We start from the raw sequence: 46,857 nt of genomic DNA, 5'->3' as shown, positions 1-46,857 counted from the left end.
CAGGCGCGACTCTCATCGTGGCGCGGGGAGCGATCCCCACAACGACGCCGGATAGATTTACGCAAGCCAATCACAACGTCAAAAATCAGTGTTGCAAAAATGGGGGTGACCATAGATTTTCATGGGCCGCGCATTTGGCCGAACAAGCGGCAAATCGGACTCCTGTTCATCGGCTTGCCGCGTTGCCCGTTCCCGTATGCTCTGCACATCGGGGCACCGTGCCACCGCGGTGTCGTGCCGCGCGGCGACGGCAGCCTATTAAGCGACCAGGCAGGCCACCCATGAGCATCAACGAGATACCCCCGACACCGAACGCGGCAACTCCATTCACCTACCGGCTGCTGGGGCTGCCGGTGCTGCTTCGTGAAGCCACCGCCGGCGGCGATCTCACCCCGCTGGGCGCTCAACTGCTCGAATACGTGCGCAACCACGACGACCCCGACGCGCTGCTCGACCTGTCGTTGGTGTTGCAGCTCAAATACCAGAAGCCCGCGGCGCTCGCGGTGCAGGCCCAGGCCATACAACTGCGCCGGCATTATCGGCTCAAGCAGGCCAGCGCCGACCCCGCGCCGCTAAAAGTGCTGGCACTCAAGGCGCCGGGTGATCTGATGGCCAATACCCCCTTCGAATGTCTGCTGGAGCAAGCCGATCTGCAGATCGAAGCCTTCTACATCGACGACCAGCCACTGCGGCCGTCCGATCTGCCCGCGCACGACGTGATCCTGGTGGCGGCCTGCGCCTCCGATCAAAACGCCGAGGTACTGGTGCGCATCGCCACGCTCATTGCCGATATCGGGCCCGCCGCGCGCGTCTTGAATCGTCCGGGCTGCATCGGTCGAACCACGCGCGACGCGGCCTACGCGCTGCTGGGCGCGGAGCCCGGCATCTGCATGGCGCACACACTGCGCCTGCGCCGCGAACAGGTGCTCGATGCCGTCGCCGGTGGCTTCGACCTGCCCGCCGCACTGGGGCGGGATTTTCCGTTCATCATTCGTCCGGTCGGTTCTCACGCCGGACAGGGGCTCGTGAAGGTCGCCGATGCGGTGTCCCTGGCGCAATACCTGAATGAGTCCGACGCGGCCGAATATTACGTCGCGCCGTTTATCGACTACAGCGATGCCGACGGGCTATTCCGCAAATATCGCATCGTCATCATCGACGGCAAGCCGTTTGTCTGCCACATGGGGATCTCCTCCGAATGGATGGTGCACTACCCCTATGCGGAAATGATCGCGCACCCCGAGCGTCGCCAGGAGGAGGCCGATCTGATGGCGACCTTCGACACCGACTTCGCAGTGCGCCACCGCGACGCGCTGCAACGCATCGCCGATTTGACCGGGCTCGACTATGTCGGCTTCGACTGCGCGGAAACAAGCGACGGGCGATTGCTGATCTTCGAAATCGCCACCGGCATGGTTGTGCACGATATGGACGATAGCGCCACGTTTCCCTACAAGCTGCCACAAATACAACGCGTATTCGCGGCGTTCGAGGCCATGTTGCGGCGAGCCGCCGGGCGGCCCGCATGAGCGCGCGCGATGTCATCCCGATGAAAGCCAACGCACTCAATTTTTCCGGCGGACCCGGCGCCTTGCCTGCCGGCGTTCTGGAACAGACCCGTGAAGCCATCGTGGCGGTGCCGGAGACCGGCATCTCGGTGCTCGGCATGAGCCACCGCTCGGACTGGTTTCGCGCGATTCTCGACGAAGCCGAACAGAATCTGCGGGCGCTGATGAATATTTCGGATGACTATGCAGTCACCTTTCTGCAAGGTGGCAGCAGTCTGCAGTTCGCGATGATCCCGATGAATTTCGCCGCGCATCCGAGCATGCCGCCGGCCTATGTCGTCTCGGGCTACTGGAGCGGCAAAGCCGCGGCCGAAGCAGTCAAGGTCGTGCCCGGGCGCAGCGTTGCCTGGGACGGGCGCGACACCGGCTATCGGCAATTGCCGGAGCTCGATGAACTCGAAACAAGCCCAGGCGCGGCCTACTTGCATTACGTGTCGAACGAAACCGTCGAGGGCGTGCAGTTTCCCGATCGAGACGCGGCGCTGGCCGCACCGGTGATTGCCGACATGTCCTCCGATTTTCTCTCGAAGCCATGCCGTACCGATCTGTTCTCGATGATCTACGCGCATGCGCAGAAGAATCTCGGTCCGGCCGGCGTGACCGTCGCGCTAATTCGGCGCGCGCTGCTCGAGCGCGTTCCGGACGGTTTGCCGGCGATTCTCGATTACCGCACCCATGTCTCACACGGCTCGAACTACAACACGCCCCCGGTATTCGCGATTTATGTGCTGACCTTGATTACCCGCTGGCTGCGCTTCGAGATCGGCGGCCTGCAGGCGATGCAGCGCATCAACGCGAGAAAGGCGCAGCGCCTGTACGACACGCTCGATCGCCTCGGCGATGCGGTGCGCGTTCATGCGCGGCCACGCTGGCGCTCGCAGATGAACGTAGCGTTCAGCTTCGGCGATGCGCGCCTCGACAACGCATTCGTCGAGGCGGCGCGCGAGCGCGATATCGTCGGTCTCGAGGGGCACCGTTCGATCGGCGGGTTGCGCGCGTCGCTCTACAACGCGGTCACCGAGCCGGCAGTCGACACGCTGTGCGATGCGCTGTCCGAATTTTGCCGGCAGCGGGCCTGAGCCGCCACGCGAGCCGTTGCCTATCGCCCGGCAGCAATACCTAGCCGGCCCGCGCCGCGCTGCGCAGCAGGTCCGGTGCATAGCCAACCAGTTTCGACAGGTCGGCCGCGCCTTGCCTGACCGCCTGCTCGATCGATTCGCGCAGCGCGGCACTACCGCGCACCCGATCGGTCGGGCCGGCCACGCTGAGCGCGGCGATGGCCTGGCCGGCAGTGTCGAACACTGGCACCGCACACGAATCGATGCTCGACTCGAATCCGGAAAAACTCCACGCACAGCCACGAGCCCGATCGGCCGCAAGCATCTCGTCGAGTTGCGCGTAACTGCTCACGCTTTGTTCGGTTGCGGTCGGCAAGGGCTCGTCGCCGAGCAATGCGCGAACCTCGTCGGCAGACCGATACGCCAGCATGACGCGCCCTGGCGTGGTCAAATGTGCCGCGACGCGACTGCCGACGCGGATGTTGCTGACCAGTGGCGTCTGTGGCGTATGCGCGAGCAGGTATAGCACCTGGCCGCCGTCCAGCACGGTCAGATAACTCGACAGTTCGGTTTGCCGGGTGACCCGCGCCAGCACGCGCCGCGCCGCGCTCAGCATGTCATGCTCGCCCAGCGCGGTAGACGCCAGCGTCAGGAAGCCCAGCCCAAGGCGGTGCCCGCCTTGCGGCAATGCCTCGATAATGCCTTCGTGCTCCAGCGTTGCCAGCAGCCGCATGACGGTCACCCGGTTGATGTCCAGGCGCCGGCCGACGTCGCTCAAGTTGGCGCTCGACCCGCCTTCGGCCAAATACCGCAGCAGCTTGAAAGTCCGGATGACTGGCGAGACCAGTTGCTCCTGTTTGACGTCGCTGTCTTCCATACGTTTATCCGACGAAAAGTTGATTCCGGGCGAGGGCGGGGCGTGCTCGGCATTGCCCCGCGTCGCAGGCTCAGGCGAGCGGCACCTGCCAGGCGTCGTATGCATACACCCAGTCGGCGTTGCCGCCCGCCTTGAGCCAGTTATTGCCGCGCGAGCCGATCTGCACGCGTGCGGTGCGCTCGCGGCGCGATTGCTCGTAGCGCTGCAATGCCTGGCTGACCGATGCCTGCGTCGACAGATCGACCCCGCTCAAATGCCGCGACAGTACCACAGCATCCTCGATCGCCATACCCGCGCCCTGCGCCATGAACGGCATCATCGGATGACATGCATCGCCGAGCAGCGTCACGCGGCCCGTCGACCACACCGGCAGCGGGTCGCGCACATACAGGGCTGACTTCAGCACGCTGTCGCAGGCCTCGAGCAGCGCGCGCGCCTCGGGATGAAAATCGACATACGCCGCGCGCAACTCGTCGACGCTGCCCGGCGTGGTCCACGACTCGTGACGCCAGCTGTCTTGCGGCGTCGTCGCAAAAATGAAGATATCGCGCCCCCGGTTCAACGGGAATGTCACGATCTGGCTCTCGGGTGCCGGTCCCCACCACTTGGTGAACGCGTCCAGGTTCGGCACGCCCGCCAGCCGCTGTGCGGGCACCACCGCACGATACGCGACCACCCCGGTGAAGTCCGGATGCTCCGGGCCGAACATCGCCGTGCGCACCGCCGAGTGAATGCCGTCGGCGCCGATCAGCACATCCACCTCGTGCGTGGTGCCGTCGGCAAACGCCAGCCCCACGCTGTCGCGGCCTTGCTCGACGGTGCTCACCTTGTTACCCAGATGCACCACGCCCGCGGGCAACGCGTTCTCCAGCGCCTGCATCAGGTCGGCGCGGTGCATCGTCAATTGCGGCGCGCCATAGCTTTCTTCGGCCGCGCGCGCCATCTCGAGCTTCGACGTGACTTCGCCGCTGTCCCACATGCGGCTGATGCGATAGGTCGGCTGCGCGGCCGTCTCGCGCAGCGCCTCGCCCACGCCCAGGCCATCCAGTGCGCGCACCGCGTTCGGCGTCAGGTTGATGTCGGCGCCTACGCGCGCGAATTGCGCGGCCTGCTCGAACACGGCCACCTCGAAGCCGAGCCGCCGCAATGCAATCGCCGCCGCCAGTCCGCCGATGCCAGCGCCGGTGATGCCAATCAATGGAGATGCCATGTGCCGTCCCTCTTGGAAAAATGATTCAAGCTGTTGGTTATTTGAACGATATGTTCAAATATGAACATATCGTTCAAATATTATCACTTTGGCTTGAGCAAATAACAAGACCCGGCTCAGACGGCCCGATTGGCATCAGGGCACGTCGCGCCACGCGTGGCACAAATTGATCACGCGCGCGAATTAACACAGACCGGGTTGACAGGCAATTCGTGCATGTCCCGCTCGCAAATTTGGGCCAGACGCCTAAGCTTTCATTGCGTTCCATATATAGCATATGGTTTCAAATATGGAACACGCGACACTCAGCCCCATGGCGGGGCTCATGATCTTTTCAAACGATACGACGGGAGAACGCGGATGAAACACGTGGTTACGGGGCTCACGCTTGCCTTGGCATGCGCCGGAGCGGCTTATGCCCAAAGCAATGTGACGTTGTACGGCAGCATGGACGCCGGTGTGGCCTACGTCAGCAACCAGGGCGGCAACAGCAAATGGATCGCGGAGCAGGGCGGCACGCAACCCGATCGCTGGGGCCTGCGGGGCGCCGAAGATCTCGGCGGCGGCCTCAAGGCGATCTTCCAGTTGGAAAATGGGTTTTCCACGCTCAACGGCATGACGCTGAGCAGCGGCTCCATGTTCAACCGCATGTCGATCGTCGGCCTGTCCTCGGACCGGCTCGGCACGCTCACGCTCGGCCACATGACGCCGTTCAACATGGACTGGCTGGGGCCGTTCAGCACGGCTTACCTGGGCGAGAACTGGTATATGTTCCACCCCGGCAACATCGACGAGTTGGCCAACACCACGGTGGTCCAGATGAACAACGCAGTGCGCTACGTGTCGCCTAGCTATAACGGCCTGAGCGTCGGCGCGATGTTCGCCTTCGGCAATACCACCAACTTCGCCACCGGGCGCAACTACAGCGTCGGGCTGCACTACGCGAATGGTCCGCTGAAAGCCGCGGCCGTGTACTCCAACGAAAACAACCGTACGCCGAACGTCGCCGGCCTCGGCGTGAGTACCTTCCAGGGCGTACCGGCGGCCAGGTATGCGGCCGACCACGTCGAGAACATGGGCGCGGGGGCTTCGTATGTCGTCGGGCCCTGGTTGCTGCACGCGCTCTACACGCGCGTCAAGCTCCAGTCGCTGGGCCAGTCCGACACCTACCAGTCGTATGACGCCGGGGCCGACTACGCTACCAATCCGGCCAATCGGGTCACGCTGGGCGCGGCGACCACCAGTCTCGCCGGAATGCATTGGACGCAATTCCAGGTCGGCGACGTATACGCCTTTTCCAAGCTCACGCAAATCTACGTCAGTGGCGTCTACCAGCACGCCACGGGCGGCGCGGTGGCGTCGATCAACACCGCCGGCGCGTCGTCCAACGGCAATCAGCTGGTGGTCATGACCGGCGTTCACCACTCGTTCTGAGCGGTGCGCCGGCTGCGTCCGCACGCTTTGCCCCGCGTCGTCTCCAGGCACGGGGCAAGGTCGTGCGGACGCTGAGTTTCATTGAGAAATCAATCTTTCGCGAGAAGTCGGTAAAAGCCCGGATTAGGGTTTTTACCGACGAAAAAAGCAAAGTCGGCCGTGTTTCTTCGTCCTATAATTGATTCATTGGTAAATTGATGTTCCAAATATGGAACGAAAAGCAAACGGAGCGCAACGCTATTTCCGCGCTCTGACCGGCGAATGCCGAATATTCCAGGGCTGATGGTGGAGTCTCATGTTCAGGTCAATCAAATTGCAAGAGTCAAGCGTGGGCAACAGTGAACTGTCGGTGCAGCGCGCTCAGAGTGGCGCGGCCGAGCCGCTTGCCTTCGCGATCGAATACCGAGGCGTGACGCGGCGCTTTCGCAACCGCCACGGCAAGGGCGAGATGACCGCCGTCACCAACGTGTCGCTGGGCATCAAGGCCGGTGAATTCGTCTCGCTGATCGGTCCCAGCGGCTGCGGCAAGAGCACGCTGCTCAATATGGGCGCGGGTCTGTACGCGCCCAGCGAAGGACAGGTCATGGTCGGCGGCAAGCCGGTGCGCGGCCCGAATCCGCATGTCGCCTTCATGCTGCAAAAAGATCTGCTGATGCCGTGGCGCACGATCCAGGCCAACATCGAACTGGGCATGCAGATTCGCGGCAAGTCCCGCGCCGAGCGCCAAAGCGTGGCGCGCAGCCTGCTCGAGCGCTGCCACCTCAAGGGGTTCGAGGCGCACTACCCGCATCAACTCTCCGGCGGCATGCGCCAGCGCGCGGCGCTGGCCCGCACGCTGGCCATCGAGCCCGACGTGCTGCTGATGGACGAGCCGTTCTCCGCGCTCGATGCGCAAACCAAGATGGTGCTGCAGCAAGACCTCGCGCAAATGCTTGCATCCGAAGGCAAGACCGCGCTGATGATCACCCACGACCTGACCGAAGCGATCGCGCTGTCGGACCGGGTGTTCGTGATGAGCGATCGGCCCGGCACCATCATCGAGGAAATTGCCGTAGACCTGCCCGAGCGCGACAGCCCGCTGCAGCGGCGCAAGCTCGCCCGCATGAACGATTACGTCGCGCATCTGATGGACCTGCTGCACGTCGGCCGCGAGGACCACCTCGGCTAAGTGCCGGCATCGGCTGCGACATTTCAAGACATTCCCGGAAACGCTCACATGAAAGCCCTGACCAAATCCCAACTCACCGCAGGCAGCATTTTGCTGCTGATCGCCTTCGCCGCGCTCTGGCAGTGGGGGCCGCAAATGCTGGGTGTACCGGCCTACGTGCTGCCTCGCCTGTCGGCCACGGTGAGCGAGGCAATCGACATGTTCCAGACCCAGAACCTGTGGATGAACATTGGCGTGACCGCGCTCGAAGTGGTGGCCGGCTTCGTCGTCGGGTCGCTGCTGGGCGTGGTGATCGGCGTCACGCTGGGCCTGTCGCCGTCGACCGAAGCGATGCTCTCGCCCTACATCCTGGCGCTGCAGATCGCGCCCAAGGTCGCGTTCGCGCCCCTGTTCGTGATGTGGATGGGCTACACCGTCTATCCGAAGATCCTGGTGGCCGTGCTGATCGTCTTCTTCCCGGTCATGATCAACGTGCTCAGTGCGGTGCGCTCGGTCGATCCCGACATGGTGAATCTGGTGCGCGCGCTCAGCGGACGTCGCTGGCAGGTGTTCCGCTTCGTCGAATTTCCGTCGGCCATGCAGGCGCTTTTCTCGGGCTTGCGCATTGCCTCCACGCTGGCCGTGATCGGTGTCACGGTGGGTGAGCTGGTCGGCGGCGATCGCGGCCTGGGCTATCTGCTGACCTACGGCGAAGGCCAGGGCAACACCGCGATGGTGTTTGTCTCGATCGCCGGCCTCACGCTCATCGGCATCGTTGCCTATGCCGCGGTGGTGCTGCTCGAACGCCGCGTGCTGCACTACGTGCCGCGCGCCGCGATGAACATGGTTTGAGACGCACGGAGCGCATCATGAGCCAACCCATTGCCGCATCGTCGCTGCACGGCCGCAAAGTCCTGATCACCGGCGCCGCGCGCGGCCTGGGCGAGAGCTTCGCGCGCGCCGCGGCAGCCGCCGGCGCGCACGTCACGATCGCCGACATTCTCGTCGAGCCGGGCCAGGCGCTGGCCCAGGCACTGCGTGCGCAAGGCGCAAGCGCGGAGTTCGTGCCGCTCGATCTGGCCGACCCGGCGTCGGTCGAGCGCGCCGCGCAAACCGCCGCCGAACGGATGGGCGGCATCGATGCGCTGATCAACAACGGCGCGATCACCAACTCCGGCGGCAAGCTGGCCACCGAATTGTCGCTCGATGCCTGGAACGCCGTGATGGATGTCAACGTGCGCGGCACCTGGCTGATGACCGTGGCGGCCTTGCCGAACCTGCGCCAGTCGTCCTGCGCCAGCGTCGTCAATATCGCCTCCGATACCGCCCTGTGGGGCGCGCCGCGCCTGCTCGCCTACGTCGCCAGCAAGGGAGCGGTGATCGCCATGACCCGCTCGCTGGCACGCGAGCTCGGCGAGCATGGCATCACCGTCAACGCCATCGCGCCCGGACTGGTCGAGGTCGAGGCCACCGCCTACGTGCCGGCGGCGCGCCATCAGCAATATCTGCAGGGACGTGCCCTGCAACGCGCGCAGGTGCCCGACGACGTGACCGGGCCAGTGATGTTTCTGCTCTCGGATGCGGCCCGCTTCGTCACGGGCCAGGTGCTGCCGGTCAACGGCGGCTTTGTCATGAACTGATCGCTTACCCGTTAAAGGAGTGCACTATGGCTGAAGCCGATTTCCCCACCCCGTCCACCGATCCCGCGGCCGCCAGCTGGGCGCCGGCGCCGGGCACCAGCTTCGAGCAATGGCTGGAGTCGCGCGTGGCGCGCCTCGAAACCCGCCGCTACGACTGGGACGCCCTGAAGTTCCAGGCCGACTTCGATCCCAAGTACCGGCGCGCCCAAATGCGCTATGTCGGCACTGGCGGCACGGGCGTGGCCAAGGACGTGAACACCGTGCCGGCCGGGCATTTCACCTTTTCGACCATGGTGATTCCGGCGGGCAACATCGGGCCGATGCACATCCATAACGATGTCGAGGAAATCTTCTTCGTGCTGCGCGGCAAGGTCAAAGTGATTTGCGAGAAAGACGGCCAGACCTGGGAAACCGTGCTCAAGGACCGCGACCTGATTTCAGTGCCGCCGGGTGTCTACCGCAGCGAAGTCAACATCGGCGACGAAGATGTGCTGATGTGCGTGATGCTGGGTTCGGCCAAGCCGGTCACGCCCACCTATCCGCCCGACTCGCCGCTGGCCAAGATCAAGCGCTAAGGCCAGGACCCGCCATGCATTCGAACGCCAACGACGCGCCCATGTCGCCGCCCCCGAGCGCCACGTCCGCCACGCCGGAGCTGCTGGCGAGCGCGCAGGCGGCCCTGCTCGAGCGGCTGGCCGGGTTCCCGGCGCGCCGCGTGAGCACGCGCGCCGGCCAGATCGGCTATCGCGAAGCCGGCGCGTCGACGGCGGGCACGCCGTTGGTGCTGCTGCACGGCATCGGGTCGGGCGCGCCGTCGTGGCTGGCCCAGCTCGAAGCGCTCGGCGCCACGCATCGCGTGCTGGCTTGGGACGCTCCCGGTTATGGCGAGTCGGCGCCGCTGGCCGCGCGCGAACCGGTCGCGGCCGACTATGCCGATGCGCTGGCGGCGTGGCTCGATGCGCTGGCGATCGAACGTGTGCTGCTGGTTGGACACTCGCTCGGCGCGGTGATGGCCGGTGCCTTCGCGCGCGTGGCGCCGCAGCGCGTAAGCGGTTTGCTGCTGTGTTCGCCCGCGGCCGGCTACGGCGCCGCCTCGGCCGAGCAACGCGCGGCCAAGCGCGACGCGCGCCTGGCTCTGCTCGAATCGCTCGGTCCGGCCGGCCTGGCGGCCCAGCGCAGCGCCAATCTGCTGGCGCCGCACGCCGAGCCCGGCGCACGCGCCTGGGTCCAATGGAACATGGCGCGCATCGTCCCCGACGGTTACCGGCAAGCCACGCATCTGCTCGCGCAAGCCGATCTGGCTGCCGATCTGGTGGACTACGCCGGACCGGTCGAGGTCGTCGTGGGCGCTGCCGATGCGATAACCCCGCCCGCCGCTTGCGAGCCGATCGCGGCGGCCGCGCGCGTGCCGCTGCAACGCATCGAGGGCGCGGGCCATGCCTGCTATATCGAAACACCGTCGTCGCTGAATGCATTGATCGAAGCGCTCAGCCGGCGGGCCAACGCAAGCGCCAGCGCTTCAAAGTCATGAACAGCCCAATGGACAATCAAGACAAGGCAGACGCCGCCGAGTCCCGTTACTCGGTGCCGGGGCTCGAGCGCGGACTGAAGATTCTCACCGAGTTCACCCCGCGCGAGCCGGTGCTGGGCGCGCCGGAGCTCTCGCGTCGTCTCGGCATTCCCCGCACGACCGTCTTCCGCCTGCTGCAGACGCTCGAGTCGATGGGCTTTCTCGAACGTGCCGGCGGCGACAAGAATTTCCGTCTGGGCGTGGCGGTGCTGCGCCTGGGCTTCGAATACCTGAGCTCGCTCGAGCTGACCGACCACGGCATTCCGGTGCTGGAGAAGCTGCGTGACGCGACCGGCTTCACCAGCCACATCGTGATCCGCGACGGACGCGACATCGTGTTTGTCGCCAAGGCGCAAAGCGTGGCGCCGGTGTTCAGCTCGATCAAGGTCAATGTCGGCACGCGGCTGCCGGCGCACGCCACCGTGCATGGTCACGTGCTGATGGGCGACCTGACACTCGACGAACTCACGCGGCTGTACCCGGAGGGACGCCTGGAGAAATTCACCGCGCAAACCCCGGCCACCGTGCACGACCTGTACGAGCGGGTGCGCGAGGATGCCGCACGCGGCTACGCGGTGAGTTCGTCGTCGTTCGAGCGCGGCATCTCGGTGGTCAGCGCACCGGTGCGCAGCGATCTCGGGCGCATTGTCGCGGCCGTGACGGTCACCATCCCGCGCGCCGAAATCGATCAACCGCTGCTCGACAGCGATTTGGTGGGGCAGGTCAGGCAAGCGGCCGCCGATCTGTCGCGTCGCCTGAACTACCGGCCGGCGCCAGCGGCTCAGGCACCGTCGCCGGCACGTGAATCAATGGAAATCAAATGATGAAGATAGACCTCAGCGGGCGGGTGGCCGTAGTCACGGGGGGCTCCTCCGGGATCGGGCTGGCCAGCGCCGAGATGTTTCTTGCGGCCGGCGCCTCGGTAGCCGTCTGCGGGCGCGACCCCGAGCGTCTGGCCACGGCCGAAGCGAGGTTGCGCGAGCGGCATCCGGATGCGCAGCTGCTTGCCGCGCGTTGCGACGTGCTCGCCGCCGATGACGTCGCGGCATTCGCCGGGCAGGTGCGGGAACGCTTCGGCCGGGTCGACATGCTGATCAACAACGCAGGTCAGGGCCGCGTCTCCAAATTCGCCGACACCACCGACGACGCATGGCGCGAAGAGCTCGAGCTCAAGTACTTCAGCATCATCCGGCCCACGCGCGCGTTCTTGCCGATGCTGCGCGCGGCCGCCCCGGCGACCATCGTCTGCGTCAATTCGCTGCTGGCGCTGCAGCCGGAGCCGCATATGGTGGCGACCTCCTCGGCGCGCGCCGGCGTGCAGAACCTGGTGCGTTCGATGGCCACCGAATTCGCGCCCGACGGGATTCGCGTCAACGCGATCCTGATCGGTCTGGTCGAGTCCGGCCAGTGGCGCCGGCGCTTTGCCGCGCAGGCCGCGCCAGGGCAAAGCTGGGAGGACTGGACGCAGGAGCTCGCGCACAAGAAAGGGATTCAGCTGGGTCGGCTCGGCCGCCCCGAAGAAGCCGCGTCGGCCATATTTTTTCTGGCAACCGCCTTGTCCTCGTACACGACGGGCAGCCATCTCGATGTTTCTGGAGGCTTAGCAAGACATGTCTAAACAAACCACCGTGGGCGAACTGATCGCGGCGTTTCTCGAGCAGTGCGGTGTGAAAACCGCGTTCGGCGTGATCTCGATCCACAACATGCCGATCCTCGACGCGATTGCCCGGCGCAATTGCATCCGCTATGTCGGTGCGCGTGGCGAAGCCGGCGCCGTCAACATGGCCGATGGCCTGGCGCGCGTCTCCGGCGGCCTCGGCGTGGCCTTTACCAGTACCGGCACGGCTGCGGGCAATGCCGCCGGCGCGATGGTCGAGGCCCTCACGGCTGGCACGCCGCTGCTGCATATCACCGGGCAAATCGAAACCGAATATCTCGACCGCGACCTGGCCTACATCCATGAAGCCCCGGACCAATTGACCATGCTCACCGCCGTGTCGAAGGCGGCATACCGCGTGCGTTCGGCCGACACCGTGCTGGCGACCCTGCGCGAGGCAGTGCGGGTTGCGCAAAGCGCGCCCAGCGGCCCGGTCAGCGTGGAGATCCCGATCGACATTCAGGCCGCCGCGATCGACTGGCCGGTGGACATTGCCGCGCCGCACGTCGGCATTGGCAGCCACGATGACGCGCGGGTCGCGCGCCTGGCCGATGCGCTGGCCGGCGCACGCCGTCCGCTGCTGTGGCTGGGCGGCGGTGCGCGCGGCGCCGGTGCCGCGGTACACCGCTTGCTCGACATGGGTTTTGGCGTGGTGACCAGCGTCCAGGGGCGCGGCATCGTGCCGGAAGACCATCGCGCCACGCTCGGCGCCTTCAACGTGCATCCGGCCGCCGAGGCCTTCTACAAGACCTGCGACGCGCTGCTGGTGGTGGGCTCGCGCCTGCGCGGCAACGAGACGCTCAAATACAAGCTCAAGTTGCCGAGCCCGCTGTACCGCATCGACGCCGATGCGCTGGCCGACAATCGCGGCTACCCGAACGAGCTGTTCGTCCATGGCGACGCCAGCGCGGTGCTCAATGCGCTGGCCGACAAGCTGGCCGGGCGCATCGCGATCGATCCGGCCTTCCTGCCCGACCTGGCCGCCACCCGCGAGCGTGCAGTCCAGCAGGTCGCCGAAGGGCTCGGGCCGTATCGTCATCTGGTCGAGGCGCTGCAGCGGGCGGTCGGGCGCGACTATAACTGGGTGCGCGACGTCACGATTTCCAACAGCACCTGGGGCAACCGCCTGCTCAAGATTTTCTCGCCGCGCGCCGGCGTTCACGCCTTGGGCGGCGGCATCGGCCAGGGCCTGCAGATGGGCATCGGCGCGGCGCTGGCCGGGGCCGCGCAAAAGACCGTCTGCCTGGTGGGCGACGGTGGCTTGATGGTCAATGTCGGTGAGCTGGCCACGGCGGTGCAGGAGCGCGCCAACCTGCTGGTGATTCTGATGAACGACAAATGCTACGGCGTGATCCGCAATATCCAGGACGCCCAATATGGCGGACGCCGCTGTTACGTCGATCTGCACCAACCGGAGTTTGCGGCATTCTGCGCGAGCCTGGGCATGCGCCACGAAAAGATCGATGCGATCGACCAGGCCGAAGCCGCCATCGCGCGCGGGCTGGCGCATGACGGCCCGGTGCTGCTCGAAGTCGACATGCTCTCGGTGGGCCAGTTCGCCGCGCAATTCGCCGGCCCGCCGGTACGGGAGCCGGCCCATGCGTGACGCCGCCGCTCACCCGGTCGATGTCGCGCTGATCGGCTTTGGCGCCATCGGCTCGATGGTCTATCACGAGTTCGAACACGATCAGACGCTGCATGTGGGGCACGTCATCGTGCCCGAGCGCGATGCCGAGCGGGTGCGCCACAGCGTGCAGCCCGGCGTCGAGGTGATCACCTCCACCGCGCAACTCGGCGGGCGGCCCGACTACGTGCTCGAATGCGCTGGCCACAGCGCGTTGGCCGGCCACGTGGTGCCGCTGCTCAAGGCCGGCGTCGATTGCGCGGTGGCCTCGATCGGCGCGCTGTCGGATGTCGCGTTGCTCGATGCGCTGGAACAGGCCGCGCGCGAAGGCGGCGCCACGGTTACGCTGCTGTCCGGCGCAATCGGCGGCATCGATGCGCTGGCCGCGGCCCGCCAGGGTGGACTCGACGAGGTCGTCTATACGGGCCGCAAGCCGCCGCTGGGCTGGCAGGGCACGCCTGCGGAGTCGGTGGTCGATCTCGCCTCGCTGCGCGATGCCACGGTGATTTTCGAAGGCAGCGCGCGCGACGCCGCGCGCCTGTACCCGAAGAACGCCAATGTGGCTGCCACGGTGGCGCTGGCCGGACTCGGGCTCGATCGCACCCGCGTGCGGCTGATCGCCGATCCGGCGGTCACCCGCAATGTGCACCACATCCATGCGCGCGGCGCGTTCGGCGACATGTCGCTGGAAATGGCGGGCAAGCCGTTGCCCGACAACCCCAAGACCTCAGCATTGACCGCGTTCAGCGCGATTCGCGCGCTGCGCAATCGCGTCGCGCGCTGCGTGATCTGAAAGTCGAAACGTCAGGCCTACATCATGAGTGCAAACGATTTGTTGAATAACTTCTCCAGCGACATTCTGGTCGGTGGCCAGTGGCGTGCCGGGCGCGGCGCGCGCTACGCCAGCCTGTATCCGGCCGACGAAAGCGTCAACGCCGAAATCGCCGCGGCCGACGCGAGCGACGCGGCCGAGGCGGTGGAGGCGGCCGATGCCGCGTGGCGCCGTGCCGACTGGTCGGGGCTCAAGCCGCATCAGCGCGCCGCGGTGCTGCACCGCATCGCCGACCTGATTCAGGCGCGCGCGGAGCCGCTCGCGCATTTGCAACGGCGCGACAACGGCAAGCCGATCAGCGAGACGCGCGCGCTGGTGGCCAGCGCGGCCGGCACGTTCCGCTATTTCGCGGCGTGTCTGGAGACGCTCGAAGAAAATCTCACGCCGCAGCGCGGCGACTACCTGAGCATGAGCGTGCACGAGCCGCTGGGGGTAGTCGCGGCGATCACGCCGTGGAATTCGCCGATCGCCTCCGACGCGCAAAAGCTGGCGCCCGCGCTGGCCGCCGGCAACGCGGTGGTGCTCAAGCCGGCTGAAGTCACGCCGCTGGTGTCGCTCGAACTCGGCCGCATTTGCCTGGAGGCCGGCGTGCCGCCGGGCGTGCTCAGCGTGCTGCCGGGCAAGGGTTCGATCATCGGCGACGCACTGGTGCGCCACCCCAAGGTCAAGAAGGTCGCATTCACCGGCGGCACCGAAGTCGGGCGCGGCATCGCGCGCCTGGCGGCCGACAAGCTCATGCCGGTGTCGCTCGAATTGGGCGGCAAGTCGCCCACCATGGTATTCGCCGACGCCGATCTCGATCATGCGGTGGCCGGCGTGCTGTACGGCATTTTCAGCTCGTCGGGCGAGTCGTGCATCGCCGGTTCGCGCCTGTTCGTTCATGCCTCGGTGCACGATGCGTTCGTCGAACGGCTGGTCGCCGGCGCGCGCGCGCTGCGCGTGGGCGACCCGCTGCGCGAGGATACCCAGATGGGGCCGCTGGTCACCGGGGCTCACCGCGCCTCGATCGAGCGCTACGTCGAGCTCGGCCTGGCCGAGGGCGGGCGCCTGCTGTGCGGCGGGGCGCGGCCGGCCGGCGAGGGGCGCGACAAGGGTTATTTCTATTTGCCGACGATTCTCGCGGGCCTGAACAACGAAGCGCGCATGTGCCGCGAGGAGATTTTCGGTCCGGTGCTGGCCGTGATGGCGTTCGACGACGAAGCCGATCTGCTGCGCCAGGCCAACGACAGCGTCTACGGCCTGGCCGCCGGCATCTGGACGCGCGACTACAAGCGCGCCTGGCGCGTGGCCCGTGCGCTCGAGACCGGTACCGTCTGGATCAATACGTACAAGCAGTTTTCGATTTCCACCCCTTTCGGCGGCTGGAAGGAAAGCGGGGTGGGGCGCGAAAAAGGCCGTCTGGGCCTGCTCGAATACACCCAGCAGAAAAGCCTGTATTGGGGCCTGAACGAGGCGCCGCTGCCTTGGGCCGCGGGCGCATGAATGCTGTTACCCACGGCGACGGGGGAGTCGCCAGGCAATTTCTCTTACCTTGAGCGAGGAGTCCATGTCTTCAAAATTCTCTGAATCCGTCCGGCATTTTTCCGCGCGCATGTCGCGCCGCCTGGCGATGGCCGGCGTGCTGGGCGCGGCCGCGCTGGCCGCCGCCGGCACCGCGCGCGCGCAAACGCAGCAGATCACGTTTTTGCTGCCGGCACCGGCCAATATGATCGCCTTCGCGCCGCTGATGCTGGCCGACAAGCAGGGCTATTATGCAAAAGAAGGCCTGTCGGTGCGCTTCATTACCGTGCAGGGCGGCGCCGAAGTCGGCAAGCAACTGGCCGCCGGCAATGGCGACCTGGGCGATGGCCTGGGGGATACCCCGATCATCCTGCGCCAGAACGGCATTCCGATCAAAGGCGTGGCGTTGTTGGGCGGCCGCACGCTGCACCAATTGGTCACCCGCGCCGATGCCAATATCAAGACGCCGGCCGATCTCAAGGGCAAGACGATTACCGTGCTCGCTTATCAGGACACCTCGTTCTACGCGACGCTCGCCGTGCTGGCCAGCGCCGGCCTGAGCCGCAATGACGTGCACATCCAGGCGGCCGGCCCGGCGGGCGTGTGGCAGCAGGTTGCCGCCGGCAAGGCGCAGGCATTGGTGGGCGTGCCCGAGTGGGGCTTCGACGTGCAAAATGCCGGGACCAAGGTCGTCATGACTTCGACCGACAAGTATTTCCCGGGCATGGCCCAGGCGATCCTGGCCTCCGACAAGACCATCGCCGAGCGCCCGGCGATGGTTGGCAAATTCGTGCATGCGACGCTGACGGCGTTGGCCGAGATCATGAAGGACCCGGCTGCCGCGGCAAAAGCCTATGTGGCCGCGGTGCCGTCCTACAAGGGGCACGAGGCCGAAGTGCAGAAGGTGTTGACCTACTACGCCACCGACGTCTATCCGGGTCAGGCGACGCTCGGCGCGTTCGATCCGGCGCGCGTCGAGAAGCTGCAGGACTTTTACGTCAAGGAAAAAGTCGTGAGCAAAAAGACCGATGTGAAAGACTTGTTTACCAATCAGTTCGTCAAATAAGCACGGAGCCCGCGCCATGGCAAGCGACCCCTCGACGATGCTGCTGACGGTTTTCCTGAAGCACGATCAGTCGAACAATCTCGACGCGTTTCAGTCGCGCCTGAAGGCCGCCGACTGGTGGGAGCGGTTTCCGCCCGAAGGCGCGCGCGTGGTGTCGTGGACCGTGGCGATGGGGTTTGGCCAGATCGTCACGCTGGAATTGCCGCCGGCCCTGCTGCCGGTGGTCAACCTCGAGCTGGAGCGCTCGGCCTGGGGCGTGTTTCGCACGGAATGTTATCCCACCTATGATTTTGTCCCGGTGCGCGAACGGATTCGCGAGCGGGTTCGCAATGGAGGTCAATGATGGAACGTTATCTCGAGCCGCATCAGGCGCGGCTGCGTCCGCCGACGCAATATGAAAGCCTGCTGGGCGATTCGATCGAGCGGGCATTTGCCCAGGGCATCGTCGAATTGCCTGGTCTGATCGCTTATCTGAATCAGGCCGGTCCCGGACCGCAGGTCGGCACCGCATGGACCGAGCAGAATTTTTGCCAGGAAATGGCCCGTCTGGGTCAATAGGCCGCCGCGGAGAGTTTCATGAAAACGAATCAACAGCAAGATGTGACCGATGCCGTCCTGGAACGCGGTCTGGTGAATTTGTGGTACCCGATCTGCCCGTCGAATTTGGTCGGTCATGAGCCGGTGTCGTTGCAGCGGCTGGGCCGCAAGATGGTCTTCTGGCGCGACCAGGAAGGCCAGGTTCGCGCGCTCGAGGACCATTGTCCGCATCGCGGCGCGCCGCTGTCCAAGGGCGTGGTGCTGGGCGATCGCATCCAGTGCGGCTATCACGGCGTGCAGGTGCGCTGCGATGGCGTGGTGACCAGCGTGCCGGGCAGTCCCGGTTGCAAGCTCGAAGGCTCGCGCGCGGGGCTCGGCTTTCACGTGCGGGAGCAGGCCGGCGTGATCTTTCTCTACAACGCCACCACGAATATCGATACGCCGCCGCCGCTGAATCTGCCCGAGGAGCTGACCGGCGACGCGTACTCGTCGTTCATCTGCTACACGGAGTGGAAGGGCGACTACCGCTACGTGCTCGACAATGTGATGGATCCGATGCACGGCACGTACCTGCACAAGCAGTCGCATTCGATGGCCGCAGGCCAGACCACTGCGAATTTCCGCATCCGCGACACCGAGCACGGCTTTATCTTCGAGAAAGAAGGGCAGCGCGACGTCAACTTCGACTGGACCGAGTGGGCCGACACCGGCATCCACTGGATGCGCCTGGAGATCCCCTATCCGAAGACCGGCGGCCCGGGCGGCAACTTCATCATCATCGGCAGCTATACGCCGATCGCCCCGAATCTGGCCGCGGTGTTCCATTGGCGTTGCCGCAAGGTCAGCGGCTGGCAGCGCGACGTGTGGCGCTTCCTGTATCGCAACCGCCTCGAAGCGCGCCATTGGGCGGTGCTCGAGCAGGACCGCGAGATTCTCGAGAACATGGAGCCCGACGCCAACCAGTACGAGCACCTGTATCAGCATGACATGGGGATCGTGCGCCTGCGGCGGCATCTGCGCAATCTGGCCAAGGCTGAACTCGAGCGGTCGGAAAAAGCATGAGCGCCAGTCACGATGCCGCGCGCGGCGCGGTGCGCATTCGTTGCGCGAGCGTGCCCGAGGCGCCCACGGCGACGTGGAGCAACGGCATCGTGGCGGGCAACGATATCGTGCTGTCGGGCATGACCGCTCATCCGGCTTCGCGCGATGCGGCGAGCCCATTGTCGGCGTATGAGCAAACGCTGCTGGTGCTCGGCAAAGTCAAGGCGCTGGTCGAGGCCGGCGGTGGCACGCTGGCCAACGTCTATCGCCTGGCGGTGTACGTCACCGACATCGCCGACAAGGACGAGGTGGGGCGGGCGCGGCAGGAATTTTTCGCCGACATCGTGGGGCGGGGTGGCGCCTACCCGTGCTCGACGCTGGTACAGGTCAGTGGCCTGGTGTTTCCGGAGCTGCGCGTGGAGATCGACGCATTCGCGCGCCGCGACATCGATATGACTCGGCTGGGCTGAGCGCGTCGCGCGGCCCGCAAGACGGTAGAAGGCAGGACGTAACATGAGCAGTGCAAATAATCTGTCGGCAATGATCCGCACGCTGCGCTACGAGGCGCGCGGCATCATGAGCGTGGAACTGGTGCCGACCGAAGGCGGCAGCTTCCCGCCGTTCGAGCCCGGCGCGCATATCGACCTGCACCTGTCGAGCGGGCTGGTGCGCAGCTATTCGCTGGTGAATTCACCCGGCGAGCGCGATCGTTACGTGCTGGGCATCCTGGCCGACCCGAAAAGCCGCGGCGGCTCGCGCTTCATTCACGATAATTTCCGCGTCGGCATGACCGTGCAGATCGCACCGCCGCGCAACAACTTCGCGCTGGTCGAGGACGCCCCGCACACCGTGCTGATCGCCGGCGGTATCGGCATCACGCCGATCCTTTGCATGTATCGCCGGCTGAGCGAACTCGGGCGCAGCGTGGAGATGCTCTATTGCGCGCGCCATGCCGCGCAGGCGGCGTTTGTCGACGAGCTGCATGCGCTCGGCGGCAAGCTGACCTGCCATTTCGACGAGGCGCATGGCGATCGTCCGGCCGATCTCGCCGCTTACCTGGCAGGCAAGCCGGCCGGCACGCATGCCTATTGCTGCGGCCCGGCGGTGATGCTGGGCGCATTCGAGCAGGCGTGCGAGGCCGCCGGCATCGCCCACGTACACCTCGAACGCTTCGCTCCGGCGCCCGATGCCGCGCCCCCCGCGGCGGCCGCCAGCGGCTACACGGTGGAACTCGCCAGGAGCGGCAAGAGCGTTCGCGTCGAGCCCGGCGCGACCCTGCTCGACAGCCTGCTTGCGGCGGGTGCCGACGTCCAGACCAGCTGCCTGGAAGGCATTTGCGGCACCTGCGAGACGCGCGTGCTCGAAGGTTGCCCCGATCACCGCGACTCGGTACTCAGTGCAGCGGAGCGCGCCACCAACAAAGTAATGATGATCTGCGTATCGGGCTGCAAGGGCGAGCGCCTGGTGCTCGACCTCTGACTGCCTGCCTGGAAATAACACAATGACGATTCTCGGTATTGAACAAATCACCTACGGCGTGACGGATCTCGACACCTGCTGCCGTTTCCTGCGCGACTGGGGCCTCAGGGAGCTCTCGCGCGACGCGCACGGCGCGCGCTTCGAGACGCTCAACGGTTGCCGCGTGGTGCTGGCCGCGCATGACGATCCGTCGTTGCCGCCGGCCATGGAAGAAGGCCCGACGCTGCGCGAAGTGACCTGGGGCGTGGCCGGCGCGGCCGAGCTCGACGATCTGCGGCCGCGCCTGGCGCAGCAACCGGGCTTCTATGCACGCGACGGCGCGCTCGGTTGCATCGATCCGAACGGCCTGGCGATCCGCATCGAGGCGAGCCGCAAGCGCGAACTCGACGTGAGGGGCTCGCCATCCAACGCATGGGGCCAGGCCGCGCGCATCGACCAGCCCAGCCCGATCTACGAGCGCGCCGAGCCGATCGAGGTCGGGCACGTGGTGTTCTTCACCAATGCGCTGGCCCAGACCGAGCGCTTCTACCGCGAGGCGCTGGGCTTCGAGCTGTCCGACCGTTATCCGGAGCGCGGCGCGTTCATGCGTTGCGCGCCGCACGGCGGGCACCACGACCTGTTCCTGCTGCAATTGCCCAACGGCAAGCGCGGCCTGAATCACGTCGCCTTCACGGTGCGCGACATCCACGAGGTATTCGGCGGCGGCCTGCACATCGACCGCTGCGGCTGGCAAACGCAGCTGGGGCCGGGGCGCCATCCGATCTCATCGGCTTACTTCTGGTATTTCAAGAATCCGTGCGGCGCGCTGATCGAGTATTACGCCGACGAAGACATCCTGACGCCGGCCTGGCAGCCGCGCGACTTCGAGCCGGGCCCGACCGTATTCGCCGAATGGGCGGTCGACGGCGGGCTCGACGGCGTGACGCGCCGGCAGAAGAACGCCGGGCAGGCGCCCGGCGGCAAATTCATGACCGATACCGACAAGCGCTGAATGGCCTGGCAGGCCGGCGGCGGTATCAGGCCGGCGCCTGCCGGTAATTGAGCTTGTAGGACAGTTCATTGGCCGCGGCAACGACCTGGCTGACCAGATCGTTGTCCTGCGCCCGGTCCTCGAGTTGCGGGCGCGGCACCGTGACGCTGATTGCCGCGACGATCTTGTTGCGGTGATCCCGCACCGGCGCGACCACCGTGGAAATGCCGTACTCGAAAAACGACTGGCTGGTCGCATAGCCGCGCGCCGCATACTCCTGCACGCGTGCGAAGAGCGCCTCGATGGTCTCGGGGGTATGGTCGGTGTAGCGCTTGAGCGGGCCTTGCGGATACAGCTTGTGCAATGCCGCCAGATCGCAATCGCCCAACAGCACCTGGCCGATCACCGTGGCATGCGCCGGCAGGCGGGTGCCGATGCTCACCGCGCTGAACACCGGATCGCGGCTGGCGGCCTTGGCGACGAAGACCGCGTCTTGCCGATCCAGAATGATGATGTGGCTCGAATAGCCGGTCGCGTCGCGCAATCTCTCGATGATCGGATTGCCCAGGTCGGTCAGCTCGAGCGAGTTCAGATATTCGAAGCCCAGCCGCAGCACCGAGACGCCCAGCCGGTAATTGCGATCGCCGCTGGCGGCGCGCTCGATGAAGCCGAGCGATTCGAGCGTCTGCAGCAGGCGGAATACCGTCGAGCGGGGCACGTCGAGCCGGCGCGACAACTCGGCGCCGTTGAGCACGGGCTCCTGTTTGGAAAATTCCATCAGGATCCTGAGCCCGCGTTCGAGGCCGGGTACCGCATATTTATTGTCTTCGCTCATGACATCACTGGGGTCTTGCTGACGTGAAGGTGGCGCCAGCCCTGCGAAGGGGCCGATCCTGCGCAGGGATTATGCCTTAAATCGGTGCGCGTCCGGCCGCACGGCGCACGCGGACGCTGCCGATCAATCCGGAAAGCGCGTGCGGCCGGCTTGCATCAGGCACGCCGCCAGATAGGCCGCGGCCGGCGTCAGCGGCACATCGGCGCGACGCACCAGACTGATCTCGGTGCTCAGGCTCGGCAGCCGCGCCGGCACGGCGACGATGCCGGTGCATTCGGGCAGCGCCAGCAAGGGTTCGGGAAACAGGCTCAGCAAATCGGTATTGCGCACCAGCGCGACCGCCGTGCTGTATGACTCGCACACGAGGATCCGCTCGGGCGGCGCGACGCCGCTGGTCGCGAACAGTTGCTGGATCAGCCCGCCGTGCCCCTCCTGCAGGCGGCTGCTCAGCGCCCATTCCTGCGCGGCCAGGGCAGCCGGCGCCGGATCGGCCAGCACCGGGTGGCCGGCCCGCGCGGCTATCGCCTGCTGGGCGTGGAAGCAGGACTCGGTGACGAAATCGTTGCCCAGAGACACATTGCTTTGCACCGTCATGGCGAAGTCGAGCGTGCCGTTGCGCACCCCCGGCACGACGATCGGCGCAAGGCCTTCGACCAGACGCAGCGCGACGTTGCGATAGCGCTGACGGAATGCCTTGAGCGCGTCCGGCAGCACCGTCAGGACAACCGCCGGTGTCAGACCGATTGCCACGCTGCCCGTATCGATGCCTTGCGACTGATTCAATTCATCGCGCGCCTGCTGCATTTGCCGCACGATCAGCCGGGCGCGCATCAGCAGCCGCTGCCCGTCCTCGGTCAGCTGGATGCCGCGTGCGTTGCGCGCGATCAGCGGCAAGCCGGCGTCGTCTTCCAGTTCGCGCAGCGCCTTGGTCACGGCGGCCTGCGACAGAAACAGCGCGCGCGCCGCGCCGCGGATGCTGCCGTGCTCGGCGGCGCTGACGAAGGCGCGCAACTGATGATATTTCATGCGGGCTCCTGGCCGTAATCGGGGGGTGCGCGGCGGCGCGGTTGGGTCGGTCGAATGACAACCAATGGTGTTCGGTGCCTGAAAATATTGTCTTCCGGTAGTCTCAGAGTCACTCTACCATCGTCTGATAAGACTTCCTATTCAGACTATTCCAGGAGACGCCGTTGGCCCTGCACGATCCCTCCCCATTGGATGCCATTGCCGCCTTTGCCGACGACATCGTTACGTTGCGGCACCGGATTCACCAGCACCCCGAACTCGGATTCGAGGAGTATCAGACCAGCGACCTGGTCGCCGAACGGCTGCTGTCGTGGGGCTACGAGCTCACGCGCGATATCGGCGGCACCGGGCTGGTGGCCACGCTGCGCGTGGGCGACGGCCGGCGTCGCCTGGGCCTGCGTGCCGACATGGATGCCTTGCCGATCCAGGAACAAACCGGGTTGCCGTACGCCAGCGTGCATGCCGGCAAGATGCACGCGTGCGGCCACGACGGACATACCGCGATGCTGTTGGGCGCGGCACGCTATCTGGCTGCCACCCGACGTTTCTCGGGTACGTTGAATCTGATTTTCCAGCCCGCCGAGGAAGGTTTGGCGGGCGCCAAGCGCATGCTCGACGACGGCCTGTTCGAGCGCTTTCCCTGCGACGCGATTTTCGCCATGCACAACATGCCCGGGTTCGCCGAGCGCAAGCTGGTGTTTCACGCCGGCGCATTCATGGCGTCGTCCGACCGGGCCAGCATCACGCTGCACGGCAAGGGCGGGCATGGCGCCGAGCCGCACAAGGCGATCGACCCGGTGGTGGCCGCCGCCAGCATCGTGCTCGGGCTGCAGACCATCGTCGCGCGCAACGTCGATGCGCAGCACCCGGCGGTCATCACGGTGGGATCGATCAAATCGGGCGAAGTCGCCAACGTGGTGCCGCAAAGCGCGCAGATGGAATTGAGCATCCGCGCCCTGGACGCCGGCGTGCGCGACTTGCTGGAGGCGCGCATTCGCGCGCTGGTCGAGGCCCAGGCGCAGAGTTTCGGGCTGCGTGCCGAGATCGATTACTGGCGGGGGTACCCGGTGCTGGTCAACGATGCCGGGCAAACCGAATTCGCGCGCCGCGTGGGCGAGGAACTGGTCGGCAGTGAAAACGTGATCGCCGATACCCGGCCGCTGATGGGCAGCGAAGACTTCGCCTACCTGCTGCAGCATTGCCCCGGCAGTTATTTGCTGATCGGCAATGGCGCGGGCGAGCAGGTATGCACGGTGCACAATCCGGGCTATGACTTCAACGATCGATGCATCGTCACTGGGGCCGCGTATTGGGCGCTGTTGACGGAGCGCTTCCTGGCCGCCTGACGGGCCAGTGCTCGCGCCGGCCGGCCGCGCAGGCCTGACAACCAGAATTCACAAAGAGGAGACACCATGGACATTTCGATCACGCCGCAGGCCGTGACGCAACCTCGCGCAATGTCGCGCGCCAAGGTCATTTTTGCCGTGACGCTGGGCAACGGCATGGAGTTTTTCGACTTCACCGTGTACAGCTTTTTCGCGGTGCTGATCGGCAAGCTGTTTTTCCCGGTACACGATCCGCTCGGGCAGTTGCTGCTCTCGGTGGGCACCTTCGGCGCGGGCTTCATCACGCGCCCGCTGGGCGGCGTGATGCTCGGCGCCTATGCCGACCGGGCCGGCCGCAAGGCGGCGATGACACTGACGATTTTCCTGATGGCGCTGAGCACGGGCCTGATCGGCCTGACGCCGACCTACGCGCAGATCGGCCTGGCCGCGCCCGCGCTGGTCGTGCTGGCGCGCCTGCTGCAGGGTTTTTCGGCGGGCGGCGAAGTCGGCGCGTCGACGACCTTGCTGGTGGAGTACGCGAGCGCCCGCACGCGCGGCTTCTATGGCAGTTGGCAACTGGCGAGCCAGGGTGCCGCGGCGCTGTTCGGCGCTTTGCTGGCGACGCTGCTGTCGGCGGCGCTGCCGGTCGAGTCGCTGGAGAGTTGGGGCTGGCGCCTGCCGTTCCTGCTGGGGATTCTGGTCGCGCCGCTGGGCGCCTTCATTCGTCGCCGCCTGGGCGAAACGCATACGCCGCATGCGGCCGATGCGCCGCACGGCTCGGTGCGTGAAGTGCTCGGCCGGCATCGCACCATCACGCTGCTGGGTATCGTGCTGACCGTCGGCGGCACGGTGGCCAATTACATCGTGCTGTTCTACATCCCGACTTATGCGATCCGCATCCTCGGCATGTCGATGAAAGTGGCGATGCTCGCCGGCGTGATGGCCGGTCTGATCACCTTCGTATCCTCACCGTTGTTCGGCGCATGGTCCGACCGCTGGGGGCGCAAGCCGCTGATTCTGTGGTCGCGCCTGGCGATCATCGTGTTGATCTATCCGGCCTTCTGGCTGCTGCACAGCTGGCCGAGCGTCGGCGTGCTGCTGGCGGTGGTCGCCGTGATGTCGCTGCTCAACGCGATGAGCGGGGTGCCGACCATCGTGATCATGCCGGAACTGTTTCCCAAAGCCGTACGCGCGACCGGCATGGCGATCGTCTACAGCGTCGGTGTTGCGCTATTCGGCGGTTTCGCGCAGTTCATCGTGACCTGGCTGATCAAGGTCACGGGCGATCCACTGTCGCCCTCGTGGTATGTGATCGGCTGCGGCGTCGCGTCACTGCTGGCGCTGTGGCCGATCCGCGAATTCGCCGGACGCGAACTCGATTGAGGCATTACGGCCGGTCGCGACGGCGAATCCGGCCGGCGAGCCGGTCAGCGCGGCAGGCGGTTGCAATCCGAGCCGGCTTTGTAGTTGCTGGCTACGATGTCATAGGTGCGCGCATGCGCCTCCCACATCTCTGCCAGCAGGCGGCCAAGCCGGGCCAAGAGCGAAGAAGAAGCGGTCATCGTTTGGGTGGTCATGGGAAAGCTCCTAAGGGTTTTCCCGAATGATACGTCCACCATTGTTGCGTCGCAACAGAGCGGCAACGAATTATGCGATTTCCGAGACAATATTGCTCAAAAGATGCACGCTGAAGCATCGCGCCGGGTCTTGCCATACGGCCTGGGGATGCCAGCCGGCCGAGGCGGCCAGAGCCTGGAATTCCGGCACTGAATACTTGTAGGAATTCTCGGTATGGATCGTCTCCTCGGGCTCGAAGGAGAAACGATGCCCGAGCAGATTGACGGTCTGTTTGCGCTGGCTGACCAGATGCATTTCGATGCGCCCCAGTTTGTCGTGGTAGCGCGCCTCGTGACGGAATGCGGTCACATCGAAATCAGCGCCCAGCTCCAGATTGATGCGACGCAGCAGATTCAGGTTGAACTCGGCTGTGATGCCACGGCTGTCGTTATAGGCGGGCACCAATATTGCGGCATCCTTGGTGGCATCGACGCCGACTACCATGCGCCGGTTACGCCCCAGGAGTCTGGCGGCGTGCTGCAAAAAGCGCACCGCCTCGGCCGGCGTGAAATTGCCGATGGTCGAGCCCGGAAAAAAGCCGAGGCGCGGGTGTGGCGTGTCACTCACCTGCGGCGGCAGGTGGAACGGCTGCGTAAAGTCGGCTACCACCGGCAATACCGTGAGTTTGGGGAAATTCGCGGCAAGCGCGCTGGCCGATGCGCGCAAAAAATCTTCCGCGATATCGACCGGCACATAGGCGTGCGGCTCGCGCAGCGCGCGCAGCAGCAGCGGCGTCTTGCGGCTCGATCCGCTACCCAGTTCGATGATCACCGTGCCGGGCGCGACTGCCTCGGCCAGCAATGGCGCGCAAGCCTGCAGAATGCCGATTTCGGTGCGGGTCTGATAGTACTCGTCGAGCCGGGTGATTTCCTCGAAAAGCTCCGAGCCGCGCTGGTCGTAGAGCCACGCGGACGGGATGAATTTTTGCGCGCGCCCGAGGCCCTCAAGCGCGGCGCGCGCAAAAGCGTCGCGCGGCAGGGACGGACAGGCATATGCGGATAACGGGTTCGATGACACTAGCGGTCCTCCGCCAGACGCAGACCGGTGAATTGCCAGCGCTGGTGTGGGTAGAAGAAATTCCGGTAGGTGGCGCGGATGTGACCGGCCGGCGTCGCGCAGGAGCCGCCGCGCAGCACGAACTGCCCGCACATGAACTTGCCGTTGTATTCCCCGACGGCGCCGGCGGCGGGACGAAAGCCGGGATACGAGACGTACGGGCTGGCGGTCCATTCCCAGACGTCGCCGAACATTTGGCGCAGCTCTGCGTTCGGCGCGACTGCATCCGGTAGCGGGTCGAGCCAGACGCTGTCGGCGAAATGCCCGTGCGGCAGGGCGTCGCGCGCGGCGATTTCCCATTCGAATTCGGTGGGCAGGCGCTTGCCGGCCCAGCGCGCGAACGCGTCCGCTTCGAAGTAGCTGATATGACTGACCGGCGCGTGCATATCGAGCTCGGCCATGCCGTGCAGCGTCATGCGCCACCATTGATCGTCCCGCCGCTCCCAGTAAAGGGGTGCGTCCCACGCCTCGCGCTGGACGGTTTGCCAGCCATCCGAGAGCCACAGCGCCGGATTGCGATAGCCGCCGTCGTCGATGAAAGCGTGCCACTGCGCGTTGGTGACCGGCAGCGTGGCCAGTGCGAAATCGCCCAGCAGGATGTCGTGGCTGGGTCCCTCGCAATCGAAGGCGAAGCCGTTGCGGTCATGGCCGACGGTGAAGCGCCCGCCGGCGATTGCCATCCAGTCGTGCTGCTCGCCAGGCGCCGCTGCCGCGGGCCGGGGCGGGTTGGCCGCACGGTAAGCCGGGCGCAGCGGATTTTGCGCGAACAGATGCAGCACATCGGTGAGCATCAACTCCTGATGCTGCTGTTCGTGGTGCAAGCCCAGCTCGATCAATTCAAGCGTCGCGGCGTCCTGGGCAGTCCCGATCAGGCGCGTCATGGCGTCGTCGACGTGCGCCCGATAAGCCAGCACCTCGGGCAGCGTCGGACGGGTCAGCAGACCGCGGCGCGGGCGAGGGTGCCGCGGGCCGGCCGCTTCGTAATACGAGTTGAAAAGAAAAGCGAAATCCGCGCAGAAGGCAGAATAGTTCGGATAGCGAGGAACCAGCAGGAAGGTTTCGAAAAACCATGTGGTGTGTGCCAGATGCCACTTGAGCGGGCTGGCATCGTCCATCGACTGCACCGTCATGTCCGCCTCTGTCAATCCGGCGCAGAGGTCGACCGAGGTGTGCCTGACGACGGCAAAACGTTGCGCCAACCTGGATGTTCGGGGAGCGGCGGCGTCCTGCAGTGCGGCGTGAACTGCGCTCATGGATTCTCCCGGGTTGCGATCGCGTTGATCGATACGTGGGGATTGCGACACGACGCCGGCCGAACCAGCATGAGCCGGCGTGTCGCGCAAGATTTATCTTAACGGCCTGACCGGGTAGGTACAAGCCACGTTGCGGCGCGCTCGGCGACACGCATGGTGACGTCCGTGCTCAAGACTGCCCATTGCCGGAACTCGCGTGCAGCTCCTGCTCGATGCGTACCACTTCCTGGGCCACCAGGCCAATCGCGTTGCGAATTTCCATCAGCGCCGTGTAAAGCTCCTGGGACGCTTCGGGAAAGCGCATGGCGACGCCACGCGCGGCAGACTCGATAGCATCCAGCGAATGAGCGATTCGGTCGAGATTTTCCAGCATCGTCAACTCTCCAGTAGAGATCGCGGGGCCATGCCTTCAGACATGATACACGCCCACCGTGACAGCCGCTGGCAGCGTATGCCGGCGCAATGTTAGAATGCGGTCCCCCGTGCCGGGGTGATGAAATTGGTAAACATAGCGGACTTAAACATTTGAGTGCCCGCCCGGAAACGGGCGGTGCAGAACCCTTCAAATTCGGTGAAACCCCTGGCCCCAGGGCCGAGGCAACGCCGAGCCAAGCCCTTCGCGCGAGCGACGGGAAGGTGTAGAGACTAGACGGGGGGCGCCTAAAGCACATGCCAAGGCGAAGGCATAGTCCAGCGCACGAACAGCCCAGCTGGCGTCGAAAGACGCAGTGTGAAGAAAATCCGCCGCCTTCGGGCTTGCCGGTTCGAGTCCGGTCCCCGGCACCATCCCTTGTTCGGCAAAGGACAAGAAAACCTGTAAAAGCGCGCGAACGTCCGGGTAAAAGTGGGGCTTGGCCGTGTCGGCGCGCTCCTGATTGTCTTCATGAACCCGCATATCTTCATTCCTGACGCGAGTTGCCGATGCGTCAACTCGTCTTGCGACGCCATCGCCAAACATGCCGAGCGTGCCGTATGACCCGTTCTGGCGACTTCACCGACTCGTGGCGCCCGTCGCGCCATAAGACGGGCATTGACGCGCACTGCCGTCGTGTCGGGCTTCGACCGGCCGGAATCGAACCGCGCACGCGCGCCTTTTTCGTTGCATGGAGAGGTGCCGCATGACAATCCGTTACGCGAGCAGATTACTCGAGCGAGTGCGGGAATCGGAGACGACCCCCTTGCTGATCGCCACCGGCGCGTTCCGCGCGACGCAGAACATGGCGCAGACCACGCTCTCGCTGCTGGGCGTGTCCCTGGGGCTCGGCAGCGCGGCGATCGGGGCGATTGCGGCCGGCGCCAACCTGGTTGCCGTGCTCACCATGCTGCTGATCACCGCGCATCTGAGCACCAGTGCCGCACAGCGGGCGGTCTATGTGGGCCTGCTCTTCATGACCGCCTCGATCGTGAGCTTTCTCATCCCGGCCCAGTTCATGCTCCTGGTCGGCGCGCTGCTTCTGGGTGTCGCCGGAGGCCTTGTGCTGCCGAGCGCGGCCACTGCAATCGGCCAGCGTGCGTCGAACCAGGGCGATCGAACCCACGCGACTCGCGGGCGCGCCTTTGCCACGTTGGCGCTGGTGCTCTCGATCAGTCTTACGCTTGGCCCGATCTACGAGTCTGTTGTCCTGTCAGCCGCGCATGAGCACCTGTTGGCGGCGTATCTGGCGTTTCTGCCGATCGCGTTGATCGGTGCCAGGGTGACCCGCCAAAGCCAGGCAACGACCGACGCGGCGCCTGCGGCGCCGGCCTCGTTCTGGGCATCGATGGCGGGCCTGGGGTCGCTGTTTCGCAACCAGAAGTGGTGCCTTGCCGTATGCGGCCAGGCGGTTTACATGGTTCCCTTCTCGCTGGTCGTCGTTTTCATCGGCCTGATCGGCAAGTCCCTGTATCACATCCCCGCTTCGACCACCGAGGTGGGCATTGCAATCTTCTTCACGGTCTCGTTCCTGTGCCGCGTTGCACTGACGCGTTGGCCTGCCGTCGGACATCGCTTGAGATTGTTCGGTGTGTGCGTCGCGGCCACGCTGTGCGGCATCGGTCTCCTGGCGTTCGGTCACGGCATCGGTCTTTTCATGTTTGCGCTGGCAATTCTCGGCGCGCCGCACGGATTGACCTACCCGGTCGCCCTCGCCCTGGTCGCGGACGCGGTGCCGATCGAGGAGCTGCCGCGTGCGAACGCGGGCTTTCAGGCCGTGAGCAACCTGATCACGGTGGCCGCACCGCTTGCCTTCGGCCTGGTGATCGACCAATTCGGCGATCGGGCGGTGCTGCTGTGCGCAGCCATTCCCATCCTGCCGCTGGCAGGCTTGCTGTGGGTGCTGCGCGATGCCGGCCGGGTCCACTGAATCGCCGCATCAAGATCGGCGGGGCGTTCTGCCACACCGCTCGGCACCGCCGGCGAGCCGGTCCGGGATGGCGGAGGGCAGTGCATCGACCCGCATGCGATTCGTTGCCGGCGCGCCCGTCTTCACTTCACTCGTGCGCGCCAAACTCACTTTCCTTCGCGATATGCGTAAATTCATCCAGCAGTCGCTGGGCAGGCACAGTCAGGCGCACATCGGCGCGTGCCACCGCGTGAATCGAGATGCGCGGCAGCGGATCCTCGATCGGTAGTTCGACCAGGCCCATACGGGGGCCGTAGCGCTGAAAAAAGCCGCGCGGCATGATGCCGACCACGTCGGTAGTAGGCATCAGACCGAGCAGCGTCGAGAATGACTCGCACTCGAGGTGCACGGCGGGCGTCTGCAAGCCCAGACTCTCGAAACCCAACTGGACCGGGTCGCCCGGGCCCCCGGCCGGACCAGTGAGGATCCAGCGCGCGTGCGCGAGCTCGGCCAGGCGGCGTGCCACCAATACCGTCATCTGAAGAACGATAAACACGGCTCATATACCCCGTTTGGCGGCGTGCCGGTTTCCAGCGGCGCGTATCGTCGGGTGCCGGACCGGCAAAGCCAGATTGGCTCGTTCGTCAGGTCGCACCAAGCCATAACGCGCCTTCGCGATGCGTTGCCTGCCTCGCGCGCCCAACGTGGCGCCATCATATGAATCCCTCACCCCTGCCTTCGAGCAGCGAAGCCTGAGCCGCTCGTCGCACTATGCGTGCCGGGCATCGGCAAGCGAAATATCTCCTGGTTTCCCCCAAGTTATTGATGCCTTATCTGGTAATAATCATGGCGTAAATGTAATTGGACTGGTAACAATGGGTTGCCTATAGTTGGACCTGACTTAGGCGCATAACCCTGAGTTTCTCAATTACCCATACGCAGGAGATTTCAATGAGTACAGGTCTGAATGAAATGCTGGCGCAAGCCTTTTCCCAAGCCACCGAGCTGTATCAGCAACGCGGGTTTCAGCGCCGCGTGGGCTTTGGCAAAAAGCCGGCGTTGATCAACGTGGATCTGGCCAATGCCTGGACGCGGCCCGGCAATCCGTTCACGTGCGAGCACATCGACGATCAGATCATTCCGGGCGTGCAGCGCCTGCTGGCCGCATGCCGCGAGCACGGGCACCCGGTGGTGCACGTGACGACTTGCTATCAAGTGACCGACCGCAACAATCCGAACACGGATATGGGCCTGTGGCATAACAAGATCCCGGTCGACGTCGTCGACCAGGCCGACGAAAACCTGTGGGCCATCGACTCGCGCATCGCCCCGATTCCGGGCGAGCAACTGCTGATCAAAAAACGCGCCAGTTCGTTCCATGGCACCTACCTGGCCGGCTTCCTGCGAGCGGCGGGGGTCGACACCATTCTCGTGACCGGCGTGACCGCATCCGCCTGCGTGCGCACCACGCTGTGCGACGGGCTGGCCGAGGGCTTCCGCACCATCGCCGTGCGCGAATGCATCGGCGATCGCGTGCCGGGCGCGGTCGAATGGAACCTGTTCGACATCGACGCCAAGTTCGCCGATGTCGAGTCGGTGGATCGCTGCGTCGAGTATCTGCGCACCGTGGCAGCATAGGTTAGTCGTTTGACGCCGGCCGCTGTCGGCCGGCCCCCAAAAAGATAAAGATCCGAGATATCCCTCAGGAGAGAGACATGACCACGAACGCGCTGGACCCGACGGCCATCCAGGCCCGATCAGCCGAATTCCCCGCGTCAGCCATCAATAGCACCTATCGGAAAGTGACTTTGCGGCTGATTCCATTTCTGTTCATCTGCTATGTCGCGGCCTATCTGGATCGCATCAACGTTGGCTTCGCCCAATTGCAGATGCAGAGTGCGCTGGGCTTTAGCGACGCCGTTTATGGACTTGGCGCCGGCATCTTCTTTGCCGGGTATTTTCTTTTCGAGGTGCCGAGCAATTTGCTCCTCGAAAAAATAGGAGCGCGCAAGACACTGGTGCGAATCATGATCCTGTGGGGCATGACGTCCGCATCGATGCTTTTCATCACGTCCCCCACCGTTTTTTATTTCCTGAGATTCATGCTTGGCGTATTCGAAGCGGGCTTTTTCCCGGGCATGATTTTTTACTTTACTTACTGGTATCCGGCCAATCGGCGTGCTCGGGTAATGGCGCTGTTCCTTACCGCCGTGGCCATGGCCGGCGTAGTGGGTGGGCCCGTATCCGGGTGGGCGATCGCCCGGCTCAGCGGCGTGGGCGGCCTGGCCGGATGGCAGTGGCTCTTCCTGATGGAGGGTTTGCCGTCATGCGTGCTTGGCGTCATCGCGTTTTTCTATCTGGACGATACGCCTGAATCGGCGAGCTGGCTGAGCGGCGATGAGAAGGCGATCATCCGCCAGCAATTGCATGCGGACGCCGCCAGTGGGCCGCTGTTTCGCGATCACTCGTTCGGCAAGGCGATGCGGGCGCCGCGGGTCTATGCGATGGCATTCTCGTGGTTCACCTTCATTTGCGGCGTCTATGCGATCAGTTTCTGGCTACCGGCCTTGATCAAAGGGGCTGGCGTAAGCGATCCCTTTGCCATCGGCATGTACTCGATGATCCCTTATGGCGCGGCGGTCGTGACCATGATTGTCATCAGCCGGCACTCCGACGCAACGAGCGAGCGTCGGTGGCACACGGCACTGTGCGCGCTGATCGGCGCCGGCGGATTGATTGCCATTCCTTTCACGGGCACGGATCTGAAATTGGCGCTGTTCGTATTGAGCGTCGGTACCGCGGTCATCTTTACGCTGCAGCCGCTTTTCTGGGCCATTGCGACCGATTATCTGGGCGGCACCCCCGCCGCTGCCGGTACCATAGCGTTGATCAACAGCCTGGGCCTGACCGGCGGCTTCGTCAGTCCGTCGATTCTTGGCTGGGTCAAAACAGCGACCGGCAGTCTGACCAATGGCCTGTATGTTATCGCTGCCTTGCTGGTTGTCGGGGCGATACTGACGTTGCGGTTCAGGCGTCAGTGAAAAGGCACCGTTTCGAAGCGCCACGGCTCGTGCCGTGGCGCTTTTTGTTATCGTTGCGATTTCCGGATTGATCGTGCCGGCACGCGGCGCGACGAGACGTTCATCATGCGCATCGACATTCATCACATTCGAGCTTTCCTGGCAGTGGCCGATACGCTGCAATTCCGGGCGGCCGCCGAGCGCCTGCATATGACCCAGCCGGCTTTGAGCCGAATTATCAAAGCGCTGGAAGAGGCCGTGGACGTCCAGTTGCTCTCACGCACAACCCGAAACGTTCAATTGACCAATGCCGGGCAGCTATTCGCCGAACACTGCCGGCTGGCGCTGACCCATATCGATCAGGGCATCTCGCTGGCGCGACGCGCGCAAGACGGGAGCATCGGAAACCTGCGCGTCGCGTATATGGATTTCGCGATCAATGGCGCGCTGCCGCACACCGTGAAGACGTTCGGCAAGCGGTACCCGCAGATCAGTATCGACCTGTGCCATATGCCGACTTCGATGCAGAAGCAGGCGCTGCTCGATGCCACGATCGACGTCGGTTTCATGATTGGCCCGTTTTCGGCGCCGAATGTGCGCAGCGTGCTGTTCGGCAGGGAGAAAATGGTGGTGCTGCTGCCGATTGCCCATCCGCTGGCCAAGCAGAAATCGCTGCAATTGAATCAGTTGATGCGCGAGCAGTTCATCCTCGGCGCCGAGCAATCCTGGGGCGCCTTCCGTCCGCATTTCTTTGCGATGTGCCACAAAGCAGGATTCTCGCCGGCCATTGCGCAGGAGGCGACCACCAGCGATGGAATTTTTGGTTTGGTGGCTGCCAATATCGGGCTCAGCATTTACCCGTCGTGCGCCCGCAATATCCAGCGCGCCGGCCTGGTCATCCGCCCCTTGCAGGATAAGGGCACCGAGCTCGATACCGTGCTGTGCTGGCGAAGCGATGCGCAGAACCCATCCACGGCGATTTTCGTGGATGAGGTTCTTTCGAAGTTGCCGGCCGCGCCCGGCAAGACAAAGCGTGTCCCGCCGGGCGTTGAAAAACGTAGCGAGCGGGTTTGAACCGGGGCAGCCCAGCGCGCGGTAGCCGGAGCATATGCGTCATATGTGGGGTGCCGAGAACTGCCCGCGCCCGGTCTGGCACGTGAGGTAGCTTCGCGACGTCCTGCTAGAAGACCACCGTCCGGTTGCCGTTGATGAACACCCGGCGCTCGATGAAGCATTTCACCGCACGCGCCAGGCTGGCGCACTCGGTGTCGCGCCCCACTGCGAGCAGCTGCTCGGGCGTGTAGGTGTGATCGACGCGCTCGACGACCTGCTCGATGATGGGCCCCTCGTCCAGGTCGTCGGTGACAAAATGCGCGGTGGCGCCAATCAACTTCACGCCTCGCGCATACGCCTGGTGGTAGGGGCGCGCCCCTTTGAAGCTGGGCAGGAACGAATGATGAATGTTGATCGCCCGGCCGGCCAGGCGCCGGCTGGTATCGGCCGAGAGCACTTGCATGTACCGGGCCAGTATCACCAGTTCGGCGCCGGTCGACTCGACCAGATCCAGCAGGCGCGCCTCCTGGGCCGATTTCGTCTCGGGGGTCACCGGCCAGTGGTGGTACGGGATACCGTGCGCATCGGCCAGCGGAGCCAGATCAGGGTGATTCGAGACAATCGCCGCGATGTCCATCTTGAGTTCGCTCATGCGCCAGCGGAACAGCAGATCCGCCAGGCAGTGATCGAGCCTGGAGACCATGATGATGACCTTGGGGCGGCGGGCGACGTCGTGAATTTGCCAGCTCATGTCGAATTGCCGCGCGACCGCAGTGAAGTCGCGCCGCAACTGCTCGATATCGAGGCTGGCGCCGCTGGCAATATGGAAATTGCAGCGCACGAAAAAGCGCGAGTTGCTCTTGTCGTCGAACACCGCCAACTCGTCGATATAGCCGCCGCGCTGATCGAGAAAGGCGACGATTGCGGCGACTTCGCCCGCCTCGCTCGGGCATGAGACGTTCAGGCAGAACTGCTCGGTTTGATCGGATGCGTTCATGGCAAGGACTCGGATTGCGGTTACGCGGCCGCTGCGCTCAGAAGCGGCGCGTCGGCATCGGAATAGACCGGGAAGCGCTCGCACAGCGCCAGCACCTGCTCGCGAACCTTTTGCGTCACGGCCGGGTTCTCGTGATCGTCGAGCACATCGCATACCAGATTCGCCACTGTCTGCGCCTCGAGCAGGCCGAAGCCGCGCGAGGTAATCGCAGGCGAGCCGATGCGGATGCCGCTGGTGACGAAAGGCGATTGCGGATCGTTGGGCACGGCATTCTTGTTGACCGTGATATGCGCTGCGCCCAACGCGGCATCGGCCTGCTTGCCGGTCAGCGGCTTGCCGATCAGATCGACCAGGAACAGGTGGTTGTCGGTGCCGCCCGACACGATGCGGTAGCCGCGCGACTGGAAGATCACCGCCATGGTGCGCGCGTTGTCCAGCACCTGCTGCTGGTAGCGCTTGAATTCGTCGCTGGACGCTTCCTTGAGCGCCACCGCCTTGGCGGCGATGACGTGCATCAGCGGCCCGCCCTGCGTGCCGGGGAACACCATCGAGGCGATCTTTTTCTCGATATCGGCGTTGGCGCGCCCCATGATCAGGCCGCCGCGCGGACCGCGCAGGGTCTTGTGCGTAGTGGTGGTCACGATGTCGGCGTGGGGCACCGGATTCGGGTAGAGGCCGGCGGCCACCAGCCCGGCCACGTGCGCCATATCGACGAACAGCCAGGCGCCGACGCGGTCGGCGATGGCGCGAAAGCGGGCGAAGTCGAGCCGGCGCGAATAGGCGGAGAAGCCGGCGACGATCAGGCGCGGCCGGTGTTCGAGCGCGAGCGCTTCGAGCGCGTCGTAGTCGATCAGGCCGTTGTCGTCGGTGCCATATTGCACGGCGTTGTAGAGCTTGCCCGAGAAATTGACCTTGGCGCCGTGAGTCAGGTGGCCGCCGTGCGCCAGGCTCATGCCGAGCACCGTGTCGCCCGGCTGCAGCAGCGCCTGGTACACCGCGGCGTTGGCTTGCGAGCCGGAGTGCGGCTGCACGTTGGCCCAGTCGGCGCCGAACAGCGACTTGGTGCGATCGATCGCGAGCTGCTCGACCACGTCGACGAATTCGCAGCCGCCGTAATAGCGCTTGCCGGGATACCCTTCGGCATATTTGTTGGTGAGCACGGATCCCTGCGCCGCAAGCACCCGTGGGCTGGTATAGTTTTCTGAGGCGATCAGTTCGAGATGCTCCTCCTGGCGGCGCGCTTCAGCACGCATCGCGTCCCATAGGGCGGGGTCGAAATCGTCGATTTTCATGCGAGTGGAAAACATGGCGAGGTCCGTTAAGATAGCGATTGTCGGGGCTCAGTCGATGCGCCCCATGTAAAGAGAACGAGCCTCAAGTACAACAGACGCGGTATCGGACGACTAGAACAGAATCGCCTCGGCCGCATGACAAGTGCGTCATGGTTGCGCGAGATCCACAGAACAGGCGCCAAGCCCATGAAACCCCCGATGACTCAGGAAACACCCGCGGTGCGCTTTGGCATCGTGCTGTTGCCGAATTTCACCCTGACCGCGTTTTCCGGTCTGGTCGACATGCTTCGTCTGGCCAGCGACGAGGGCGACAAAAGCCGGCCGCTGCGCTGCTCGTGGAAAATCGTCGGGGAATCGCTTGCGCCGGTGCGCGCCAGCTGCGGCATCCAGATCGCTCCGTGGGAGACGTTCGGCTCGCCGTCGCAGTTCGATTACATCGTCGTCGTCGGCGGACTGTTGCACTCGGGCCCGGAGCCCGGCAAGGCGACGCTGGATTTCATTCGCGCCGCGGGCCAGACCGAAGCGACGCTGGTCGGCGTGTGCACCGGCACGTTCGCGCTGACGCGCGCCGGCGTCATGAGCGGGCATCGAATCTGCGTGAGCTGGTTTCATTACTGGGATTTTCTCGACCAGTTCCCCACGACCGACCCCGATCTGCTGCTGGCCGACCGGCTCTACGTGATCGATCGCCGGCGCATCACCTGTTCTGGCGGGCGCGCCTCGATCGACGTCGGCGCGGCGATCCTGATGCGCCATATCGATCCGTCGATCGTGCAGAAGGCGCTGCGCATCCTGCAGGTCGACGAGCCGCACAAGGCCAACGCGCCGCAACCGCATCCGCCGGGGCTGGCGCCGTCCGCACATCCCAAGATCAAGCGCGCGATTTTGCTGATGGAGCAGCATCTGAGCGCTGCGTTGACCGTCGACGAACTCGCCGGCAAGCTCGATATGTCGGTGCGGCAGCTCGAGCGCCTGTTCAAGTCCGAAACCGGCAGCACTCCGCAGGCGTACGCAAAGGCGATGCGCATGCGCGTGGCGGCGTGGATGCTCACCCATTCCGACAAGACCGTATCGGCGATCGCCTCGAGCTGCGGGTTCTCCGACGCATCGCACATGGGCCGCGAATTTCGGCACGCCTTCGGCGTGTCGCCTGGGGCTTACCGCGCCGGCGGCGCGACCCAGGCTGCAGGGGCCGATTACAGCGAACTCTTTCCGAGCCGGACCGAATTTTACTGAGCGCGGCGCTCGCGCGCCGTCCCGGCAAATGGCATCCATGAGGCACATGGCGCGCCTGTCCTAATCGGACGGCGTTCCCGTTCTATCCCGCCGAGGGGGCGTTTTGGTGTACTAGCGCCACGTTATCGGCAGATAGGAAGGCGTTATGTCCATCAGTGTGTTTGACCTCTTCAAGGTCGGCATCGGTCCATCGAGTTCGCACACGGTGGGGCCGATGATCGCGGCTCACCGCTTCGTCAGCCGCTTGCAGGAAGCCGGCCAACTGAGGGCCACGTGTGCGGTGCGCGCCGAGTTATATGGCTCGCTGGGCGCGACCGGCAAGGGGCATGGCAGCGACAAGGCCGTGTTGCTCGGGCTCGAGGGCGAGCTGCCGGATCGGATCGATCCCGATCTCATCGCGCCGCGTCTGGCGGCGATTCGCGCCAATCGCGAACTGTGCCTGCTGGGCGTGCAGCCCATTTCCTTCATCGAAAAGGAGCATCTGCAGTTCTTTCGCCGCGAGGCATTGCCGCAGCATCCGAATGGCATGCGTTTCACGGCCCTGGATGCGCGCGGCGACCTGCTGATGAAGAAGGAGTATTACTCGGTGGGCGGCGGCTTCGTGGTCAATTGCGACGGTGTGCGCGTCAATGGCGCGCCCGATGGCGGCAGCGTGCCGTATCCGTTTCGCACTGGCGACGAATTGCTGCGCGTATGTGCCGAGACCCGTCTGTCGATTGCCGGGCTGATGTTCCAGAACGAGACGCACTGGCGCTCGGTCGAGGCCGTGCGCGAGGGTTTGCTGGCGATCTGGTCGGCCATGGCAGGGGCGGTGCGGCGTGGTTGCGCGACCGTCGGTGAGCTGCCGGGGCCGCTGCGCGTCAAGCGTCGCGCCGCGGTGCAATATGAACAGCTCAAGAATCGGCCGGAAGAATCGTTGCGCGATCCGCTCTCGATGCTCGACTGGGTCAATCTCTATGCGATGGCCGTCAACGAGGAGAACGCCGCGGGCGGGCGCATCGTGACGGCGCCGACCAACGGCGCGGCCGGGGTGATTCCGGCGGTCATGCACTACTACACGAAATTCGTACCGGGCGCCAATGACGACGGCGTCATCGCCTTCCTGCTGACGGCCGGGGCGATCGGCATGCTCTACAAGGAAAACGCTTCGATCTCCGGCGCCGAGGTGGGCTGCCAGGGCGAGGTCGGCGTGGCGTGCTCGATGGCTGCCGCGGGCCTTGCCGCCGTGCTCGGCGGCAGCAATGAGCAAATCGAGAACGCCGCCGAAATCGGCATGGAACACAACCTGGGCATGACATGCGACCCGGTGGGCGGGCTGGTGCAGATTCCCTGCATCGAGCGCAACGCAATGGGCGCGATCAAGGCCATCAACGCGGCGCGCATGGCGCTGCGCGGCGACGGCCAGCATTACGTCTCGCTCGACAAAGTGATCAAAACCATGATGCAGACCGGAGCGGATATGAAAACGAAATACAAGGAAACGTCGCGCGGCGGTTTGGCCGTGAACGTGATTGAGTGCTGAGGAAACCATGAGCCGATATTCGATATTTAGCCTGATCCGCAACGGATTCAGTTACCACCAGCATTGGGAACGCGCCTGGCGCAGCCCCGAGCCGAAGCGCGAATACGACGTCGTCATCGTCGGCGGCGGCGGGCATGGCCTGGCCACCGCGTATTACCTCGCCAAGGAGCACGGCCTGCGCAATATCGCGGTCGTCGAAAAGGGATGGATCGGCGGCGGCAACACGGCGCGCAATACCACCATCGTGCGCTCGAACTATCTGTGGGACGAATCGGCGCAGTTATACGAGAAGGCCATGAAGCTGTGGGAGGGCCTGTCGCAGGATCTCAACTACAACGTGATGTTCAGCCAGCGTGGCGTGATGAATCTGGCGCACACGCTGCAGGACGTGCGCGACACCCAGCGCCGCATCAATGCCAACCGCTACAACGGCGTCGATGCCGAATGGCTGTCGCCGCAGCAAATCCAGGAGATCGTGCCGATCATCAACCTCAATAGTCGATACCCGGTGCTGGGCGCTTCGTTCCAGCGCCGTGCCGGCGTGGCTCGCCACGACGCGGTGGCCTGGGGCTTCGCGCGGGGCGCCGACAAGTACGGCGTCGACATCATTCAAAACTGCCCGGTCACCGGCATCCGCCGTCAAAACGGCGCCGTGACCGGTGTGGAGACCGCCAAGGGATTCATCAAGGCCAAGAAAGTGGCGGTGGTCGCGGCAGGGCACTCGAGCGTGATCGCGGCGATGGCCGGCATCCGCCTGCCGGTCGAGAGCCATCCGCTGCAGGCGCTGGTGTCCGAGCCGATCAAGCCGATCATCGACACGGTCGTGATGTCGAACGCCGTGCACGCGTACATCAGCCAATCCGACAAAGGCGATCTGGTGATCGGCGCGGGGATCGACCAATACACCGGCTATGGCCAGCGCGGCAGCTTCCACATCATCGAGAGCACGCTGCAGGCGATTGTCGAGATGTTCCCGGTGCTCAGCCGCGTGCGCATGAATCGCCAGTGGGGCGGCATCGTCGACGTCTGCCCGGACGCCTGCCCGATCATTTCCAAGACCGACGTCAAAGGGCTGTATTTCAACTGTGGCTGGGGCACCGGCGGCTTCAAGGCCACGCCGGGCTCGGGCTGGGTGTTTGCGCACACCATTGCCAACGATGCGCCGCACCCGCTGAACGCGCCCTTCTCGCTGGACCGCTTCTATAGCGGTCACCTGATCGATGAACACGGCGCCGCCGCGGTTGCCCACTGAATCTGGAGTTCTGAAATGCTATTGCTGACTTGTCCCTGGTGCGGCCCGCGAGCCGAAAGCGAATTCAGCTGCGGCGGCGAGGCCGATATCGCCCGGCCGCTGCAGCCCGAAGCCCTGTCCGATCGGGAGTGGGGGGATTATGTGTTCATGCGCACCAATACCCGCGGCCGCCATCGCGAACAGTGGCATCACACGCACGGGTGCCGGCGCTGGTTCATTGCCGAGCGCGATACCGTGAGCTATGAGTTTCTCGGTTTTCAAAAATTCGAGGCAGCGCACAAGGAGACCGGAAAATGACGCAAAGTCATCGTTTGCCCAGCGGCGGGCGCATCGAGCGCGACGCACCGCTGACCTTTACTTTCAACGGCCGCGCCTATCAGGGCTATCGCGGCGATACGCTTGCCTCCGCGCTGCTCGCCAATGGCGTGAGTTTCGTGGCGCGCAGCTGGAAGTATCACCGCCCGCGCGGCATCGTCACGGCGGGCGTGGATGAACCCAATGCGATCGTGCAGCTCGAGAGCGGCGCGTACACCGTGCCCAACCCGCGCGCCACCGAAGTGATGTTGTATGAGGGGCTGGCGGCGAGCAGCGTGAATGCCCGGCCGAACATCGAAAACGACCGCATGGCGATCATGCAGAAGTTCGCGCGCTTTATTCCGGCGGGCTTTTACTACAAGACGTTCATGTGGCCCAAGAGCTGGTGGGGCAAGTACGAAACGCTGATCCGCGACGCCGCCGGCCTGGGCCGCGCGCCGGCGCAGCTCGATCGCGACCGCTACGAAAAAACCTTCGCCCATTGCGACGTGCTGGTGGTCGGCGCGGGCCCGGCCGGACTTGCCGCGGCCCGCGTGGCCGGCGCGTCCGGCGCGCGCGTGATCCTGGTCGACGATCAGGCGCTTGCCGGCGGCAGCCTGCTCGCCGGCCCGGCACTCATCGACGGCAAGCCGGCCGGCGCCTGGGTAGCAGACATCATGCGGGCGCTGCAGGCCATGCCGGAGGTCACGATCCTGCCATCGACCACCGCGTTCGGCTATCAGGATCACAATCTGGTGACCGCCTGCCAGCGCCTGACCGACCATTTGCCGGTGGCGCAACGGCGCGGCCCGCGAGAGCGTCTCTGGAAGATTCGCGCCAGGCAGGTCATCCTGGCGACCGGCGCGCATGAGCGGCCGATCGTGTTCGGCAATAATGATTTGCCGGGCATCATGATGGCCTCGGCGGTGTCGGCGTATATCCATCGATTCGGCGTCCTGCCGGGGCGCCGCGCGGTCATCTTCACCAACAACGACGACGGCTATCAGGCGGCGCTGGATCTGCGCGGCGCGGGCGCCGAGGTCACGGTGGTGGACCCCCGGCCGGCGAGCCATGGCACGTTGCCGCAGGCGGCGCGCAAAATGGGCATCGCGATTCACAACGAGGCGATCGTGATCGAGGCGAGCGGCAAGCGGCACGTCGAGTCGGTCAGTGTCGTCGCCTACCGCAACGGCAGGCCGGGGCGGCAGATCGGCCGCTTTGCCTGCGATCTGGTCGCCAGCTCGGGCGGCTGGAACCCGGTGCTGCATCTGTTCGCGCAATCGGGCGGCAAGGCGCAGTGGCATGAGCGCAAGGCGTGCTTCGTGCCGGGCGTGGCGGCGCAGGCCGAATGCAGCGTTGGCGCGGCCAACGGCGAATTCAGTCTGGCCGGCGCGTTGCGCGACGGCGCGCTGGCGGGCCGGGATGCAGCCAAAAAGGCCGGCTTCGAGGCCGGCGACGTGCCGACCTGGCAAACCCCGGCGGTGACCGAAGCGCCGCTCATGCCGCTTTGGCTGGCCGGCGAGCGCGAACGGGTCGGACGCGGTGCCAAGCAGTTCGTCGACTTCCAGAATGACGTCGCGGCAGCCGACATTCATCTGGCCGCGCGCGAGGGCTATCACTCCATCGAGCACGTCAAGCGCTACACCGCGCTGGGATTCGGCACCGATCAGGGCAAGCTGGGCAATATCAACGGCATGGCGATCCTGGCGGACGTGCTGGGCCAGACCATCCCGCAGACCGGCACCACGACCTTCCGGCCCAATTACACGCCGGTGACCTTCGGCACGCTGGCCGGGCGGGAACTGGGCGAGTTTCTCGATCCGGTGCGCAAGACCTGCATCCACGAATGGCATGTGGCTCAAGGCGCGCTGTTCGAGGACGTGGGCAACTGGAAGCGCCCCTGGTACTTCCCGCAGGCGGGCGAAGATCTGCATGCGGCGGTAGCACGCGAGTGCCGCGCGGTACGCAACGGCGTGGGCATTCTCGACGCCTCGACGCTCGGCAAGATCGACGTGCAGGGACCGGACGCCGCCACATTGCTGAACTGGATGTACACCAATCCGTGGAGCAAGCTGGAGATCGGCAAATGCCGCTATGGCCTGATGCTCGACGAGAACGGCATGGTGTTCGACGACGGCGTGACGGTTCGTCTGGCCGAGAATCATTTCCTGATGAGCACCACTACCGGCGGCGCGGCGCGCGTGCTCAACTGGATGGAGCGCTGGCTGCAGACCGAGTGGCCCCATCTGAAGGTGCGCCTGACGTCGGTGACCGATCACTTCGCTACCTTCGCCGTGGTCGGGCCGCACAGCCGCAAGGTGCTGCAACAGGTGTGCCAGGACGTCGATTTCTCGAACGCGGCCTTCCCCTTCATGAGTTTTCGCGAGGGGACCGTGGCCGGGGTGTTCGCCCGCATCATGCGCATCAGCTTCTCGGGCGAGCTGTCGTACGAAGTCAACGTGCCGGCCAATCTCGGCCAGCAGGTGTGGGACGCGATCATGGCGGCAGGCAAGGCGTACGGCATCACGCCGTATGGCACCGAAACCATGCACGTGTTGCGTGCCGAGAAGGGCTACATCATCGTCGGACAGGATACCGACGGCTCGATCACGCCCTACGACCTGGGCATGGGCGGGCTGGTCTCGAAGAACAAGGATTTCCTCGGCAAGCGTTCGCTGACGCGCTCGCATACCGCCGGCGAGCACCGCAAGCAGCTGGTTGGCCTGCTGGCGAAGGATCCGTCGGTCGTGCTGCCCGAAGGCAGTCAGCTGCTGCTCGAACCGAGCACTGCCGAGATCGCGCCGATGGTCGGGCACATCACGTCGAGCTATATGAGCCCGACACTCAACCGTTCGATCGCGCTGGCAGTGGTCAAGGATGGTCACAACCGGATGGGCGAGGAAGTCGTCGTGGCGATGCCCGGCGGACGTTTCATGCCGGCCACCGTCAGCAGCCCGGTGTTCTATGATTTGGAAGGAGTGCGTCAACATGTGGAGTGAAGCCCGGCAGGAATCGCCATTGATTGGCTTGAAACAAGCGCAAAAAAGCGTGGCGGCGGCGCAGACGCAGGCCTTCGGCCTGATCGAGCGGCCATTTTTCGAAATGGTGAACGTGCGCGGCGAGATCGACGATCCGGCGTTTGCCCGGGTGCTGCGCGAGACCGCCGGCGTCGCGCCGCCGGTGGCGCCGAACACGGTCGCCCATGGCGAGCGTTACTCGCTGCTCTGGCTCGGCCCCGACGAATGGCTGCTCAAGTCGGCCGCGCCCTGCCGGCCGGTGATGGAAGCCACGCTGCGCCCGCTGCTGGCCGGGCAGTATGCGTCGGTGGTCGACGTCAGCAGCGGATACACCGTGCTGGAACTCTCCGGTACCCGTGTGCGCGACGTGCTGCAAAAGGGCTGCCCGCTCGATTTGCACCCGCGCCAGTTCCGGGTGGGGCAGTGTGCGCAGAGCCACTTCTTCAAGGCCGACGTGCTGCTGTGGCCGCTCGATGCCGGCACCTGGGCGGTGACGGTGCGGCGCAGCTTCGCCGACTATGCCGGGCGCATGCTGCTGGACGCCGCCGAGGAATTCCTCGCATGATCAACGAAAGCTGTGGCGAGCAACTGTGCCATGTGTTCGTCGAGGCGCTGAGCCTGCCGGTGCACATCGGCATCTACCCCGAAGAGAAGGGCGCGGCTCAGCCGGTGGTATTCGATCTCGATATCGGGTGCCGGGTCGAGCCGGGCGTGCGGGACGACGATACCGATGGCTACGTCGATTACGAAACCTATTGCGCGCTGCTGGCGGCCTTTCTCGAGGAGGAGCCCCATACGGGGCTGCTCGAGCAGCTGGTGGTGAAAATCGCGGCCTGGTCGTTCGCACGCATGCCGGCCATCGAGTCGATCCGGATCCGTGCGCACAAAGCCAAAGTCAGGCAACGCGCGGCGAGGATGGGCGTCGCATTTTACTGGACCCGTCTGGACTATGTGCGCTGGTGCGCGCGGCCCCGCGCCAGCGCCCTCCGTCAGGCGGCGTTGTGATAGCGGCGCCGGTCGGCGATCGGCGAAATGCCGAACTGGCGCTTATAGGCGTTCGAAAAACTGGTGGTCGACGCAAAGCCGGTATTGTTGCAGATCTCCGATAGCGACTGGCCGGTGCGATACAGCAACTGCCGGGCGCGCAACAGGCGGATTTCCTGATACGCCTGCACCGGCGTCTTGCCCATGCGCGCCTTGAACCAGCGCTCCAGCTGGCGGCTCGATACCCGCAGATAGTTGGCGATTTCCTCGACCGCCAGCGTCTCCTCCACATTGCTTTCCATCAAATGCAGCGCTTCCTCCAACCGCGTGTGCTCGGCGCCCCGATAGTGGCGCAGTGACATGCGCTGTTGCTGATCGTGGCCGCGCCGGTCGGCCAACAGCAACTCCAGCACGCGCGCGGCCAGCTCTTCGCTGCCGGGCGGCTGGCTGATCAGCCGGCTCATCAGATCGATCGGAGCGATACCGCCGCTGCAGGTGTAGCGCTGGCGGTCGATCTCGTAAATCCGGTTCGATAGCACCAATTGCGGGAAGTACTCGAGAATGACGTCCCGGTCTTCCCAGTGGATCGTACAGCGATGCCCGTTGAGCAGGCCGGCGCGTGCAAGGAAATAGCTGCCGGTATCCAGCCCGCCCAGTGCTACTCCCGCATTGGCCTGCCGCCGCAACCAGTCGAGGATGCCGCCGATGCCGCGAGTCGGGATCGGGTTCGGGCCGACCACGAAAATCGTATCGAAATGGATTTTATCGGCCAGCGCATGATTGACCGACAGTTGAATGCCGTCGCTCGACACCACCGGGCCGCCATCGACCGAGAGCAGCACGTAGCGGTAGACGGTTTGCCCGACCACCTGGTTTGCGATGCGCAGCGGGTCGACCGCCGCGCCCAGCGCGATCAGCGAAAAGTTATTCAACAGCAGGAAGCCAAAATGCTGAACGCGCAAGTCGTGAACCGGCTTGCGCGTGCTTGGTTTTTTGGCCGGAGCGGGCCGTGCTGGGCGGTCGTTCTCGGACATCGTGGAAAATCGTTGGCAAAGGCGCCAGGCCAGGCCTGGCGCCGGAGATTCAGGCGGACTAGTCGAGCGGCGCCTTGGCGGTCTCGCTGGCCAGCAACATGCCGACCAAAGCCACCGTGGCCGCGCCGACAAGATACCACGCCGGTGCCATCTTGCTGCCGCTCAAGCCGATCAACCAGGTCGCCACCAGCGGTGCGGTGCCGCCGAACAGTGCATTGGCGCTGTTGAAGCTGAAGGCAAAGCCGCTATAGCGAACATGGGTCGGAAAGATCTCCGACAGAAAGCACGGCAGCGTGCCGTCATTCATCGTCAGCAGGGCGCCGAACAGAATCTGGATCAGGACGATCTTGACAAAACCCGCGCCGCTCAGCGCGGCGAACAGCGGCACCGTGCATGCCATGAAGGCGAGCGACGCCAGTACCAGCATGGTTTTGCGGCCGAGCCGATCCGACAGCGAGCCCATCAGGAAAATCAGGCCGATATAGGTGATCAGCGAAATCGTTGCGGCGATCA

General features: G+C 64.9%; 46 protein-coding genes (1 of these 46 cut by a window edge). 33 read left to right on the top strand and 13 right to left on the bottom strand.

Features of this window, described 5'->3' with window-relative positions; genetic code table 11:
- The first annotated feature begins 281 nt into the window (after positions 1 to 281).
- Together EPN80_RS09115 and serC are read left to right on the top strand one after the other, a co-directional pair.
- A complete protein-coding gene (locus tag EPN80_RS09115; RefSeq protein ID WP_293025988.1) occupies positions 282 to 1,529 on the top strand; it encodes a RimK family alpha-L-glutamate ligase in 1,248 nt (415 codons plus the stop codon).
- 20 nt (positions 1,530 to 1,549) lie between these two features.
- Positions 1,550 to 2,647: a 3-phosphoserine/phosphohydroxythreonine transaminase gene (gene serC, locus EPN80_RS09110; protein ID WP_293026000.1), complete on the top strand. Its 1,098-nt coding sequence runs from the start codon at positions 1,550 to 1,552 to the stop codon at positions 2,645 to 2,647.
- A gap of 40 nt (positions 2,648 to 2,687) precedes the next feature.
- Here serC and EPN80_RS09105 read toward each other — a convergent pair whose 3' ends face one another.
- A complete protein-coding gene (locus EPN80_RS09105) occupies positions 2,688 to 3,503 on the bottom strand; it encodes an IclR family transcriptional regulator (RefSeq protein WP_293025986.1) in 816 nt (271 codons plus the stop codon).
- Between the two features lie 70 nt (positions 3,504 to 3,573).
- Positions 3,574 to 4,713 (bottom strand): FAD-dependent monooxygenase, encoded by a 1,140-nt coding sequence (locus tag EPN80_RS09100; RefSeq protein ID WP_293025984.1) that lies wholly within the window; start codon positions 4,711 to 4,713, stop codon positions 3,574 to 3,576.
- 360 nt (positions 4,714 to 5,073) lie between these two features.
- On the opposite strand from EPN80_RS09100, the gene EPN80_RS09095 reads away from it, so the two are divergent.
- From EPN80_RS09095 to EPN80_RS09010, 18 genes are all read left to right on the top strand, one after another.
- Positions 5,074 to 6,147 carry a porin gene (locus EPN80_RS09095; protein ID WP_293025982.1) on the top strand — a complete coding sequence of 358 codons (1,074 nt, stop codon included), beginning with the start codon at positions 5,074 to 5,076 and terminating at the stop codon, positions 6,145 to 6,147.
- A gap of 328 nt (positions 6,148 to 6,475) precedes the next feature.
- Positions 6,476 to 7,315, top strand: coding sequence for an ABC transporter ATP-binding protein (locus EPN80_RS09090; RefSeq protein WP_293025980.1), 840 nt, complete (start codon positions 6,476 to 6,478; stop codon positions 7,313 to 7,315).
- 48 nt (positions 7,316 to 7,363) lie between these two features.
- Positions 7,364 to 8,146 (top strand): ABC transporter permease, encoded by a 783-nt coding sequence (locus EPN80_RS09085; RefSeq protein WP_293025978.1) that lies wholly within the window; start codon positions 7,364 to 7,366, stop codon positions 8,144 to 8,146.
- A gap of 17 nt (positions 8,147 to 8,163) precedes the next feature.
- Entirely contained in the window at positions 8,164 to 8,934 is a 771-nt protein-coding gene (locus EPN80_RS09080) for an SDR family oxidoreductase (RefSeq protein WP_293025976.1), read from the top strand.
- A 26-nt stretch (positions 8,935 to 8,960) separates the two neighbouring features.
- The gene (locus tag EPN80_RS09075; protein ID WP_047214818.1) at positions 8,961 to 9,509 is read left to right on the top strand and encodes a cupin domain-containing protein; all 549 of its coding nucleotides are present in this window, start codon (positions 8,961 to 8,963) and stop codon (positions 9,507 to 9,509) included.
- Between the two features lie 41 nt (positions 9,510 to 9,550).
- Positions 9,551 to 10,465: an alpha/beta fold hydrolase gene (locus tag EPN80_RS09070; protein WP_293025998.1), complete on the top strand. Its 915-nt coding sequence runs from the start codon at positions 9,551 to 9,553 to the stop codon at positions 10,463 to 10,465.
- Between the two features lie 8 nt (positions 10,466 to 10,473).
- The gene (locus EPN80_RS09065) at positions 10,474 to 11,328 is read left to right on the top strand and encodes an IclR family transcriptional regulator (protein ID WP_293025973.1); all 855 of its coding nucleotides are present in this window, start codon (positions 10,474 to 10,476) and stop codon (positions 11,326 to 11,328) included.
- On the top strand, positions 11,325 to 12,122 hold the full coding sequence (locus EPN80_RS09060; protein ID WP_293025971.1) for an SDR family oxidoreductase: 798 nt from the start codon (positions 11,325 to 11,327) through the stop codon (positions 12,120 to 12,122). Before EPN80_RS09065 ends, EPN80_RS09060 begins: the two co-directional genes overlap by 4 nt.
- Positions 12,115 to 13,767 carry a thiamine pyrophosphate-binding protein gene (locus EPN80_RS09055; RefSeq protein ID WP_293025969.1) on the top strand — a complete coding sequence of 551 codons (1,653 nt, stop codon included), beginning with the start codon at positions 12,115 to 12,117 and terminating at the stop codon, positions 13,765 to 13,767. Before EPN80_RS09060 ends, EPN80_RS09055 begins: the two co-directional genes overlap by 8 nt.
- Complete coding sequence (locus EPN80_RS09050) at positions 13,760 to 14,578, top strand: aspartate dehydrogenase (protein WP_293025967.1); 819 nt, start codon at positions 13,760 to 13,762, stop codon at positions 14,576 to 14,578. The genes EPN80_RS09055 and EPN80_RS09050 overlap by 8 nt, the downstream gene beginning before the upstream one ends.
- A 24-nt stretch (positions 14,579 to 14,602) precedes the next feature.
- Positions 14,603 to 16,099: an aldehyde dehydrogenase gene (locus EPN80_RS09045; protein ID WP_293025965.1), complete on the top strand. Its 1,497-nt coding sequence runs from the start codon at positions 14,603 to 14,605 to the stop codon at positions 16,097 to 16,099.
- Between the two features lie 64 nt (positions 16,100 to 16,163).
- Positions 16,164 to 17,183 carry an ABC transporter substrate-binding protein gene (locus EPN80_RS09040; protein ID WP_293025963.1) on the top strand — a complete coding sequence of 340 codons (1,020 nt, stop codon included), beginning with the start codon at positions 16,164 to 16,166 and terminating at the stop codon, positions 17,181 to 17,183.
- 16 nt (positions 17,184 to 17,199) lie between these two features.
- A complete protein-coding gene (locus EPN80_RS09035; RefSeq protein ID WP_047214811.1) occupies positions 17,200 to 17,526 on the top strand; it encodes a hypothetical protein in 327 nt (108 codons plus the stop codon).
- Positions 17,523 to 17,741, top strand: coding sequence for a recombinase-like helix-turn-helix domain-containing protein (locus tag EPN80_RS09030; protein WP_047214810.1), 219 nt, complete (start codon positions 17,523 to 17,525; stop codon positions 17,739 to 17,741). Before EPN80_RS09035 ends, EPN80_RS09030 begins: the two co-directional genes overlap by 4 nt.
- Positions 17,742 to 17,759: 18 nt before the next feature.
- Complete coding sequence (locus EPN80_RS09025; RefSeq protein WP_047214809.1) at positions 17,760 to 18,782, top strand: aromatic ring-hydroxylating dioxygenase subunit alpha; 1,023 nt, start codon at positions 17,760 to 17,762, stop codon at positions 18,780 to 18,782.
- Positions 18,779 to 19,231: a RidA family protein gene (locus EPN80_RS09020; RefSeq protein WP_293025961.1), complete on the top strand. Its 453-nt coding sequence runs from the start codon at positions 18,779 to 18,781 to the stop codon at positions 19,229 to 19,231. Before EPN80_RS09025 ends, EPN80_RS09020 begins: the two co-directional genes overlap by 4 nt.
- 43 nt (positions 19,232 to 19,274) lie before the next feature.
- Positions 19,275 to 20,240 carry a PDR/VanB family oxidoreductase gene (locus EPN80_RS09015; RefSeq protein WP_293025959.1) on the top strand — a complete coding sequence of 322 codons (966 nt, stop codon included), beginning with the start codon at positions 19,275 to 19,277 and terminating at the stop codon, positions 20,238 to 20,240.
- A gap of 22 nt (positions 20,241 to 20,262) precedes the next feature.
- On the top strand, positions 20,263 to 21,231 hold the full coding sequence (locus EPN80_RS09010; RefSeq protein ID WP_293025957.1) for a VOC family protein: 969 nt from the start codon (positions 20,263 to 20,265) through the stop codon (positions 21,229 to 21,231).
- Between the two features lie 25 nt (positions 21,232 to 21,256).
- On the opposite strand, the gene EPN80_RS09005 is transcribed toward EPN80_RS09010, so the two are convergent.
- Together EPN80_RS09005 and EPN80_RS09000 are read right to left on the bottom strand one after the other, a co-directional pair.
- Positions 21,257 to 22,045, bottom strand: coding sequence for an IclR family transcriptional regulator (locus EPN80_RS09005; RefSeq protein WP_047214805.1), 789 nt, complete (start codon positions 22,043 to 22,045; stop codon positions 21,257 to 21,259).
- A gap of 123 nt (positions 22,046 to 22,168) precedes the next feature.
- Positions 22,169 to 23,071, bottom strand: a complete 903-nt coding sequence (locus EPN80_RS09000; RefSeq protein ID WP_293025954.1) for a LysR substrate-binding domain-containing protein — start codon at positions 23,069 to 23,071, stop codon at positions 22,169 to 22,171.
- A gap of 170 nt (positions 23,072 to 23,241) precedes the next feature.
- On the opposite strand from EPN80_RS09000, the gene EPN80_RS08995 reads away from it, so the two are divergent.
- A complete protein-coding gene (locus tag EPN80_RS08995) occupies positions 23,242 to 24,417 on the top strand; it encodes a M20 aminoacylase family protein (protein ID WP_293025996.1) in 1,176 nt (391 codons plus the stop codon).
- A 66-nt stretch (positions 24,418 to 24,483) separates the two neighbouring features.
- Positions 24,484 to 25,779 carry an MFS transporter gene (locus EPN80_RS08990; protein WP_293025952.1) on the top strand — a complete coding sequence of 432 codons (1,296 nt, stop codon included), beginning with the start codon at positions 24,484 to 24,486 and terminating at the stop codon, positions 25,777 to 25,779.
- A 44-nt stretch (positions 25,780 to 25,823) separates the two neighbouring features.
- On the opposite strand, the gene EPN80_RS08985 is transcribed toward EPN80_RS08990, so the two are convergent.
- From EPN80_RS08985 to EPN80_RS08970, 4 genes are all read right to left on the bottom strand, one after another.
- Positions 25,824 to 25,973 (bottom strand): hypothetical protein, encoded by a 150-nt coding sequence (locus EPN80_RS08985; protein ID WP_293025950.1) that lies wholly within the window; start codon positions 25,971 to 25,973, stop codon positions 25,824 to 25,826.
- Positions 25,974 to 26,043: 70 nt separating this feature from the next.
- Positions 26,044 to 27,030 carry an L-histidine N(alpha)-methyltransferase gene (gene egtD, locus EPN80_RS08980; protein WP_293025948.1) on the bottom strand — a complete coding sequence of 329 codons (987 nt, stop codon included), beginning with the start codon at positions 27,028 to 27,030 and terminating at the stop codon, positions 26,044 to 26,046.
- Positions 27,030 to 28,322, bottom strand: a complete 1,293-nt coding sequence (egtB, locus tag EPN80_RS08975; protein WP_293025946.1) for an ergothioneine biosynthesis protein EgtB — start codon at positions 28,320 to 28,322, stop codon at positions 27,030 to 27,032. Before egtB ends, egtD begins: the two co-directional genes overlap by 1 nt.
- A 169-nt stretch (positions 28,323 to 28,491) precedes the next feature.
- The gene (locus EPN80_RS08970) at positions 28,492 to 28,695 is read right to left on the bottom strand and encodes a hypothetical protein (RefSeq protein ID WP_293025944.1); all 204 of its coding nucleotides are present in this window, start codon (positions 28,693 to 28,695) and stop codon (positions 28,492 to 28,494) included.
- A gap of 745 nt (positions 28,696 to 29,440) precedes the next feature.
- Between EPN80_RS08970 and EPN80_RS08965 the strand changes: the two genes are divergently transcribed.
- The gene (locus tag EPN80_RS08965; protein ID WP_293025942.1) at positions 29,441 to 30,664 is read left to right on the top strand and encodes an MFS transporter; all 1,224 of its coding nucleotides are present in this window, start codon (positions 29,441 to 29,443) and stop codon (positions 30,662 to 30,664) included.
- 127 nt (positions 30,665 to 30,791) lie between these two features.
- On the opposite strand, the gene EPN80_RS08960 is transcribed toward EPN80_RS08965, so the two are convergent.
- Positions 30,792 to 31,199: a LysR substrate-binding domain-containing protein gene (locus EPN80_RS08960; RefSeq protein ID WP_293025940.1), complete on the bottom strand. Its 408-nt coding sequence runs from the start codon at positions 31,197 to 31,199 to the stop codon at positions 30,792 to 30,794.
- 395 nt (positions 31,200 to 31,594) lie between these two features.
- Between EPN80_RS08960 and EPN80_RS08955 the strand changes: the two genes are divergently transcribed.
- The 3 genes from EPN80_RS08955 to EPN80_RS08945 all read left to right on the top strand — a co-directional run bounded on the left by EPN80_RS08955 (position 31,595) and on the right by EPN80_RS08945 (position 34,737).
- Positions 31,595 to 32,281, top strand: coding sequence for an isochorismatase family protein (locus EPN80_RS08955; RefSeq protein WP_293025938.1), 687 nt, complete (start codon positions 31,595 to 31,597; stop codon positions 32,279 to 32,281).
- Positions 32,282 to 32,358: 77 nt separating this feature from the next.
- A complete protein-coding gene (locus EPN80_RS08950; RefSeq protein WP_293025936.1) occupies positions 32,359 to 33,684 on the top strand; it encodes an MFS transporter in 1,326 nt (441 codons plus the stop codon).
- Between the two features lie 105 nt (positions 33,685 to 33,789).
- A complete protein-coding gene (locus EPN80_RS08945) occupies positions 33,790 to 34,737 on the top strand; it encodes a LysR family transcriptional regulator (RefSeq protein WP_293025934.1) in 948 nt (315 codons plus the stop codon).
- A gap of 106 nt (positions 34,738 to 34,843) precedes the next feature.
- Here the strand turns inward: EPN80_RS08945 and purU are convergent, their stop codons facing one another.
- Positions 34,844 to 35,713, bottom strand: a complete 870-nt coding sequence (purU, locus tag EPN80_RS08940; RefSeq protein WP_293025933.1) for a formyltetrahydrofolate deformylase — start codon at positions 35,711 to 35,713, stop codon at positions 34,844 to 34,846.
- A gap of 20 nt (positions 35,714 to 35,733) precedes the next feature.
- A complete protein-coding gene (gene glyA / locus EPN80_RS08935) occupies positions 35,734 to 37,020 on the bottom strand; it encodes a serine hydroxymethyltransferase (RefSeq protein WP_293025932.1) in 1,287 nt (428 codons plus the stop codon).
- A 171-nt stretch (positions 37,021 to 37,191) separates the two neighbouring features.
- Here glyA and EPN80_RS08930 point away from each other — a divergent pair, with 171 nt between their 5' ends.
- The 7 genes from EPN80_RS08930 to EPN80_RS08900 all read left to right on the top strand — a co-directional run bounded on the left by EPN80_RS08930 (position 37,192) and on the right by EPN80_RS08900 (position 45,331).
- Complete coding sequence (locus tag EPN80_RS08930; protein ID WP_293025931.1) at positions 37,192 to 38,241, top strand: GlxA family transcriptional regulator; 1,050 nt, start codon at positions 37,192 to 37,194, stop codon at positions 38,239 to 38,241.
- A gap of 145 nt (positions 38,242 to 38,386) precedes the next feature.
- Entirely contained in the window at positions 38,387 to 39,763 is a 1,377-nt protein-coding gene (locus tag EPN80_RS08925) for an L-serine ammonia-lyase (RefSeq protein ID WP_293025929.1), read from the top strand.
- 7 nt (positions 39,764 to 39,770) lie between these two features.
- Complete coding sequence (locus EPN80_RS08920) at positions 39,771 to 41,015, top strand: sarcosine oxidase subunit beta family protein (protein WP_293025927.1); 1,245 nt, start codon at positions 39,771 to 39,773, stop codon at positions 41,013 to 41,015.
- 15 nt (positions 41,016 to 41,030) lie between these two features.
- Entirely contained in the window at positions 41,031 to 41,312 is a 282-nt protein-coding gene (locus EPN80_RS08915) for a sarcosine oxidase subunit delta (RefSeq protein WP_293025925.1), read from the top strand.
- Positions 41,309 to 44,308: a sarcosine oxidase subunit alpha family protein gene (locus EPN80_RS08910; RefSeq protein WP_293025923.1), complete on the top strand. Its 3,000-nt coding sequence runs from the start codon at positions 41,309 to 41,311 to the stop codon at positions 44,306 to 44,308. The genes EPN80_RS08915 and EPN80_RS08910 overlap by 4 nt, the downstream gene beginning before the upstream one ends.
- Entirely contained in the window at positions 44,298 to 44,891 is a 594-nt protein-coding gene (locus EPN80_RS08905; RefSeq protein WP_293025912.1) for a sarcosine oxidase subunit gamma, read from the top strand. The genes EPN80_RS08910 and EPN80_RS08905 overlap by 11 nt, the downstream gene beginning before the upstream one ends.
- Entirely contained in the window at positions 44,888 to 45,331 is a 444-nt protein-coding gene (locus EPN80_RS08900; protein WP_293025909.1) for a dihydroneopterin aldolase, read from the top strand. Before EPN80_RS08905 ends, EPN80_RS08900 begins: the two co-directional genes overlap by 4 nt.
- Here the strand turns inward: EPN80_RS08900 and EPN80_RS08895 are convergent.
- Positions 45,316 to 46,344: a GlxA family transcriptional regulator gene (locus tag EPN80_RS08895; RefSeq protein WP_293025907.1), complete on the bottom strand. Its 1,029-nt coding sequence runs from the start codon at positions 46,342 to 46,344 to the stop codon at positions 45,316 to 45,318. The two genes, EPN80_RS08900 and EPN80_RS08895, sit on opposite strands and share 16 nt — an antisense overlap.
- A 58-nt stretch (positions 46,345 to 46,402) precedes the next feature.
- A protein-coding gene (locus EPN80_RS08890; RefSeq protein ID WP_293025905.1) for an MFS transporter crosses the window boundary here: on the bottom strand, positions 46,403 to 46,857 show its end. It continues 895 nt past the right edge of the window; only the last 455 of its 1,350 coding nucleotides appear in the window; the start codon falls outside the window, past its right edge; it ends in the stop codon at positions 46,403 to 46,405.

This window comes from Pandoraea sp., from assembly GCF_004297875.1.
Taxonomy (GTDB): domain Bacteria; phylum Pseudomonadota; class Gammaproteobacteria; order Burkholderiales; family Burkholderiaceae; genus Pandoraea.
The sequence above is the reverse complement of the archived record's forward strand: the minus strand, read 5'-3'. Positions and strand labels throughout refer to the sequence as shown.

Bases quoted from the DNA above. Each gene is read 5' to 3' on its own strand.
- EPN80_RS09055 (WP_293025969.1), top strand. From the start codon at position 12,115: ATGTCTAAACAAACCACCGTGGGCGAACTGATCGCGGCGTTTCTCGAG.
- EPN80_RS09060 (WP_293025971.1), top strand. From the start codon at position 11,325: ATGATGAAGATAGACCTCAGCGGGCGGGTGGCCGTAGTCACGGGGGGC.
- EPN80_RS09105 (WP_293025986.1), bottom strand. From the start codon at position 3,503: ATGGAAGACAGCGACGTCAAACAGGAGCAACTGGTCTCGCCAGTCATC.
- serC (WP_293026000.1), top strand. From the start codon at position 1,550: ATGAAAGCCAACGCACTCAATTTTTCCGGCGGACCCGGCGCCTTGCCT.
- EPN80_RS08985 (WP_293025950.1), bottom strand. From the start codon at position 25,973: ATGACCACCCAAACGATGACCGCTTCTTCTTCGCTCTTGGCCCGGCTT.
- EPN80_RS09020 (WP_293025961.1), top strand. From the start codon at position 18,779: ATGAGCGCCAGTCACGATGCCGCGCGCGGCGCGGTGCGCATTCGTTGC.
- EPN80_RS09075 (WP_047214818.1), top strand. From the start codon at position 8,961: ATGGCTGAAGCCGATTTCCCCACCCCGTCCACCGATCCCGCGGCCGCC.
- EPN80_RS09000 (WP_293025954.1), bottom strand. From the start codon at position 23,071: ATGAAATATCATCAGTTGCGCGCCTTCGTCAGCGCCGCCGAGCACGGC.
- EPN80_RS08915 (WP_293025925.1), top strand. From the start codon at position 41,031: ATGCTATTGCTGACTTGTCCCTGGTGCGGCCCGCGAGCCGAAAGCGAA.
- EPN80_RS09085 (WP_293025978.1), top strand. From the start codon at position 7,364: ATGAAAGCCCTGACCAAATCCCAACTCACCGCAGGCAGCATTTTGCTG.
- EPN80_RS09010 (WP_293025957.1), top strand. From the start codon at position 20,263: ATGACGATTCTCGGTATTGAACAAATCACCTACGGCGTGACGGATCTC.
- EPN80_RS09035 (WP_047214811.1), top strand. From the start codon at position 17,200: ATGGCAAGCGACCCCTCGACGATGCTGCTGACGGTTTTCCTGAAGCAC.
- EPN80_RS08905 (WP_293025912.1), top strand. From the start codon at position 44,298: ATGTGGAGTGAAGCCCGGCAGGAATCGCCATTGATTGGCTTGAAACAA.
- EPN80_RS09040 (WP_293025963.1), top strand. From the start codon at position 16,164: ATGTCTTCAAAATTCTCTGAATCCGTCCGGCATTTTTCCGCGCGCATG.
- EPN80_RS09095 (WP_293025982.1), top strand. From the start codon at position 5,074: ATGAAACACGTGGTTACGGGGCTCACGCTTGCCTTGGCATGCGCCGGA.
- EPN80_RS08945 (WP_293025934.1), top strand. From the start codon at position 33,790: ATGCGCATCGACATTCATCACATTCGAGCTTTCCTGGCAGTGGCCGAT.
- EPN80_RS08925 (WP_293025929.1), top strand. From the start codon at position 38,387: ATGTCCATCAGTGTGTTTGACCTCTTCAAGGTCGGCATCGGTCCATCG.
- EPN80_RS09050 (WP_293025967.1), top strand. From the start codon at position 13,760: ATGCGTGACGCCGCCGCTCACCCGGTCGATGTCGCGCTGATCGGCTTT.
- EPN80_RS09080 (WP_293025976.1), top strand. From the start codon at position 8,164: ATGAGCCAACCCATTGCCGCATCGTCGCTGCACGGCCGCAAAGTCCTG.
- EPN80_RS09065 (WP_293025973.1), top strand. From the start codon at position 10,474: ATGGACAATCAAGACAAGGCAGACGCCGCCGAGTCCCGTTACTCGGTG.
- EPN80_RS08970 (WP_293025944.1), bottom strand. From the start codon at position 28,695: ATGCTGGAAAATCTCGACCGAATCGCTCATTCGCTGGATGCTATCGAG.
- EPN80_RS09100 (WP_293025984.1), bottom strand. From the start codon at position 4,713: ATGGCATCTCCATTGATTGGCATCACCGGCGCTGGCATCGGCGGACTG.
- EPN80_RS09015 (WP_293025959.1), top strand. From the start codon at position 19,275: ATGAGCAGTGCAAATAATCTGTCGGCAATGATCCGCACGCTGCGCTAC.
- EPN80_RS09070 (WP_293025998.1), top strand. From the start codon at position 9,551: ATGTCGCCGCCCCCGAGCGCCACGTCCGCCACGCCGGAGCTGCTGGCG.
- EPN80_RS08965 (WP_293025942.1), top strand. From the start codon at position 29,441: ATGACAATCCGTTACGCGAGCAGATTACTCGAGCGAGTGCGGGAATCG.
- EPN80_RS08955 (WP_293025938.1), top strand. From the start codon at position 31,595: ATGAGTACAGGTCTGAATGAAATGCTGGCGCAAGCCTTTTCCCAAGCC.
- EPN80_RS09005 (WP_047214805.1), bottom strand. From the start codon at position 22,045: ATGAGCGAAGACAATAAATATGCGGTACCCGGCCTCGAACGCGGGCTC.
- EPN80_RS09045 (WP_293025965.1), top strand. From the start codon at position 14,603: ATGAGTGCAAACGATTTGTTGAATAACTTCTCCAGCGACATTCTGGTC.
- EPN80_RS09115 (WP_293025988.1), top strand. From the start codon at position 282: ATGAGCATCAACGAGATACCCCCGACACCGAACGCGGCAACTCCATTC.
- glyA (WP_293025932.1), bottom strand. From the start codon at position 37,020: ATGTTTTCCACTCGCATGAAAATCGACGATTTCGACCCCGCCCTATGG.
- EPN80_RS08895 (WP_293025907.1), bottom strand. From the start codon at position 46,344: ATGTCCGAGAACGACCGCCCAGCACGGCCCGCTCCGGCCAAAAAACCA.
- EPN80_RS08900 (WP_293025909.1), top strand. From the start codon at position 44,888: ATGATCAACGAAAGCTGTGGCGAGCAACTGTGCCATGTGTTCGTCGAG.
- purU (WP_293025933.1), bottom strand. From the start codon at position 35,713: ATGAACGCATCCGATCAAACCGAGCAGTTCTGCCTGAACGTCTCATGC.
- EPN80_RS08930 (WP_293025931.1), top strand. From the start codon at position 37,192: ATGAAACCCCCGATGACTCAGGAAACACCCGCGGTGCGCTTTGGCATC.
- EPN80_RS08910 (WP_293025923.1), top strand. From the start codon at position 41,309: ATGACGCAAAGTCATCGTTTGCCCAGCGGCGGGCGCATCGAGCGCGAC.
- EPN80_RS09025 (WP_047214809.1), top strand. From the start codon at position 17,760: ATGAAAACGAATCAACAGCAAGATGTGACCGATGCCGTCCTGGAACGC.
- EPN80_RS08950 (WP_293025936.1), top strand. From the start codon at position 32,359: ATGACCACGAACGCGCTGGACCCGACGGCCATCCAGGCCCGATCAGCC.
- egtB (WP_293025946.1), bottom strand. From the start codon at position 28,322: ATGAGCGCAGTTCACGCCGCACTGCAGGACGCCGCCGCTCCCCGAACA.
- EPN80_RS08920 (WP_293025927.1), top strand. From the start codon at position 39,771: ATGAGCCGATATTCGATATTTAGCCTGATCCGCAACGGATTCAGTTAC.
- EPN80_RS09030 (WP_047214810.1), top strand. From the start codon at position 17,523: ATGATGGAACGTTATCTCGAGCCGCATCAGGCGCGGCTGCGTCCGCCG.
- EPN80_RS08990 (WP_293025952.1), top strand. From the start codon at position 24,484: ATGGACATTTCGATCACGCCGCAGGCCGTGACGCAACCTCGCGCAATG.